Below are 57,671 nucleotides of genomic sequence, written 5' to 3'. Positions count from 1 at the left end.
GTGGGCCTGCCGTGCGTGGTCAAACCGGTCGACGAGTCCGGTTCACACGAGGTGCTGTGGTGCGGGGACGTCGCCACCGCGACGGAGCAGGTCCGCAAGCTGCTGACGGTCACCTGTAACGTGCGCGGCCAGGCCAGTGCCCGGAGAGTGCTGGTGGAGGAGTTCCTGACCGGGCCGGAGTTCAGCGCGGAAATGTTCCTCGCGGACGGCGAGGCGCACTGCGTCGGCATCACCCAGCGCACCGTCAGCGAGCTGCCGTACTTCGTGGAGACCGGGCACCTCTTCCCGGCCGTCCTGCCCCCGGAGAGGGCGACGGCGATGGCCGATACTGCCCGGCGCAGCCTGGAGGCGGTCGGACTGACCCGGGGCCCGGCACATGTCGAGCTGCGACTCACCGCCGACGGGCCGACTGTCATCGAGATCAATGCCCGGCTGGCCGGCGGCATGATCCCGGAGCTGATCCGGCCGGCGACCGGCATCGACCTACTGGGCCAGCAGATCCGCGCCGCCGCCGGACTGCCGCTGAACCTGACGCCGGAGCGCTCCCGCTCCGCCGGCATCCGCTTCCTGATCGCCGCGGAGGAGGGCCGGCTGGCCTCGGTCGAGGGTGTCGAGCGGGCAGGCGCCGTCGCCGAAGTCGAGCGGGTCACCGTGACGGCGGCCGTCGGCCGCCCGGTGCGGCCTGTCCGGGAGGCGTACGACCGGCTGGGGCACGTGATCGCGGTCGGGGAGGGCCCCGAGCAGGTGACCACGGCCCTGGACGCCGCGTTCGCCGAGCTTGCGATCGTGGTTGAGCCCAAGTAGCGGTAGGGCATCAGTAGCTTGATTTTTAACCTTAATCCTCGTTTATGTGGAGATGTCCTGTTCAGGTTTCAAGGTGCTTCACGGTTTTTCCGGGCTCGTGGCATGGCGCTGGCCTGCAGTTTGTCGAGCCAAGCGGGCGCCCGGGGCCGGGCTTTGATCGTCTCAGCACTGCTGCGGGGCGGGTGGAGGTCGCGGGGAGGTGTCGGAACCCCCGGCGGACGCCGGCGGGGTGAGCCGGTTCGCTGGACGTGGCCTCTCCCAGGGGCGGCGGAGGTCGCTCAGCGTTCATCGACGAGCACCGGAACGCCTTCGGCGGTGTTGAGTCGATCTGCAGGACGCTCAGCGAGGGTGACCGCAAGATCGCCCCCCTCTACCTACTACGCGCACAAGAAGCACCCGGCCGAGCCGTCCGCCGGCAGGGTCCGCGACGCTGATGGTCGGGTCGCCCGGGGAATCGCACCCCCAGGCTCCCACAGAACTGTGCGTAACAGTCTCGCGTTACACGGCTAGTGTCCTCCTGATCACCGGAACTCTGGTGTCCATGCTCACTGGGCGAAGAGCCCAGGCCGTGCCCCGGCGCGCCCGCCAACGCGTGAACGTCATCCACGCGATGATCCGCACCGGCACCTTCGACGAACCCCGCATCCTCGACCTCGCCGCCTGAACACCCCACCCGCCTACCCTTTCAGCCCCGCCATGTCGGCCACCTGCCTGCTCACACGGCACCCGATCCGCTTCCGCAAGGACGAGACTGACGGACCGGCCCCCAGCTTCCGCTGGGGGCCGGTCCGTCAGTCTCGCGGAGCCTGCTGCCCGGTCACTCCCGCCGGGCGGCGTCGTTCAGCAGGGTCTGACGGCGTCGGACCACTGCCGGCTCCGCCGCACCCACCTGCCCGGTCCGCTCCACCTCGACGGCCAGTTCGGCGATCGTCGGCTGCTCGAAGAACCGCACCAGCGAGACCGCGACCCCGAGCGAGGAGCGGATCCGGCTCAGGATCTGGGTGGCCATCAGGGAGTGCCCGCCGATCCGGAAGAAATCCGCGTGTACGCTGATCCGCTCGCCCCCGAGGGTGCTCTGCCAGATCCCGGCGAGCGTCTCCTCGATGGGCGTGCGGGGCGCCGTGTACTCCTCCTCCGGCTCCGGCGCGGCAGGCAGCGCGCTGCGGTCGACTTTACCGTTGGGCAGCAGCGGGAAGGCGTTCAGCACCACCACCGCCGCGGGCACCATGAAGTCGGGCAGTGCGCGAGCGGTGTGCTCGCGCACTGCGGCGCCGTCCACCGCCGTCCCGGCCATCGGCACGGCGTACGCGACCAGCCGGTCGCCCCCCGCGGAGCCGCGCACCACGGCGACGGCGTGTGCCACCGCGGGGTGCGAGCCGACCGCCGACTCGACCTCGCCCAGCTCGATCCGCAGGCCGCGCAGCTTGACCTGGTCGTCGGCCCGGCCGACGAACAGCAGTTCGCCGTCCGGCGTCCAGCGCACCACGTCCCCGGTCCGGTACATCCGCTGGCCCGGCGCCCCGAACGGGCAGGGCACAAAGCGGTCGGCGGTCAGCGCGGGGCGGTGCAGGTAGCCGCGGGCCAGCCCGGTGCCGGCCAGGTAGGCCTGACCGGGCACGCCCGGGGGCACCGGCCGCAGTGCCTCGTCCAGCACGTACACCCGGGCGTCAAGGTTCGGTCCGCCCAGGGTGGGCACGCCGTCGCTGGAGAGCGGGCCGGTGGTGGTGGAGATGACCGTGGACTCGGTCGCACCGTAGATGTTGATCATTCTGCGCCCGGGCGACCAGCGGGCGACCAGGTCGCCGGGCAGCACCTCGCTGCCGCTGGCCAGGCCGACGAGCGCGGGCAGCTCAACCGGGGGCACAGTGGCCAGCCGGGTCGGCCCGATGAAGGCGTGGCTGATCCGCCGCTCGCGCAAGAAGTCCGCCAGCTCCTCGCCGGCCAGCGGGCCCGGCGGAGCCACCACCAGCGCCGCCCCGATCGGGAAGGCCATCAGCAGCTCCAGCACCCAGGCGTCGAAGCTCGGCGTGGACACCTGCAGCACTCGGGAGCCGGGTTTGATCTCCAGTCGTGCGGCCATCTGGTCGCTTAGCGCGAGCAGGCCGGTGTGCGGCATCACGGCGCCCTTGGGGACGCCGGTCGAGCCCGAGGTATAGATCGCGTAAGCGGGGCTGAGCGGGGTCGACCGGTCGGTGGAGATCGGATCGTTGTCCGACTGCCGGCCCAGCAGCTCCGCGGTGGCGGCCTCGTCCAGCACCAGCCGGGGAGTCCCGGTCTCTGGCAGCCCGGAGTCCGCGGTGGTCACCACCAGGGCCGGACGGGCGTCCGCCAGCATAAACCGGATCCGCTCGGCCGGGTAGCCGGGGTCGACCGGGATGAAGGCCGCCCCGGCCTTGGCCACCGCGAGCACCGCCACCACCAGCTCGACGCCGCGCGGCAGCGCCACGGCGACGAACTGCTCGGGGCCGACCCCGCGCCCGATCAGCAGTCGGGCCAGCCGGTCGGCCCGGGCGCCGAGCTCCCGGTACGTCAGCCGGGTGTCGCCGTACTCCAGGGCCGGCGCCTGCGGGTCCCGGGCGGCCGCGGCCTCGAAGAGCGCCGCCAGCGTCACCGCCGGGACGCCGTCGCCGGTGCTGTTCCAGTCCTCCAGGATCTGTCGGCGCTCGGCCGCCGGGAGCACTTCCAGCTCGGACAGCGGTCGGGACGGCTCCGCGACGGCGGACGCGAGCAGGGTGGTGAACCGCTCGGACAGCGCGGTGACGGTCCGCCGGTCGAACAGCGCCATGTTGTAGGTGACGTGCCCCCGCAGACCGGATGGGCCGCCGTCCGCGCCCTGCTGTTCGACCAGCGAGAAGTCCAGGTCGAAGGGGGAGACCGGCAGCTCGAACAGCACTGGCTCCACCCGCAGCCCGGCCAGCGCCGGGCTGGCCTCGGGCCTGCCCGCGACTGACAGCAGGACCTGGAACAGCGGGTTGCGGCCCGGCTGGCGGGCCGGGTTCAGGGCGGACACAAGCAGGTCGAAGGGGACGTCCTGGTTCGCGTAGGCGGCCAGGTCGGTCTCCCGCACCCGCTCCAGCAGCGTGGCGAAGGTCGGGTCGCCCGAGGTGTCGGTGCGCAGCACGACGGTGTTGATGAAGCAACCGACCAGCCGCTCCAGGGACTCCTCCGCACGGCCCGCGACCGCCGTGCCCAGCGGGATGTCCTCGCCCGCGCCCATCCGGGTCAGCAGTGCGGCCAGCGCGGCCTGCACCACCATGTGGACGCTGGCCCCGGCCGAGCCAGCCAGTTCACCGATCGCCCGATGCAGCGGCGCAGGGACGGCGAGCGGGACGGTGTCGCCCCGGTAATCGGCGGTGGCCGGGCGCACCCGGTCGGTCGGCAGGGGGAGTTCCTCGGGCAGCCCAGCCAGGCGCTCGGTCCAGTGCGCGAGCTGCCGGGCCAGCCCGCTGTCGCGGTCCGCTGCGGTGCCCAGCGCGTCCCGTTGCCACAGGGCGTAGTCCGGGTACTGAAGCGGCAGCGGTTCCCAGCGCGGGGCCGCCCCGGCCCGGCGGGCGGCGTAGGCGGTCGACAGGCCCTCGCAGAGCGGCTGCCAGGAGAGGCCGTCGCAGGCGATGTGATGGATCACGATCAGCAGCAAGTGGTCCTCGGGGCCGACCTCGAACAGGCAGGTACGCACCGGCGGTTCGCCGCCCAGGTCGAAGGGCCGGGCCGCGGCTGCGCGCAGCGCCTCGTCGAGATCCCCGGCCTTGACCGGGAGCACCGGCAGCGCGGGCTCGGACGGTTCCCGGACCACCTGGTACGGCTCGCCGTCCCGGAGCGGGAAAACCGTGCGCAGGCTCTCGTGCCGGGCCAGCACGTCGCCGAGCGCCGCGCGCAGCGCCGCCCGGTCCAGCGGCCCGGTCAGGCGCAGGACCAACGGCATGTGGTAGTAGGAGTGTTGGCCCTCGACCTGGTTGTTGAACCAGATGCCGCGCTGAGCGAGCGACAGCGGCAGCGTCGCCGGGCGCGCCACCGGCCCCGGCCCGGACGGCTGCGGCGTCGGTTCCGCGCCCTGTTCGGCGGCCAGCCGGTCGATCTCGGCGGCCAGCGCGCTCAGGGTCGGGGAGCGCAGCATCTGGCGGACCGACAGCTTGATGCTCCAGGCCCGGCGCACCCGGGCCACCACCTTGGTGGCCAGCAGCGAGTCGCCGCCGTTGCGGAAGAAGTCCTGCTCCCGGCCGGGCGTCCCGCCGCCGAGCACCTGGCTCCAGATCGCGGCCAGCCGCTGCTCGGTGCCGGTCCGCGGGGCCTCCGCCGGCGGGACCTGAGCCGGGGCCCCGGCGTCGTCCGTGGCCGCGGCGGAGGGCTCGTCCCGGTACTCCAGGGTGCCGTCGCGCAGCCGCCGGGCGGTGTGGCCGTTCGGTACGCCCGCCACCGTCACGGCGCCGAACGCGCCAACCGGGCGCGGCTGTCCGTACCGGTCGGTGAGCACCACACCGTCCTCCGGCACCCCGCCGACCCCGTCGCCTACCAGGGCCACGGCCCCGGTCCGGGCCCGCGGCCGCTCCAGGAACGCGGCCAGCAGCAGCCGGAAATGACCGGCCAGTTGTTCCACGGTCGCGCGGTCGAACAGGTCGGTGGCATACTCGAAACGGCAGTCGACCCGGTCCCGGTCGTACGTGACGACCAGCTCCAGGTCGAACTTGGCGGTGTCGTTGTCCAGGTCCACCAACTCGACCTCGCAGTCCGCGAGGGCCGGTCGCGGAGTGGCCTGGTTGACCGAGCACATGACCTGGAAGACCGGATTGGTGCCGGGGGTACGCTGGATCCCGAGCGCCTCGACGACCTGGTTGAACGGGACGTTCTGGTGGGACAGAGCCTCCACCGAGACGGTTCGGACCCGGTCCAGCAGCTCGGCCTGGGTGGGGTCGTCGGAGAGGTCGACCCGCAGGGCGACGGTGTTGGCGAAGAACCCGACCACCGCTTCCAGCTCGCGGCGGGCCCGGTTGGCCACCGGCACGCCGATCACCACGGTGTCCTCGCCGCCGTAGCGGTGCAGCAGTTGGGCGAGCACGGAGACCATGCCGGTGAACAGCGAAGCCCGGTCGCCGCCGTCCCACCGCCGCAGTGCCGCCTGGAGGTCGGCCGGCACCGCGACCGGCACCGAGGCCCCGCGCATGCTCGGTTCGACCGGGCGCGGCCGGTCCGTCGGCAGCGCGGCCTCCACGGGGACGCCCTTGAGCCGCTCGCGCCAGTAGCCGAGCTGCTGCTCGTACAGGTCCCGGACGTCGGGCTCGGCCTCCCAGGCGGTGTAGTCCGCGTACTGCAGCCCCGGCGGCGCCAGATCGGGCTCCAAGCCCCGTACTCGGGCCGAGTAGAGGGTACCCAGCTCGCGGAACAGGATGCCCTCGGACCAGCCGTCGGTGACGATGTGGTGGAGGTTGACCAGGGCGTGGCTGAGCTCGTCCCGCACCCGGATCAGCACCACGCGGAGCAGCGGTTCGCCGTCCAGCCGGAATGGCCCCTGGGCCGCCTCGGCGATCAGCTCCTCGGCCGCCCGGCCGCGCTCCTCCTCCGGCAGACCGCGCAGGTCGTGGCAGTTCCGAGTCACCCGCACGGACGGCGCGATCTCCTGGAACAGCTCATCGCCGGTGAAGCCGAAGGTGGTCCGCAGGGCCTCGTGCCGGGCGAGTAGCTCGTCGAAGGCCCACCACAGGGCGTCCTCGCGCAACGGGCCGGCGATCCGCAGTGCGAACGGCACGTTGTAGGAGGTGCTGGACTCGTTCAGGTGGTCGATGAACCAGAGCCGCCGTTGCGCCGCGGAGGCCGGGATCCGCCCCTCTCGGGGCCGGCTGCGCAGCCCCTCGGCGGGATCGGGCCCGCCGTCGGCGGAGAGGATCCTGCGCAGCAGGTCGCGCTTGAGTCCGGTCAGTCCCGCGCCGGTCTGCTCGGCAGGCATGTCGGTGTCCCCCCGTAGTCGAGAAGTGGTCGGACCGGCCGGCCCGGCAGGCCGGCGGTCGGGTGTGCCCGAGGTCAGGACAGCTGCCGCAGCAACTCCCCGGCCTCGGCCTCGGTCATCTCCTCCAGCCGTCGCACCAGCAGCTGCTCGACCTCGGCGCTCAGCTCGCGCAGCGTCGGCTTGCTGAAGACCGACATCAGCGGCAGGTCGATGCCGGCCCGCTGGCGCACCCGGGAGACGAACTGGGTGGCGACCAGAGAGTTCCCGCCCAGGGCGAAGAAGCCGTCCAGCGCCCCGATCCGGGCCAGGCCGAGCAGGTCGCACCAAATGGCGGCGACGAAGGCCTCGACTGGCCCATCGCAGGGGTCGTCGGGGACCTCCGCGTCGTCCAGCAGGCGCTCCGGGGGCGCCAGCGCGCCGCGGTCGGTCTTGCCGTTGGCGTTTACCTCGAAGCGGTCCTGGACGGTAACGAAGGAGGGCACCATGTAGTCCGGCAGCCACTGTCCGACGTGGGCGCGCATCTCCTCGGCGGAGGGCCGCTTCTCGGGCCGGAGCGGCGTCACGTACGCGACCAGGCGGCGAAGCCCGTTGTCGCCCTCGTGGACCAGGACGACCGCCTCCTTCACCAGTGGGTGGCGCTCCAGCACCGCCTCGACCTCGCCCAGTTCCACGCGCATGCCGCGGATCTTGACCTGGTGGTCGGTGCGCCCGACGAACTCTAGCCGCCCGTCCGGGCGCAGCAGGCCCTTGTCGCCGGTGTGGTAGAGCCGCTCGCCAACCGCGAAGGGGTGCGGGACGAAGGCGGCCGCCGTCCGGCCGGGGTCGCCGACGTAGCCGCGGGCCAGTCCGATCCCGCCGATGTACAGGTTGCCGACGACGCCGATTGGGACCGGCCGGAGCGAGGCGTCCAGCACGTGTACGGTGTTGTTGTCGAACGGCTTGCCCAGGCTGACCGGCCCCGGGCCGTCGAGGTCCGCGGCGGTGCAGGTGTGGTTGGTGGAATCGATGGACACCTCGGTGGCGCCCCAAGAGTTATGCAGCTCGCCGGGCATCAGCGCCCGGAAGCGCGCCAGGGTGCCGGGGGAGAGCGCCTCGCCGCTGGAGGTGGTGTTGCGCAGCAACTCCAGTCCGGCAGCGCCGCGCTGCTCCACCACGTCCAGTATTGAGTTGAGCATGCTGGGGACCACCTGGAGGTACACCGAGCGGTGCTGCACCAGGGCTTCGACGATGGCCTGCGGGTCGCGGTGCCGGTCGGGCGGCAGCACCGCGACCCGGCCTCCGACGGACAGCGGCCAGAAGATCTCCAGGGCGGAGTCGTCGAAGGTGAGCGTGGTCTTGTGCAGCACCGTCTCGCCCGTCTGCAGGGCGTGTTGGCGCTGCATCCAGGTCAGCCGGTTGACCCAGCCGCGGTGGCGGTTGGCCACGCCCTTGGGGGCGCCGGTGGAGCCGGAGGTGTAGTACACCGAGACCAGGTGCTCCGGGTGGGCCGCGGGGCGCGCCGGCCGGGCGGCGGGGCCGGGGCGGTCCGGGAGCGGGCCGATCAGCTCGACGCCCTCGATCGGCTCCAGCGGCACGCCACCGGTCAGCACCACCCGAGCCCGGGCGTCGCGCAGAATCCGTTCCAGCCGTCCGCGGGGCGCCGCGAGGTCGAGCGGCAGGTAGGCGCCGCCGGCCTTGAGGACGCCGAGCAGGGCCACCACCAGGGCCACCGAGCGCTCGATGAAAACGCCGACGCACTGGTCCGCCATGACCCCACGCCCGCGCAGGTGCTCGGCCAGCGCCGAGGCACGGCGGTCCAGTTCACGGTAGGTCAGCTCACCGTCCGCCGCGCTCACTGCGACGGCATCCGGGGTGCGGTCTGCCTGAGCCTCGACAAGCTCGTGCACGCAGAGCTCGGTCGGGAAGTCGGCCCCGGTGCGGTTCCAGCGGGAGATAAGCGTGTGTTCAGCGGGCGAGCACGACTCGTACGCTTCGAGCGGGCGCTCAGGGTCCGCCAGCAGCTCGTCCAGCAGCGTCCGGTAGTTCTCGGCGAGCCGGGCCACCGTGGTGCGGTCGAACAGCGCGGTGCCGAACTCGAACCGGCCGTCGAAGCCGCCCCGCGGCGAGCGGTCCAGATAGAGGCCGAGGTCGTAGCGGGCGGTCGCGGTACGCAGCTCGACCGGGCGGACGTCCAGGCCCTCGAGCTGCGGCCGGTGGTGCGCGTGGTTGTAGGCGAAGACGGTCTGCACCAGCGGAGCGTGACTCAGTTCGCCTTGCAGGCCGAGTCGTTGGACGATCCGGTCGAACGGTGACTCCTGGCGGGCGAAAGCCTCCAGGCAAGTCTCGCGCAGCACGCCCAGATAGTCTGCGAAGGTCTGTCCGGCGGTGTGGGTGCTGCGAATCGGAAGGATGTTGGCGAAGAATCCGAGGGCCTGCTCTAGGCCCGCGTCCGGCCGGTTCGCGACGGGGGTGCCGACCACGAGGGACTGCTGTCCCGAGTAGCGGTGCAACAGGAGGCCGAATGCCGCGAGCAGAACCATGTAGTGCGACACGTTGTACCGCTTTGCAACCTCGTTGAGGCATTGTGTGGACGAATCGGAGACTTTAAAGCGGACGTTGTCGCCGGTGAAGTCTTGGGTGGCCCCGCGCGGCCGGTCGACGGGCAGGCGGAGCAGGCGGGGAACGCCGGACAGGGCTGACTCCCAGTACGCCAACTGGGCCTCGGCGGTCTCGCCGGTGAGGCGTTCGCGCTGCCGCACCGAATATAGTGAATAACTGATGGGAAGCGGCTCAGAAACGGCTGGACGCCCTTTCCTGGCATTCGCGTAGGAGCGGCCGATTTCATCGATCATCAGCCGGGTAGAAAGGCCGTCCGTGATGATGTGGTGGAGGTTCAGGTACAGGATGTGGTGAGTGTCGGAGAGCTTCGCTAGGCGGATATCGAAAAGCCCCGGTCGGCTCAGATCGAACGGCTTCGAGGCCTCCTCGGAAAGCCGTCTGAGCGCTGCGTCGGCATCCGTTCCGAACTGCTCGACCGGGAGCTCGAAGGGGAGTTCATCGACGATCTGCTGGACTGGACGGTCGCCCCGGACAGCGAAGCCGGTCCGAAGCGGCTCGTGTCGCCTGACCAGCGCCCGGATCGCCTCGGTCAGCGCCGCAATGTCGAGTTCGCCGGTAATTCCGTAGGCCTTCGGCTCGTTGTACACCGGTACGTTCGGATGCAGCTGATGTAGGAACCAGAGTCGTTCCTGGGAGAGTGCGAGTGGGATTTCGTGGACGGTGGAGAGTTGCCCCTCTGCCGGAGTCCCGATCCCGGCCTCCTGGTTCGTCATCCGGCGGCCGACCTTTCGTTCTCGGGGCTCGCTCGAATTCCGGTGGAGTTCGGGCGACATCGATCCGTGATCGTGTGGTTTGGGGCAACTGAGCACTCCGGCGCAAACTATTGACTGACGCCCTGGTAAGTCAAGACCCTGGATCAATGCCCCCTAGGGCAGTTGGAGAGGTAAGGGAGTGATAGTGCCTGTTATGTCGCCGGTGCGGCTCCGGTGAACCGCCTCCCGGCCGGGCAGGGCGGCGGAGTGCCGGTCGGCCGACGGTGACATGAACGCCCGGGACAACGGCCAGGTCGACTGCTAGGCTCGGGTGATTGTGGGCTTGCCTATGATATGTCAGGACCGTTGCAGTGGCGGTATTTCCGCGATCGTCTCCTCGTGCGACCCTCGTCGGGGTCGCGGCCCGCACGGTGAACCGGAACTCTTTGTCCTGTCCTAAAAGCCACCATCGCAGAGGAGATCCCTTTGTCCAATGGCGGGTACTCGATCCGCGCCGATACGGCCGACGGCCCGAAGGGTCACCCCGCGCCGACTTCTACTGTGCTGGCGTAGCAGGGTGATCGAGCCGGTGCCGCGTTTGCCGGACGTGGTGTTCGCGACCAACGGCGCGACGGTGGTGGGCGGCAAGGTCCTCGGGGCCCGGTTCCGGCACATGGAGCGGACCGATAAAGGGCCGAACTACCTGGACTGGTTCGTCCAGCATGGCTCTCGGAAGGTGCTGTGGCTCGCGTTCGTCAGCGAGGGCGACGGCGACTGCCTGTCGGTGGAGCGCGTCTTGGCGAGTATTAGCATCCGCACTGACCCGCATTCGCATTGCGAGGCGCAGGAGTTCCTCGGGCTGCCGCTCCCCTCGCTGGGCCTAGCCAATCCCGACCATTACCACGTGAACACTGCATTGTCGATGCTGCATGACACCGAGATCGTGTACTTCCCGGAGGCCTTCACCCCGGGTGGCCGCTCGGTAGCGCGATCCACGCGGACGCCCAGAACGCTGCGGTGTTCGCCTCAAAGCCTTTACCGGTCGACTACAACGTGGTGTTGCCGGCAGCTGCAGTCGGCCTGATGAGCACCTCTGGGAGCGAGGCTTCAGTCCGGTCAGAGTGGACACCACCGACCTGCTCAAAGCCGGGGGTCTGAAGTGCTGCATCCTCGAAATGCGGCCCGAGTCGGGGCGCTGAACCGCTGGGTCGATCACAAACAGCCGAGTGACCGAATGGCCAAGTCAAGTCGCCGATCCCCCGTTTGGGAACGAACGGCCCGTCAGAACGTGCCGTGCGAGGAAGAGGAGTCTGCATTGCAAGCCGTGCACCACCAGAGCGCCCCACCGACCGCCACGGCGGAGCGGCTGGCCGAACTGTCCGCCGGTCCCGCCGTTCCGGCCGCCGAGCCGGTGTACCGGCGCTTCGCGCGCTGGGCCAAACGGGACGGCGAGCGGGCCGCCCTGCTGACTGGGATCGGCGACCTCAACTACTCGGAACTCGACGATTGGGCAGGTGAGTTGGCTGGCCGACTGCACTCGATCGGTGCCCGGCCGGAGCAGCGGGTCGCGATCTGCCTCCCTCGCTCGCCCGCCCTGGTCGCCGCCGTGCTCTCGGTGCTACGGGCCGGCGCTGCCTTCGTGCCGGTGGACCCGCAATGGCCGAAGCGGCGGATCTGGGACGTGATCGCGGACGCAGCCCCCTGCGGCGTGATCGCCGACGCCAGGACCGCTGGATTCTTCGATGGCCTGGCGATCCCCGTATTGGACGTGGACCACAGGGGCGGCCGTGCGTTGGAGCCGGCCCCGGTCCGTCCGGACCACCTAGCCTACGTGCTCTACACCTCCGGCTCCACCGGCCGACCGAAGGGTGTGCTGATCGAGCAGCAGGCGCTCGCCAACTACGTCGACTTCGCCGCCCGCAGCTACCTGACCGGCGAGCCCGAGGGCTCAGCGCTGCACACCCCGCTCACCTTCGACCTGACGCTCACCAGCCTGCTTGCTCCGCTGGTCACCGGCGCCGCCGTCCGGATCGTCCCGGACGGCCAGGGCGTCGACGAACTGGCCGAACTGCTGCGCCAAGGCGTGCGGCTTGACCTGCTCAAGCTCACCCCGGCACATCTGCAGATGCTGGAGCAGGCCCTCCCGCTGTCCTTTCACACGCCCAAGGTGGGCACCTTCGTGGTCGGCGGGGAGGCACTGTCGACCGAGATCGTGCGCCCGTGGCTGGAGCAAATGCCGGAGCTGCGCGTGGTCAACGAGTACGGTCCGACCGAGACCACGGTCGGCTCCTCGGTCGCCTTCGTGTCCGACATGCTCCCCGCCGGACCGGCCGTGCCGATCGGCTGGCCGATCGCCAATCTCCGCCAGTACGTGCTGGATCCGGAGCTGCGGATCGCCGGAGTGGGCATCACCGGAGAGATCCACATCGGGGGAACGGGCGTGTCACGCGGGTACGCTGGGCTGCCCGGACTGACGGCCGAGCGCTTCGTCCCCGACCCGTTCGGGCCGCCGGGCAGTCGACTTTACCGGACCGGCGACGCGGGCCGGTACCTGGAGGACGGCTCAGTGGAGTTCGTCGGCCGGCTGGACGACGAGGCGAAGGTGAACGGCTATCGGGTCAGCCCGGCGGAGATTGAAGCGATGCTGCACCAGCACGAGCAGGTGGCTGCCGCGGTCGCCGTGGTCCGGGACATCGGGGAAACCCGTCGGATCATCGTCTATGTGACAGGTCGGCCCGGGACGGAGCCGGATCCGGAGGCGATCCGGTCCTGGACCTGCTCGGTGTTGCCCTCCTACCTGGTGCCCTCGGCGGTGGTGTCCATGGACGCCCTGCCGATGACCGCCAACGGCAAGGTAGACCGCTCCAGGCTGCCGGACGTCCCTGTCGAGGGCGCCGGGCCGAGCGCCCCGCCCGTCACCCCGCTGCAGGAGGCGCTGGCCGGGATCTGGCAGGAGGTGCTCGGCCTGCGCGAGGTCGGCATCGACGACCACTTCCTAGACGTCGGCGGCGATTCGGTCGCCAACCTGCTGGTGGCTGGCCGTGCGGCCAAGCTGGGCATCCGGCTGGAGAGCCGGATGCTGCTCGACCACCCGACCATCCGCTCCCTGTGCGTCGCCCTTGAGGCCGGGCCCGAGTCGGAGTTTGGGCAGTCCCCGCAGGCGGTGAGCGTACGATGACCCTCCCGTACCTGATCAAGCCGAATCGGATGCCGTCCCTACTGGTCGACCACGCCCGGGGGCACCGCGAAGAGACGCGGAAGCTAGTCCGCACCTACGGTGCCGTGCTGTTCCGTGGCTTCGAACTGCAGGGCGTCGAAGATTTCGAGGAGACCGTCCGCCTTCTGGCTGGCCCGCCGCTGTCCTACCACGAGAAGTCGTCCCCGCGCAGCCGGATCCAGGGCGGGGTCTACACCTCGACCGAGCACCCGTCCCGGGAGGAGATTTTCTTCCACAACGAGAACTCGTACCAGGCCTCCTGGCCGATGACCCTGTTCTTCTACTGCGTCCAGCCGCCCCGCGATCGCGGGGCGACCCCGCTCGCCGACTGCCGGGAAATCCTCCGGCTGCTCGACTCGGGGGTACTGACGGAGTTCACCCGCCGGCGCTGGATGCTGGTCCGCAACTTCGGCCCGGGCTTCGGCCTACCCTGGCAGGACGTCTTCGAGACGACCAGCCGCGACGAGGCGACGGCCTACTGCGCGGCCAACGGGATCGAGGCCGAATGGCTCGGCGGTGGCACCCTGCGCACCCGGGTGGTCCGTGACGCGGTCCGGACCCACCCGGACACCGGCGAGTCCGTCTGGTTCAACCATGCGGCCATGTTCCACCTTTCCACCCTGTCACCCGATGTCCGCGTCGGCCTCGAAGCCTTGTTCGCCTCCGAGGAACTGCCCAACAACACCTACTTCGGCGACGGCGGCCCGATCCCGGACGAAGTGATGGCGCACGTGCGGGACTGCTATCGCCAGGCCTCGACCCGATTCGACTACCGGGAGGGCGACGTGGTCATGCTCGACAACATGCTGACTGCCCACGCCCGCGAGCCCTTCACTCCGCCCCGCAAGGTCGCCGTCGCTATGGCCGAATCGGTGGCTGGCTAGTGTCCTGAGTCTTGGGAGTTCCGTAGAAGTATCCTGGGCTCATGGCGCGCACGAGTCCTGCCGACGGTCAAAGTGGTCCTGACGGATGACGAGCGTGAGGCGTTGCTGCGCTGGTCGCGGCGGGCGATGTCCGCGCAGGCCCTTGCGCTGCGGCGCCGGATCGTCCTCGCGTGTGTTGACGGGCTGTCGAACACCCAGGTGGGCTCCGACCTCGGGGTCCACCCGACTACGGTGGCCACGTGGCGCAAGCGGTTCGCGGCCAACCGGCTTGAGGGCCTGGCCGATGAGAAGCGGCCGGGGTTCGCGGGATCGGTGACGGACGAGCAGGTCAAGGACGTGATCGTGTGGACGCGGAAGACGCAGAAGGGCGCCTCTCACTGGTCCACCCGGAAGATGTCGAAGCAGAGCGGTTTGAGCCAGTGGACCATCATGCGGATCTGCCGCGCCTTCAGCTCAAGCCGCCACCGGTCGACTCTTTCAAGCTGAGCAAGGACCCGCAGTTCATCGAGAAGGTTCGCGATGCCGTAGGCCTCTACCTTGATCCGCCCGAGCGTGCCATCGTGCTCTGCGTCGACGAGAAGTCGCAGATCGTGTGCCACGAATGCTGAAGGAGGCGTTGGTGTAACAGCCTCTGGAAGCGGTGCTGTGCAGGAGATGGAGGTAAGTCCTCCGGGGTCGCCGTGCAGGGGGACACCCCAAACGGGACAACCACCGGAAGAGTGGACACCATTTCATCCTGTTATGCGGCGAGTTTGGGCGCACTCGATTGCCTCTCATAGGCGACCGGGATGAGCTGTCCGCCGGCGGAGTTCTGGCGCCACGGGTTGTATCGGGCGAGCCAGCGTACGACCGTCCGTCGGTAGATGTCCGCTCAGGCGAGGCGGCGGGAGCCCTTGAGGATCTCCCGTTTCAAGGAGGCGTGGAAGGACTCGCAGGCGGCGTTGTCCTCGCTCGTGCGAACCCACGCCTATGGGCTGGGTCTCCCAACTCGTCGCACACGGATCGGCGAATTGACTCGATACGTAATGACCGGGTTCAACCAGTCGTAGCAACAATCCTGATCAGAGAGCTGTGTTGTGGGGCGACCAGCGGGTTGAATGGCAGAGCTGACGCGGCGGTCACCAATCAGGTCGTCGGGGCGGCCTTCGACTCGGCGTGAGGTCGAGCGGCTGTCATGGGGCGAGGTCGCCAAAGCTCTGGCCGGTGAGGATGCGGCGGTCGCTGTCGGAGCTGCGCCAGCGTGGGAAGCGCTGGTGGGAAACACGCCACCCACACCGCTGGATCCTCCGGGCCACACCCGAGACGATCACCCAACTCGAAGAACACCCCGCCAAGACACGAGGACGCACGTCCAGAGCCCACCCTCGCTTCGTCGAGCTCGATGACGACACACCGCTGCAGTCTGCTTGACACATCGAAAACTCCGCGCAGTGGATCAGAGACGTCACGTTCGACGAATCGCCCGCACCTGCGCACCCACGCCCCCCGTCGTGGCCACGTTGGGCGACATCGTCCGCGGCACCCGCTGCGCCGCTGGCTTCACCAAGGCCGCCAGTGCCCGACGCACTCACACGGACCCCAACCGCATCCGCACCCCTCACGGCATTCCATGGTGAAACCAAACATACCGGGAACACTCCGGGGCTGTGATCAGCCTTCTTCATCGGACCCGCCTCCGCCTGTCGTCCTTTTATGTGACGCTCCGGCGCCGACCTGCCGCAGGTAGTTTCGGAGCCACATCAGAGGTCTTCTCGTCCCAAGTTCAGCCAGGAAGTAGGTGGTCAGCCGGTGGACTTCGAGATCCGCACCAGTGACCGGCCCGTGCCGGACGGGGAGCGCGAGGCGGCCCTCAACTCACCCGGTTTCGGCCGGACGTTCACCGACCACATGGTGACCGTGCGCTGGGATGAGGAGCACGGCTGGCACGACGGGCGACTCGAACCGTACGGCCCGATCAGTCTCGACCCCTCCGCTTCTGTGTTCCACTACGGTCAGGAGTGCTTCGAGGGCATGAAGGCATATCGGCAGGACGGTGGCGGCATTGCGCTGTTTCGGCCGTGGGTCAACGCAGCCCGGTTCAACCGCTCCGCCGATCGCCTCGCGATGCCTACCATCGCCGAGGAGACTTTTCTGCAGGCTCTTGAGCTGCTGGTCACACAAGACGCCGCCTGGGTCCCCTTCGGGGAGAGTGAGAGCCTCTACCTGCGCCCCCTGATGATCGCCACCCAGCACGAGCTGGGGTTCACGCTCCCCTCGCACAGCTACCTGTTCGTGGTGTTCGCCTCACCTGCCGCCGCCTACTTCGGCGCCGGCGAACGGCTGCGGCCGTTGACGGTGTGGCTGTCGGAGGAGTACACCCGGGCGGCGCCCGGCGGCACCGGCGCCGCCAAAGTCGGCGGCAACTACGCAGCCGCATTCGCAGCTCAGCGCCAGGCCGTGGCCGAGGGCTGCGACCAAGTGGTGTGGCTGGACTCGACGGAGCACACCTGGGTGGAGGAAATGGGCGGCATGAACGTCTTCTTCGTCCTTCGCGAAAAGGGCGGGAGCAGACCGCGGATCGTCACGCCCCCGCTTACGGACACACTGCTGCCTGGCGTGACCCGCGACTCCCTGCTCCGCTTGGCCCCGGAACTCGACCTGGAAGTCGAAGAACGGCCTATTTCCGTGCCGCAGTGGGAGGAGCTGTGCGCGTCAGGGAGGATGACCGAGGCGTTCGCCTGCGGGACGGCGGCCGTCATCGCCCCGATCGGTCGGATCAAGGGAGCCGGAGGCAAGGGGTGGACCATCGGGGACGGAGGGCCGGGACCTGTCACCCGACGGCTGCGCGAGGAACTGCTCGGCATCCAGTACGGGCGACTGCCGGACCCCAGAGCCTGGGTGCACAAGGTGGGATGAGGCTGTGCTCCGGACCGGATGTCCTCCTTTCAAGTGACACCACGTGAGAGTGCCGTACGGGTAGCGTCAGCTCGACGTCTAACAGTAATTTGGCGACTGGTGTGCGCAGTTCGTCGGCTTTCCCGGCAGCGAGGGCGCCCTCGCTGAATCCACGGTGCGGCATTCCGGCCCGGCCCGCTCCACTTTCAGCCGTCCATTCAAGGAGCCCATGAAATGAATCCCTTTGACGATTCCAACGGGACCTTCGCCGTCCTCGTCAATGCCGAGGAACAGCACTCGCTGTGGCCAGTCAAACTGGACATTCCGGCTGGCTGGGCGTCCGTCCACGAAGGCACCCGGCAGTCCTGCCTGGACTACATCGACGAGAACTGGACCGACCTCCGCCCCCTCAGCGTGCGGCAGGCCCCCGCGGTGGTCTCCGCTTCCCGTTGAGTCAGCCCGGCATCGGTGACGCAGAGCCGAGTAGAGAATCACAAGGTAGGGAGCAGTGATGGGCAGCCTTCAGTCAGCTCGCTCGCCGCGCTGTGTGCACGACATGGTCGCAGAGCAAGCCGCGCGAACCCCCGAGGCGACCGCGATCAGCCACAACAACCGCAGCCTCAGCTACCGGCAGCTCGACGCCGACGCCGATGCCCTGGCCCGGCGGCTACGCGCGGGCGGGGTCGGCGGCGGCAGCGTCGTCGCCGTCATGCTCGACCGTTCTATGGACCTGATGATCGTCCTGACCGCAATACTCAAGGCGGGCGGCGCTTACCTGTACCTCGACCCGGCCGAGCCAGCCGAGCAGCGCGCGCGCATCCTCGACGACGCGCGGGCCCGCTTCGCCGTAGTCGACTCCAGCACCGCAGCGCTGGCCCACGGCATCGAGCACGTGCTCTCGATCGACGAACCTGCCGAGCCGGCCGCTTCCGCGCCCGGACTGCTGCCCGCCGCCGAGATCGGACCGGACAGCCCCGCCTACGTCTGCTACACCTCTGGATCCACTGGCGTGCCCAAGGGAGTCGTGGTCCCGCACCGCGCGATCTTCCGGCTCGTCGACACACCAGACTGGATCGACGTACGCCCCGACGACGTCTTCCTGCAGATCACCCGCGTCGGCTTCGACGTGTCGACCTTCGAGATCTGGACCGCGCTCGTCAAGGGCTGCCGACTCGCCCTCGCCCCGTCCGGCCGGGCGGACCTGGACGAGATCGTCAAGACCATCCACGACGAGAACGTCACCATCCTGTGGCTGACCTCGGGTCTCTTCCACAAGCTGGTCGCCCACCACCTCGACGGCCTGGGCACCGTACGCCACCTCCTCGCGGGCGGCGACGTCCTCTCCCCGGACCACGTCCGCCGGGTCCTGGCCGCGCATCCGCACCTCACGTTCACCAATGGGTACGGTCCTACCGAGAACACCACGTTCACCACCTGTTGGACGACCCGAACCAGCAGCGACGAGAAGCGCGTTCCGATCGGCACTGCCATTCACGGCACCGCCGCCGCCATCCTCGACGAAGCGATGCGCCCCGTGCCGCCGGGCGAATGGGGCGAGCTGTGGGTCGGCGGCGAAGGCGTGGCCATCGGCTACCTCAACAAGCCGGGCGCCACTGCCGAGAAATTCGTCGCCGACATCTACGGTCCCCAACCCGGCCGTCGCATGTACCGCACCGGTGACATCGTGCGCGAACTGCCCGATGGCAACATGGACTTCCTGTGCCGCGCCGACCGCCAGGTGAAGATTCGCGGCTATCGGGTCGAACCCAGCACCGTCGAGACGGAACTCCTCAAGGATCCCAGGGTCGAGGAGGCGGCCGCTCTCACCCACACCGACGGGGCCGGCGACACTCGGCTGGTCGCATACGTCGCCGTGGGCGGAATGACCGCTGAGGAGTCCGTGGCGTTCGGCGCGAGCCTCCGCGAGAAGCTATCGGCGGTCTTGCCCGCCCACCTCGTTCCCTGGGCAATCCTCGCTTTGCCGGAGATCCCGCTCAACGCGAACGGCAAGGTCGACCGAAGCGCCCTGCCCTCGGCCAAGATCCCACGCAACGTGTGGAACGAGTACGTCGAGCCGGCCGACGACCTGGAGCGCCGTCTGGCCGAGAGCTGGAGCGACGCCCTCGACGTGGAGCCCATTGGCTCCACCGATAACTTCTTCGAGCTGGGCGGGCACTCACTGATGGCCGCCGAGCTGCTCGCCGCCTTGCAGCGCGACTTCAACGTCGACCTGCCGGCACGGACGCTGTACCTGCGCCCGACGATCGCGGACCTCGCCGAAGGACTGCGGCAGAGCGAGGGGTTGGGCTCACCCGAGTCACCACAGGAGGCCGAGGATGCTACCGCTCGATGAATCACCCGCCGGGGTCTCTGCCGCGGCCCGAGAGCGTCCCGTAGTACCTGCCCAGCCCGCTCCCGGCTGCCCGGTCGGCAAGGCTGCCATGGGCCTGGCCGAACCCATGCTCTACAGCCACGGCGACTTCCATACGCTGTGGCGCGAACTTCGCGAGAAGGACCACCTCACCTGGCAGCAGGCGGACGAGAACAACGGCTTCTGGTCGGTAGCCAATTACGACGACGCCGACCAGGTGCTCCGCGACTCCCACACGTTTACGTCCGAGCGCGGCACGCTGCTGAACATTCTCGGTGTGGAGGACCCGGCGGGCGGCCGGCAGATCGCGGCCACCGACCCGCCCCGACACACGATCATGCGCGCCCGGCTCCAGAAAGCCATGGCCATCAAGGCCATCGAGCGCCAGGATCAGATGATTCGCGAGTTCGTCCTGGAGATCCTGCGACCTCTTGAGGACGGCGGACCGTTCGACTTCGCCGAAGCCATGCTGGCCTTGCCGGTCGCCGTGAGCGGTACGTCCATGGGGCTGCCCCGGGATGACTGGCCCTGGCTGGCCAAGCTGCTCAATTCCTCTATAGCCGCCGAGGACCCCGAGTACCAGCTGCCCGGCGGCACTCAGGCGACCCTCGACAACGCACACCGCGAGCTGTTCGCCTACTTCCAGGACATCTATGGCGAGCGCCGCCGCAACCTGGGCGACGACCTCATCAGCGTTTTGATCACAACGGAGGTGGACGGTCGGCGCATGACGCCCGGCGAGGTGATGTCCAACTGCTACAGCGTGCTCCTCGGCGCCGTGGTCACCACCCCGCACTCGCCGAACTACATGATGGCCGAGCACATGGAGGATGGGCTGCTCGACACCTGGGCGTCTGATCTCAGCGTGACGCCCACCGCCGTGGAGGAAGCCCTCCGCATGGCCTCCCCGGTCAGCCACTTTATGCGGTACGCCGTTAACGACACCGTGATCCGCGGTACCCGCATCAAGGCAGGCGACGCCGTGGTGGTCTGGCTGGGCTCCGCCAACCGGGACCGCGAGGTGTTCCCGGACCCCGACACCTTCGTCCTACGTCGCAAGCCGAACAAGCACGTGGCGTTCGGTATCGGCCCGCACTACTGCGTCGGCCACACCGTGGCCAGGGTCACTCTGAGGATCCTCTTCACCGAACTACTCAACCGTTTCACGGACTTCGCGTACGCAGGGGAGAAGTCCCGGCTCCGGTCGAACTTCATCTCCGGGTACAAGCATCTGCCGATCACCGGCCGACTGCGCTGATCTCCCTCCTTCTGGACCCCTGGAGACCCGCTGATGAACCACCGCCCATCCGGCCGAAACCCGTGGCTGCCGCACCGTCCATCGGCCGACGCCGCAGCGCGGGTGTTCCTCATCCCGTATTCGGGATGCGGTGCCAGCATGTACCGCCAGTGGCCCCGCCAGTGGAACGGGGTGGACTTCATCCCGGTGGAACTCCCGGGCCACGAAAGGCGGATTTCCGAGCCCAACTTCACCACCTATCAGGAGCTCGCCCGGGCCATGGTCCCCGGTCTGGAGGAACACCTGGACGTGCCGTTCGCCTTCTTCGGCCACTGCGGTTCCGCGCTCGCCGCCTACGAGGTGTCCTGCGAGCTGGCCCGGACGGCCAAGCCCGCCGCGGCACAGCTCTACGTTTCCTCCCAGGTGGCCCCGCAGGACGGACCTGCCGGGCGCTTCCTGTCGATGAACGACACGGAACTGGGAGCCGAACTCGAAGGGCTGATGCGGCGGCTCGGCGGCAGCCCCAGCCCGGACCTTCTCTCGTTCTACCTGGAGATTCTGCGCGCCGACGTCGATACCAACAAGCGGTACATCATGCCGGATCCCTTTCGGCTGCCTGGCCGGATCACCGCCATCGGCTGGACCGAGGACGACGAGATACCCTACGCCGAAATGACCGGCTGGAAGGAGTGCGGCGAGGTTACCTCCGTGCTGTTCGAAGGCCACCACCACACGTTCATGGAGGCCCCCGAGAGCCTCCTCGATCTGATGTCAGCCAACCTACTGACTGCGGTCGGCCGATGACCGGGACCACGACGCCGGGGGTGAACATCGACCGCCGTTGGTTCAAGCGGTTCGGTCGCACCGATTCTGCCAAGGTGCGTCTGTTCTGCTTCCACTTCGCGGGCGGCAACAGCTCGATGTTCCGCCAGCTGCCTCAGAAACTGCCGTGGTACATCGAGCCGATAGCGGTGCAACTGCCAGGTCGCACTGACCGGTTCACCGAAGCGCCGTACGAGCACATGGATCCTCTGATCGACGAACTGATCGGGGTCATGGAGCCCCTCCTCGACAGACCGTTCGCCCTCTACGGCGTCAGCATGGGGGCCAGGGTCTCCTGGGCGTTGGCCCATGCCCTGCGCGAACGGGGGTTGCCGAGGCCGCGCTCGCTGTTCGTGGCGGCCAGCGTGGCGCCTTCATGCGACAACGGCGAGTGGGAATGGGAGGGCTTGGAGGACGGACTCGAAGGGTACGTGCGCGACATGGGAGGCACGCCCGTCAAGGTCCTGGAACAACCCGAGTTGCTCGCCGGGTTGCTGCCGACGTTGCGAGCCGATCTGACCGTGCTCAGTACCCACGACTTCCACCCCGTCACGCCACTGGACATCCCCGTCCACGCCTTCGCGGGCACCGAGGACCCCGAGGCGCATCCCGAGCGGATGACGGACTGGTCCCGGGAGACACATGACCAGTTCACCCTGACGCCGATCCCGGGTGGCCACTTCTTCGACGACCAAGGCGAGCAGCAGGTGGTCAGTGTGATCGTCGACCGGCTCAGGTGAACTGCACAGGTCGATTTCCGTTCCCGCATGGCCCGTGCAATGCGTCCGCGATTCACGAGGCGTGGAGCATCCAGTTTCACTCCGCCGTGTGAATTCTGTTGATCGTTTTGGGCTGGGCTATAGGGAATCTCGGAGTGTGGGCAGCATGGGTGCTCGGTGGCCGTCCGGTGCGGGTTCTCCGATTTTTGTCCTGGTCGCGGGCGGGCGGTCCGGGCTGTTGGTTCAGGTGGCCATGCCCTGGTCGGTGGCGTTCCACAGGTCGGCGAAGTCGTTTGCCCAGCAGTAGCGTTCGGGTAAATGCAGGGTGACGCGGCGGGTCCCGTGAATATCCGGGCGAGAGGATTTATCTGGTGGCGGCGGATAATACCGGTCCGTGCTTTCGCATGGAAGACGGAGGCCAGACGCCCGGCGGCAGGGGTGAGGTTTTAGGCGGCGACGGCCAGGGTGAGCCAGGCGGCGTTCGCGGTGAACTTCCGTGAGGGCAGATGCCCGAGCGCGGAGCCCTTGGATCGGCGAATGACTGTTCCACTGATGTATGTTCACGGTGCATAGGTTCGACCTGGGCCAGCGGGAAGCGGCTGGCGGTGAAGATAACGAGGTGGCGCTAGACACAGAACAGCTCAGCCTGGTCTGCGGGGACCGTCTTGGGGCCTGGCACTGTCCACCTTTGGCTGCCGCTGGCATTTCAGTCCGACCCCAGTGCCCCTGTTCGTCTCGCCCTGTCCAGCACGGTTATCCATCCCGTGCGTCCATGATGAGCGTGCACGCGCGCTGATCGACCGATCACCGAATGGTTGCGAGACGGAAAGGAGAAAAGGGGAAAGGTGAAGAACCCCGCGTCCACCTGTCGATCTGACGGAACATTGCGAGCAATAGGCCGCCTGCACATCCCCTACGGTGAAATTCGGTCCCTCGTGGCCGAGTTGCAACCGATGTCCCCCAACGACTGCTTGTTTGTCGCGGGCGACGTCGGTGAGTTGACGTCGGACATACAACGCACTTTGGCCCTGCTGCGGGAGTGCTTTGCGCGGGTGATCTGGATGTCGGCCAACCATGAACTGTGGACCATCGAACAGGAGTCGATCTCACTTCGCGCGGTGTGGGGCTACGAGGCGCTGGTGGAGATGTGCCGCCGCCTCGACATGCTCACGCCCGAGGACCCCTACCCAGGGTGGACCGGCGCAGGCGGACCGGTGCGGATCACTCAGCTGTTTCTGCTGTACGCCTACACGTTCCTGGCCCCGGGCACCACCACGCGCGCGGAGTCGCTGGAAAAGGTGCATGAGGCCGGGATCGTGTGCATGGACGAGTTCTTCCTGCACCCCGACCCATATCCCACCTGGCAGGACTGGTGTGCCGCCCGCATCGAGGCGACGGAGCGGCGGCTGAGCCAGGTCACGGGGCCCGGCGAGGTGATGACCCATCAGGATTTTGTCCAGTGGTGCGGCACCGTTCGCACCACGGACTGGCACACCCGCTTCGACGTACGGGCCTCCGTCTACGGGCATTTACACATTCCCCGCAGTACCGTCTACGACGGCGTGCCGTTCGGCTACGCGCGGGAATGGCGCCACTTCGGTCTGCGCTCCAACTTGGCCCGGCAAATCCTGGCGCGGTACGGGGAGCGTGCCGCGTGATCGACTCGATACTCCCCGCCACCGTATGCGCCGTTCAGTCCTTCGTGCATCGGCTGGACATCACTCTGTCCCCGCAGGAAGAGGCACTCGTCGTTCATGCCGTCCCGAAGCGGCACGCCGAGTTCACCACCGTCCGCGCCTGTGCCCGCGAGGCACTGGTCGCGCTCGGCCGGGAGCCAGTTCCGCTGCTCCCGGATGAGTGGGGCGCCCCTGGCTGGCCGCCCGGGGTCGTCGGCAGCATGACGCACTGCGCGGGCTACGGTGCTGCCGCGGTGGCTCACGCCGACGAGGTCACCGCAATCGGTATCGACGCCGAACCTAACTCGCCGCTCCCGCAAGGAGTGTTGGAGATAATCGCCCGTCCCGAGGAACGTACCGCGCTGGCAAAACTGATGACACCGGTCACGGCAGCGGCGGGGCCGGCCTGGGACCGCCTCCTGTTCAGCGCTAAGGAGTCCGTGTACAAAGCCTGGTACCCGGTCACCCGGCGATGGCTGGACTTCCAGGAGGCGTCTCTGGAACTTTCCCCGGACGGCACGTTCACCGCCCGCGTCCTCGTCCCCGCACCACCTGAACTCGCCTGTTTGCGGGGGCGTTGGGTCGCTAACAGTGGCCATGTGATCACGTCTGTTGCTGTGGAGGCCTGCCTCAGCTCGAGATCCGGCGACTGAAGACCACCGCGTTCGACCACCTCGACTAACCCGACGCCCGCCAAGCCCAGGGCAGGCAGCTGCGGTGTGCCGTGACCAGCTCGTGCCAGAGATAGAACTGAGGCTCCCCTCGTACCGTGGAGACCGTGACGGTAGGGCAAGTTGGGGGTCATGGCATCCAAGTAACAGGGGTATGGCGTCAAGTTCCGCGAGGGAGCGGTACGGGTCGTCATTGGGACAGTTAGGCGGTCAAGCAGGTCGCCACGGACAGGGGGGGATCAATCCCGGCACGCTGCGCAGCCGGCTCTCCAGGGCGAGGCGGACGGGATCGCCGAGTTCGGACATCGTCCGCTCTTCGTCGCTGTAACCAGGCGTCGGCAGGCTGCCGGGCGAATGCGAGGAGCTGGAACGGCTGCGGGCCTCGGCGCGGGAAAGGGGCAAGCGCATCCGCGAGCTCGAAACGGGGCGTGATGTGTGCAAGCGATTCGTGGCCTTCTGAGTGAAGTAACCGCGATGGGGCCCGCCCAGGTGGCGGAGTTCATCGGGGACCAGAGGGCCCGGGCATCGCATTCCTGACCTGCCGGGCGCTGAGGGTGAGTGAGTCATGGTTCTACAAGTGGATCAACAAACCTGTGACGGAGCGGCAGGTGCGGATGGCTGAGGCGATCGAGCGGATCTTCAAGGATTCCGGTTGCACCTACGGCCCACCGAAATGCCGTGTCCGGTGGTGACTGCGTTGATCAGGGCCTGGAGGTCAGGGGTGGGTCCTTGTCCGTCCATGCCCGTCACCAGCGGCTGAGGGTGGTGGCGGGGTGAGCCAGGAACGAATGGACCGTAACGCCCTGTGCCAGCAGTGTGCTGGGGCCGGCGGGGTGTGGCTGAGCCCCCTCTCTGGCCCCTCCTCGGGACATGGACCGGCGCGGTGGCGTCCAGGGGCGCGGGTTGGGTGAACCAGTGGTCCCAACAGAGGGAGAAGGCGCAGTTGACCATGGTCTGGTGAGGGCGGAGGGCGCGTTCGGAGCGGACGTCCCGCGGTGCCAGCAGCCCGGTCACGTACTCGCGGAACCCTCGCCGCTGAGCCAGGCTGAAGAAGATGTCGTCGAGCCGGGCTGCGTAGTCCTCCAGCGGACCCGGCACGGGCGGACACGGACGACGAGCAGTCATCTTCTCCCCTCGGCCGGGCAGTTGACTCCTACCACCGGCCTACGACCAACCCCGGTTATTCAGCGGAATTGGGTGAGCTGACGGCCTGACAGCAGAAAGGTGCCGCTGACCTGCGAGGATGCGAGTGTCTAGGTCGTATCCGGTGCAGGAGTCAGGACACCTTTCTGGTGAGCGAGCGTACAGGGTGGGATCGTCGGCTGTCCGTGGCAGCCGACGGGAAGGGGCTGGTCGGGCATGCAGGGGCGGTGCTGCTGCGCCGGCTGGCGGACCGTGTGGGGCTGACACGAGGGCTTGCCGGGGTGCTTCGAGCACGAGTGCCAGGTGGCGGGAGCGGGCCGGGGTGCTCGTCCAGCTCGCTGTCGCGATGGTGCTCGGGGCGCGGAGCCTGCTGGAGGCCGAGCAGCTTCAGCTTCACCACCAGGGCCTGTTCGGCCCTGCGGCCTCGGACTCAACGATGCGCCGTCTGCTGGCCGAGCTGGACGACAAGACCCTGAGAAAGATCGCGAAGGTGCGCCGACGGGTGCGCCGGCATGTGTGGACGCTGCTCCACCTGCGGCCCGGCGGCTTCCCGTGGCTCACGGTCGCCGGACGGAGGTTGACAGGCTGGATCGTCATCGACCTGGACGCCACGGTCATCACGAGCGTGTCCCGGAAACAAGGGGCCGCGGCCACGTTCAAGGGCACGTTCGGCTTCCATCCGCTGGGCAGTTGGCTGGCGAACACCGGCGAGAGCCTCGCGATGGAACTCCGCCCGGGCAACGCAGGGGCGGTGCGACACGAGGTCGCACAGTTTGAGTGGTTGCACCGATTGGAGGGTCGACTGATGTCGAGGGTGTAAATCCGGGCCAGTGTCCAAGGCCCGTCCCCGCTTCGACGTGCGTCACTGGCAACGGTGGGGTGCGGAGCTCGAAGAAGACGCCCAAGGGTTCCCGATCCGTCCGGGGACCATAGGCAAGGGGAAGACCGGACGGGTGAACGCGAGTGAACCCCTGATGATGCCTCGTCACGTTTGGGCTCTGCCAGACGGAAGTCTTCAGCGGAGTGCAGGGACTGGCCGCTGAGAAGCGGCGGGTGCCGGTCGGACAGCGAACCGCCGACCGAGAGGACACCACCGTAATGTGTTTGCGGCGGGGCCAGATTGCAACGCGATGTCACGTGTGGTGGTTGACCGTGCTGAAGTGGTTGGTTGACGGATGGCGCGGACAGCCCAGGGCCAGCTGGGCACAGCGGTGCAACCCCTCTCCTGTGGAGACAGGGGAGATTTGGTCGGCTGTGGTCCTCACGCAGACACCGATCGCGGGCAGCGCGGCCAGCCGGTACCGCACCTCGCGAGGATCCCGCGGATCGGGCACCTGAGTCAGGACCTCCAGCAGCCCTTCGGGAAACGACCGAGGCCATGGAGGACGGCCATGGCCAGGGCAGGCCGTATCCGGCGGCGCCACAGGCATGCGAGGAGATGGGGTGACCAATACGGCACCCTTGCAGATCGTGGCAGCGCAGAGACCTCCATGATCCACAAGAACGTTGCTCGTCCTGCATCCTGGGCCGGTCGACGATCAACCGATCAAACCGGACATCCCCGGACTACTCCGGGGCTGCGCCTGAAAGGGCTACGGGTTGAACCGAAGTTGACTGGTAGCATCCACTTTCGAATCGAGAAGCAAGGTCCCGGGAACTGCAGTTGACTCGATCGGGGGCCCGGTCGGAGTGGAGAGACGGCTGCGGCGACACGATTGCCCGGAGCTGTTGCTTTGCATCTGAATGTTGATGTGCTGGCAAGCAGTACAGCTACAAGACGGGGATTCATGATCAAGACCGAAGCAATTACGGCGTCTCCTATCTACCTCGCCGGACTCATCCAGGTTCTTGACAGGTCGGGAATCGACGTGATCGTACGGTCATCTGAGGTGAATCCGCCCGGGCGTAGCGATGTTCTCCTCCTCGACGCCGAGGTTCTGCCCGGAGATTCCCTGCACCACGTCACCGAACTCGCTGCCCACACGCCGGTCCTCGTCGTCAACTCCGCTCTCGAGGCGGGCTACGACGCCTACCTACGGGCAGGCGCCTCCGGCATCATCCACAAGCATGGATCGGTTGCCTGCGTCGTGCGGGCCGTCCAGGCCATTGCCACCGGTTCCAAGCCCACCCCGTGCCGACGTGACGACACCCAGTTCCCGTGCGGCTGTAACGGTTCTCCTCCCGAGGAGTGGGTGACTGTTCCAGACGGAAACCTCTCCAACCGTGAGACGCAGGTACTGCGGCAGATTTCCCGCGGCCTGACTCATCGTCAGATAGCGACCCGGCTCGGTATTAGCCCGCATACGGTCGACACGTATGTCAAACGCATCCGTGTCAAGCTGGGTGTCGGCAACAAGGCAGAACTCACCCGAGTCGCCTTGCTCGGGCAGCAGCCGGCCGCTCATGGCTCTGTCCAGTCCGCCAGCGGGAGGCACGGCTTCGAGCACTTGCTCTTGCCAGAACTGGACCATTCCCGCGGGCATCTGACACGGCAAGGCGTAGCAAGATAACGCTATCCAAGGCGACTTACACCCTCAGCTTGACTCGGTCGGGGATCTTGGTATCGGCGGAGTCAACTGCCCAGGATGCGCCAGGACTTCGGGCAAGGCAGTCGGCTGGCAGGGTGCGGGGCGCTCCTCAGCCGGTGACGGTCCTCTGAGACGCACGATATTGACGGCGATGGCCGTCAACACGTGCTGGACGTGGGCCCTTCCCGGTCCTCGGTAGCGGCAGCGCCACATGCCGTCTCCGCGGGCGAACTCGTTGACCGGCCTTCCACTCCGGAGCGAACCGCGTATCGGGCCTTCCACTCGGGCGTCTGCTCTTCGACGCGAACGCGGATTGCAGGTCACGGAGCTCGCGCGGGGGAAGACCCACGGTGCGGGCTCTGTCGGCGGTGCTGGTGCTGGTGCGCTGCGTGCGTGCCGGGCAGGGACGGCGCTGGCTCTGGGTGAACCGTGCCACGATCAGCGGGGCCGCGGTGGGCGAGGAGGTCGGGTAGGGGCCGTGCTAGCCCGCGCTGACCAGCCCCCGGGGACAGGTGACCTGCTGACGATCGAAGTTGATATGGAAGTCGTCCCGGGCGAAGCCCTCGTTGCGGGGGACTTGTGAAGTGGCCTCGGAGCCTGTGGCGTCGGCTGGGTCTGGGGAGGCGCGCACCTCGTTGTCCTTGAGCGGGACGTTAGAGGGCGGCGGTGCAGAGTGCACGTCGAGCTGCGCCCCGGCTCGCTCTGCGCGTGGATCTCCCCGCCCAGGAGATGCGCGAGTTCACGTGCGATGGACAGCCCGAGCCCAGTGCCGCCGAACCTTCGAGCGATCGTGACATCCCCCTGTGTGAACGCCTCGAATATGATCTCCAATGTGTCGTTCGCGGTCCCGATGCCCGTGTCGCGGACGGAGAAAGCGATCAGGTTGCCATGCGCGTCGTACGGCGAGTGCAGCCGGTGAAGTTCACCGACTCGGGAGTGTCGAGCTGGTCATCGAGTACACAGGTACAGATGTGCAGGACACGGTCCGGGACCAGCTCCGGGAAGGCTGAGCATCTCCTGGGTCTGCTGCTGTTTCAGGATCACTGTGCTGCTGTGCTCAATAAAGTCGGCAACGTACCGGGGGACGTCATTTCTCCGCTCGCCCAGCCACCTCTACGCTTCCGCCACCCGGGTAGCGGACAGCAGGTCTTTGACTCGCGAGCGCTTCTCCATCACTGCCAGCCACTGCTGGAATAGGGCGCCTTCCTCCACCCACGCCGACAGGCGGCCCCACTCCCTGATGAGGGCTTCGTGCGCGATCTCCGCAGCCTCCGGGCCTCCGCTGCCGAGGACGACAAGACGACGGACGAGGCGACGTACCGGGCGAACCTGGAGACATTGGTCGCGGGTGTGAGGGAGAAAGGCGGGAACCCTGTCCTCGTGACGCCCATCGTGCGACGCTGGTTCAACTCGGACGGCACGCTGAACAACGGGACGGCCCTGCTGGTCAACGGCCTCGGGGTGGACCATCCCGCGGTGATCCGCTCGGTTGCCGCGGCCGAGGACGTCCCGCTGATCGACCTGACGGCGAAGACGAAGTCGCTTGTGGAGTCGCTGGGCGTGGAGGGCTCCAAGGCGATCTACCTCTACAACGAGAAAAGGGACAACACCCACACCTCCGTGCACGGGGCCACCGTGTACGCGGGCCTGGTCCGCGACGAACTCGTCGCACAGGGACTGGTGCCCGCAGGGCAGGTGCGGGTGGGATAGACGCCTGGGGCGTCCCGACCGGAACCGGGGCGCCCCAGGTCTGTGTTGGGAGCCGGCGGGCCCGTGGGCCTGCGAGGCCGTGAGCCGGCGGGCCCGTGAGCCTGCTGGCCCGTGAGCCTGTGAGTCGAAAAAGAGAGAACCGATGCAGCTGCCCCCCGAGGACCGCACCCTCAGTCCGCACACCGGCTACACGCGCGCCCACTGGGAGGCCGCCGCCGACGCCCTGCTCACCGCGGTCGAGCCGTACGCCACCGAGGACCGCGCCCTCTACCACCTCCCCGGCGACCGGCAGAGCTGGTCCGGCCGGCTCTCCGACGGCCTTGAGGGCTACGCCCGTACGCTCCTGCTGGCGGCCCTCCGCCAGGACGCGACCGCGCTGGAGAGGTACGCCGACGGCCTCGCCGCCGGAGTCTCGGGCGTCTGGCCCCGGATCGAGGACCGCAGCCAGCCGCTGGTGGAGGCGGCGTCGATCGCGTTCGCCCTGCGGATCACCAAGCCGCTGCTCTGGGACCGTCTGGACGACTCCGTACGGCAGCGCGCCGCGGCCTGGCTCGGCGACGCGCTCACCGCCGAGGCATGGCCCTGCAACTGGGAGCTCTTCCCGGTCACGGTCGCCGGCTTCCTGTCCTCGGCCGGGTACGAGCCGGAGGCCTCCCGCAAGGCGATCGACCGCGGCCTGGAACGCATCGAGCAGTGGTACGTCGGCGAGGGCTGGTACACCGACGGCGACGGCCGCAAGTTCGACTACTACAACGGCTGGGCCATGCACCTCTACCCGGTGCTGCACGCCTGGCTGGCCCGGGACGACCGGCTGCTGGACCTGTACGGCGGCCGCCTGGCCCGCCATCTCGACGACTACGCCCGCCTGTTCGGCGCCGACGGCGCCCCGATGCACCAGGGCCGCTCACTGACGTACCGCTTCGCGACGACGGCCCCCCTGTGGCTGGGCGCGCTGACGGGCCACACCCCGCTCTCCCCGGGCGAGACCCGAAGGCTGGCCTCCGGAGCCCTCAAGTACTTCCTGGACCGGGGCGCGGTGGACTCCCGCGACCTGCTCACCCTCGGCTGGCACGGGCCCGACCCGGCCGTCCTGCAGGGCTACTCGGGCCCGGCCTCCCCCTACTGGGCGAGCAAGGGCTTCCTCGGCCTGCTCCTCCCGGCGGACCACGAGGTGTGGACGGCGGTGGAGGAGCCGGGCCCGGCCGAACGCACCGACGCGCTCACCCCGATCGCCGCTCCCAACTGGCTTCTCCAGTCCACGAGTTCCGACGGCGTCGTCCGCCTCCACAACCACGGCAGCGAGGACGTCCGCTACGACCCGTACTACACCCGCCTCGCCTACTCGACGGCGACCGAGCCCTCGGCGTCGTACGACAACAGCCTGTTCGTGGACGGCGATCCGAGCCGTACGGAGATCGAGCCGCTGGGGGTCGGGGAGGGGTGGGTGGCTTCACGGCACACGGCGGCCGGGGGCGTGCGGGTTTCCAGTGCGGTCCTCGCGCGGGGAGCCGTGGAGGTACGTGCCTTCCTCGTGACCGGGGCCGAGCCCGGCACGGCGGTGCGGGCGACCGGGTGGGTCGCGCGCGAGGGCGTCCGGGCCGAACTGTTGCCCGCCGTGGGCCTCGACGACGAGCTGAGCGGGGTGACGGGCGAGGGGGACACGTTGTTCGTCGCACTGGCCCGCCTCACCACTGAGACCGACGCGGTGCCGCTGGAGGAGACGGTGACCGTACGGGCCGTAGGGGCGGGGGAGTTGACGGTGACCTGGAGTGGAGGCTCCAGGACGCGGGTCCGGCTGGCGGGCTCCGCAGTGGAAATCCTCGCCGGGGACTGAGCGGTCCCGGGTGGCGCGGCACGAGCGGAGCCCGCGGATACCGTGGAATCAGGGTTTGAGTCGGGCGATGCGCAGGCTCGTCGATGTCGGGGACGCACCTGTCAGAGGCTTGGCGTACGTGGGTGTGACCGGGGCGTACGCCCAGACCAGCGTGCCGTCCTTCTGGACCGCGATGTCACCGCTGATCCGCGCAGACACCACCTTGTCCGCACTCTGGAACTTTCCGTTCCAGTCGATGAGCCGGATGTGCGTGCCCGTGAAGGTGCCGGTGCAGGTGCCGCTCGCGCACTTGGCGTTCTTCAGGGACTCCCAGGACACGAGGAGCCGGTTGCCGCCGTACGGCGCCACGTGCACGTTGACGTGTTCGACGGTCTTGGCGCTGGTCAGGTAGATCGCCTTGCCGGGACCGGAGTTGCGGTTCTTGAGGAAGGCCACGGCCACCTGATGGGTGCCGGTCCTCGGCTTGACCGTCCAGCCGCGGCCGCTGGAGTCGTCCGGGTTCTTCTTCGCGGATGCGGCACCGCGCGAGGCGAAGGCGGTCGCATAACGGCCGGCGGCGGACTTCACCAGATCACCGGTGCGGCCGGGGAACGTACCGCCGCAGTAGCCCGCCCAGCACTGCTCCCGCTGCACCACCGGGGCCACGTCCGGGGCGCCGATGCCCGTCGACACGAACAGGCCCGAACGCCAGTCGTCGAAGCACAGGGAGGTGAAGTCACCGGTGGTCTCGGCGTGCAGGGCGATACCCTCGTTGTGACTGCACCCCCAACCCCAACCCCCGCCCAGCTTCCCGCCCTTGGCGCTGACGTACGTCAACTTGTCGCCGAAGTGGCCGTCCGCGAAGCCGCCCGCGCCGTGTACGACGAAATAGGCGCCGTACTTCTTGCCGTTCCAGGTGAGTTGGCCGTCGAGGGTGGGGGAGGTGTCCTGGGAGGTGGTGCCGGTGAGCTTGGAGGTCCAGGTCCTCTTGGCGCCCGTGTACCGGACGATCGCGGCCGCCGTCTCCTTCCACTTGTTGGTGTCGGCGACCCGGGTGAGCAGGGCGAAACCGTCGTTGTGCGCGACCAGCCCGCCGACCTCCTTCGCCCCCTTGACGACGGTGTCCGTACCCGAGCGCTTCCCCGCAGACGTCAGCGGGGTGACATGGATGCCGTCCGAGGCGGGCCAGGCCACGCGCAGGGTGCCGTTGGGCGCCACGGCGGTCGCCGTCCGGGTCCACTCGCGGGTGTTGTTGTAACCAGGGGACAGATAAGGGAACTTGGCCGACAGGCTCACGGCCGTGGTGGTGGGTGCGAGCGGGGGAGCGGTGGCCGCGCCGGCGGTCGCGTACCAGGCCCCGGCCAGCACGGCGGTCGCGGCGAGACCGGCGATGACGGGCCTACGGGCCGCGCGGACCCGGCGGTGGCCGGCGCGGGGGATGTCACGAGCGGTGTCGCGAACTGTGTTGCTCGGGGTGTCGCCGTCGCCCAGGGTGCGTCTTGCGGAAGTCATGCCTCCAGGTCGCCGCGGCGGCCGCGGAGGTTGCCGTGAGCGGGCGACCACGTAACTTTCGGCCTTGCCGCTCTCGGCCGGGTCCCTGAGAATCCCCCCATGACCTCCGCCATCCGCCACGTGAGCATCGACTGTGCCGACGCGTACGCGCTCGCCGACTTCTGGTCCCAGGTCCTCGGCCAACCGCTCCAGGAGGAGGACCGACCGGGCGACGAGGAGGCACAGATCGAGGGCGCGGGCCTGCTCTTCGTCACCGTCCCGGAGTCCAAGAGCGGCAAGAACCGCCTCCACTTCGACCTCCAGCCCCAGGACCGCACCCGCGACGAGGAGGTCGCCCGCCTTCTCGACCTGGGCGCCACACTCCTCGACGACCAGCGCACCGGCGACGGCATGGGCTGGGTGGTCCTCGCCGACCCGGAGGGCAACGAGTTCTGCGTGGAGCGCAGCGCGGCGGAACGGGAGTGGTGACGTTCGGCACCGGGGGACAGGGCCGGGGCCACCAGGTCGGATCGGCATGCCTGGGGACCTTTGCCGCGCTCACCGCCCCTGCCCCCACACTTCGGCCGCCGCCGAAGCAACCCGTACCTAGCGTGCCGGTATGAGCGAACACCCGCAGGAGACCCCGGCGCAGGCCGTGACCGGCATGGTCGGCCACGTGCTCGACCTGGCCGCGACCTGGACCGCGTGGGACGGCAAGCCCGTCCATGTCGACGACCGTCTCTACACCCCGCACAAGGCGGTCCGCCGGGTCGCCGATCATCTGGTCGACCACCTCGCCGAGTTGGAGGCACGGCTCGTGGGCGAGACCCCGCAGCCCGACCACTGGCACGCGTCCGCGATCACCACCGAGGCCGACCTCGCCCCCTTCACCCAGGAGGACCTGGACGAGGCCCGCAGCCGTCTCGGTCGGCTCGCCCGCGTCTGGGCCAACCGCCTCGACGCGCTCACGGATGATCAGCTCGACCGTTCACCCGGTGAGGGCTGGACCTTCCGGGAACTGGCCCTGCATCTCAGGGAGTCCACGTACTACGCCGACGCGCTCGGTGACCTGTCATGACCGAGGTCCGGCGCCGAGCAGTGTGCGCGTGAGGCGTTCGGCGAACTTGACCGGGTGTTGGAGGACGCCGAGGTGGCCGCCGGGGAACTCGACGAAGTCGGCCTGCTGCTCCTTCGCCAGGAACTCAGCCGTGCGGTAGAGGAGTTGGCCGCGGGAGTCGGCGCCCGCGGCGACCGTGAGGCGGACCGGGGAGGGGCCCGCGTCGGGGACGTACGACGTGAAGGGCGCGATGACGTGTGCGAGGGAGAGCGCCATTGGGGTCATCAACTCCTCCTCACGGGTGAGGGGTTGGCTTTCCGGGAGCTCTCCCGCGTCCCGCTCCTCCAGTACGGCGGTCATCAGAGCGCCCGCCGCCGCAAGGCCCCTGGCCCGGTAGACGTCACAGACCTCCCGGAACGCGGCCCGCTGCCGTGCCCCGTCCTGCAGCACCCCGACACACGGCGGCTCGTGCGCGACGACGTGCCGCAGCCGCTCCGCGTGCCGCGCGGCCAGGTCGAGCACGGCGATGGCCCCGGCGCTGGTGCCGAGGACGTACGCCCTCCCGCCCTCCGGAAGCGTCTCGTCGAGCACCCGCCGCGCGCCGTCGCTCCAGTCCTGGACCCGCTGGTCCTCGACGGGTTCGCCGAGGCGCCCGTGGGCGAGGCCGAGGGGGTCGTAGGTGACGACGGTGAAGTGCGCGGAGAGCGCGTCCGTCACCGGGTCCAGACCCATGGGATGGCCCGCGCCGCCGGGGACGATCAGCAGGACGGGGCCGTGGCCGGTGATGTCGTAGTACGGGTCAGTCATCGGGTTTCTCCTCATGGGGCCAGTAGGTCAGAGCCACGTGCAGGGCGTCCACCGCCCTGTCCCAGGACTTCCGTACGTCGCGGGGCGCTCCGAAGCCGCCCGCCGACTCCAGGGCGCGGTAGCCGTGGAAGGTGACGCGCAACAGGCGTACCGCGTCGGTGAGATCGGACTCGGCGAGGCCGTGGGTGCTCAGCATGGCGTAGGGGATCTCGGCGGTGCGTCGAAGCGCGGGCGTGCCGGCGATCAGCGGCCGGCCCCGCGGCCGCTGACACCCGGTTCCCGTGGACTGGTCGTGCAGGTGGCGTGACAGGGAACGATCAGCTACTCGGTCTATCTGGTGCATCCGGTCCTGCTGGCGGTGATCGACGGCACGATCGGCCGACGGCGGCAGGACAGTCCCATGCTCGAAGTGGCCTTCTTCGCTGCGCTGTTGCCCGTGTGCCTGCTGACCCACCGTTGCGTCGAAGCACCCGGCCAGGCCTTGGGCCGCAGGTTGGCGGCCCGCGTGCAGCCGTCGCGTACCGGGCGCTGAACAGCCGATACCCGAAATACGGTCCCTGGAGACCGGTCAGACCCTCGTCGCGCCACTTCCCGCGGTACCCGGGCCGCGGCACCCGGGCGTCGAAAGTCGGTTCCGTGCCGGTGCAGGCGGCCCTAGGGTTGCCCAGGTTGTCCGGGACCTGGGGAGGGGCATGGCGCACGAGGTGCGGCGGGACGGAGCGTCCGATGACAGTACGGCTTCCTGGTCGTCCGACGACCAGGCGCGTCCGTTGTGGCGGCAGCGGGACTTCGCCGTCTTCTGGGCCGCGCAGACGCTCTCCGTCCTCGGTGACTCCTTCGCCCTGATCGCCCTGCCCCTGCTGGTGCTGGAGGCCACGGGCTCCCTCGCGCGGATGGGCCTGCTGACGGCGGTCGGCGGCGCCGCCTCCGTCGTCGCCGCCGTGTTCGCGGGCGTGCTGGTCGACCGGGTCGACCGGCGTCGGCTGCTCATCGGCTGCGACCTCGTACGCATGGTGCTGTACGCGGTGATCCCGCTGGTGTGGCTGTTCGGGCCGCGGGTCTGGCTGCTGTACGCGGTGCTGCCGGTGTGCGAGGCGGTCGGCATGCTGTTCGCGGTCGGGTACGTCACCGTCGTACGGAGTCTTGTCGGGACCGGTCAACTGACGGAGGCCAACGGGCGGTTGAACGCGACGGCCGCCGCGGCCGGGGTGCTGGGACCCGTGTGCGCGGGGGTGGTGGCGGCCTGGACCGGCCCCGCCACGGCGGTCGGCGTGGACGCGGCGAGTTTCGGGGTGTCGGCGCTGTGCACGTTCTTCGTGCGGTTCCGCGCCCGTCCCGACGCGGCGCCCCAACGCACCGGCCTGTGGCGTGACCTGCGCACCGGAGTGGCGTTCCTGCGCGGGCACCCGGTGCTGCGCTCGCTCACCGCGCTGCTGTTCGTGTTCAGCTTCCTCACCCTCGGCCTGAACGACCTGGTGATCTACCACCTCAAGCACGACCTCGGCCACGACGACGGCACGGTCGGCACCGTCATGGCCGTCGGCGCGCTCGGCACCATCGCCGGCGCCCTGCTGGTGGCCCGGGTACGCCGACGGCTCGGTTTCGGCGCGGTCTGGACCGGCTCGGTGGCGCTGTGCGGGCTCGCCTTCGCCGGCATCGGCTGGGCCCGTGACGTACCGGCCGTCGCCCTGCTCACCGCGGTCTTCCTCGCCTGCGGCGGAATGGCCGGCACCTGCTCCATGTCGCTACGCCAGGAGGTTACCCCGGAACCGCTCCTGGGCCGGGTCACCGCGGCCTTCTGGACCCTGCACTACTCAGCGGCCCCGATCGGCGCGGCCGTCCTGACCTGGGCCGCCGAACACCAGGGCACGGCCCCGGTCGGCGTGGCCGCCGGCGCGTGCTGCGTACTGATCGCGATCACGGCTCTGTTCACCCCCGTCCGGCGGGCCTGAGACCACGTCCGCCGGGCAGGGCCCGACGTCACCCGTTGACCCCCGCATAGTGCCGAAGACTCCACCGCCACAGCATCCGCGACCCCAGGTACGCCACCACGCCCAACAGGGGTGAGACCGCCGCCAGCCAGTACGGGGCGCCCGTGTCGTGGCCGTGGCCGGTGAGGACCGCCGCCGGGAAGTAGGCGACGAAGGCGAGGGGGAGACCGTAGGTGAGGAGGCCGCCGACCGCCTTCGGGAGGACGTTGAGGGGGTAGCTGCCGAAGGTGCCGAGGAGTTCCTCCAGCCAGCGGCTCCAGTAGTCCGCGGCCGGGAAGCGCAGGCCCGCGCAGGCGATCGCCGTGAAGAGGGCCGCCTCCAGGAACATGCCGCCGATGACGGCGGCGATCAGGTAGGAGATCCGGCCCGGTGTCCAGTCCAGTTGGCTACGGCTCAGGGCGCCGACCATCAGGCCGACCGCGACCGTCAGGTCGCCGATCGCGTTCGTGGGGAAGAACTCCAGCTGGAGTTGGCGGTACACCGGCATCGGGCGGGTCAGGTAGATGTCGATCCGGCCCTCCTGGATCTGCCGGCCCGCGCCGTGCACCCGGCCCAGCAGCAGCACGAACAGCCCGTGGGCCAGCATCCGCGTCGCCGGGATCAGCAGGACCTCCGAACTGTCCCAGCCGCCCATCCCGGTGAACCGGGTCAGCAGCACGGTGGCGAACACGATCACCGACACCTGCCAGATCGCACCGATCGCGATCATCAGCAGGAACTCCGTGCGGTACTCCAGCTGCGCACGGAAGTTGAGACGCGTGACGCGCCACGCGATCCGCATGCCGTTCACAGGCCTCAGCCTCCTTGGGAGATGACGCGACGGGCGGCCCGCCGCCACAGGAAACGGGTGAACAGGTGGAGCGCCACGGCCCAGAACGCCTGGATCGCCAGCTGCCCGAAGGCGTCCGACAGCGGGATGCGGCCGATGTACAGGGACAGGGGCACGCTCAACGTGGCCTGGAACGGCAGGAATCCGCTCAGCGTGATGAACCAGTCCGGGAAGAACCACAGCGGCGCGTACACACCGGACAGCAGGTTCTGCGCGAAGATCAGGATCAGCATCGCCGCGTTGTTGCGGACCGTCCAGAAGCACAGTTGGTCCAGCACCAGCATCACGTGGTACAGCACGAACTGGCCCAGGAGCAGGCTCAGCGCGAACACCCCCGCCACGGCTGCCGACCTCGGCGGATCCACCACCCCGGCCGCCAGACAGACCAGGTAGCCGGCGAGGGCCCACGCGAACCCGTACAACTGCTCGCCGACGGCCCGCAGGGCGTGGTAGCGCTGGGGCGGCAGCGGGCGCAGATACCAGTAGACGATCGTACCGAAGTGCATGTGCTGCAACACGGTGTCCCGGCCCGCGTACTGGTCCAACTCCCGCAGGCGGGAGGCGAGTACGGCCAGGACGGCGTATGTCACCGCCTGGCCCTCGGTGAGACCCGCGGTGGTGCCGGTGTGCGAGTACAGGCCGTGCCACAGGGAGGCCACCAGGACCACCTGGACGGCCAGCCGGACCAGCACGGCCGTCATCCGGGGCGGTGCGTGCAGCTCGCCGAGCGGGGTGACCCGCGCGGCGCGCCAGGCGTGCAGGACGGCCATCTCAGACCGCCTCGGTCGCGGGTTCGGCGTGGACGTAGGCCGCCCGCATCACGTCTTCGAGGTCGGCCTCGTCGATGGCGACGCCCGTCACCTCGTACCGCTCGATGACCGCCTTCAGGGCCTGGTGCACGGTGGGGGAGCCCGGTCCGTCGGGGCTCTCGGGGCCGAAGACGACCTGCGGGCCCTCCTTGCGCAGCACCGCGATCCCGGGCAGCGGGACGACGTCCGTGTGCGCGTCGGCCAGGGTCGCGCGGACCTGCCAGGTGGAGCCGAACTTGCGGCGGATCTCGTCGAGCGAGCCGTCCAGGACGAGCCGGCCGTGGTTGATCAGGACGACGCGTTCGGCGAGCCGCTCGACCTCGGTCATGTCGTGGGTGGTCAGCAGGACCGTACGGCCGCGCTCCTCCACCTGGTGGCGCAGGAACTCCCGCACCTGCTCCTTGACCACCACGTCCATGCCGATGGTCGGCTCGTCGAGGAAAACGACCGGCGGGTCGTGCAGCAGCGCGGCCGCGAGGTCGCAGCGCACCCGTTGGCCCAGGGAGAGATGACGGACCCGGGTGTCCCAGAACGCGGACAGCTCCAGGATGTCGTCGAACTCCGCGAGCCGGGCCGCGTGTTCGGCCTTCGGCACCTCGTAGATGTCCCGGAGGATGGAGAACGACTCGCGCACCGGCAGGTCCCACCACAGCTGGGTGCGCTGCCCGAACACCGCGCCGATGTTACGGGCGTTGCGTTCGCGATCCTCGTACGGCACCACGCCCGCCACCCGGGCCTCGCCCGAGGTGGGCGTGAGAATGCCGGTGAGCATCTTGATGGTGGTGGACTTGCCGGCGCCGTTCGGGCCGAGCAGGGCGAGCAGTTCGCCGGGCGCCACGTCGAAGGTGATGTCCGAGACGGCGTGCTTGGCGACCCGCTCCGGGTTGACCAGGGAGCGAAGGGTGCCGGCGAGGCCGGGGCGACGGACGGTGGTATGGAAGGTGCGGGACAGGCCGCGAACCTCGATGTTTCCGGGCACGCTGTGAACTCCCTTGTCGTGAACAAGAGTTGCGGCCGGTCGGCTTGGAGGGCCGACCGGCCGCGGGTACCCCATGACCGTCGCAGAATCCCGATCACACTGGCAATGGATTAACCCACCTGTGAATTGGACTAATCGAACACCGGAGGTCACCGGTGGAGGACCGAGAAGGCGAACGAGAACTCCGCCGACTCGGCCCGCAGGACCGAGCCGACACCGTGGTGGCCGTGGTGGCCGTGGCCGAGGTTGACCCACACCGCGGCAGGGTCACCTCGGGAGCTTCATACAGTCAGTCGGCGAGTACGGTCCGGACGAAGGCGTTGGCGAATTTCGCCTCGGGGTCCAGCTCGTGCGCCAGCTTCCGGAAGTCGCCGAGCCTGGGCCAGCGCTCGCGCAACACATCCGCGGGCGTGGTGAAGACCTTGCCCCAGTGCGGCCGTGCGTCGAAGGGGTCCAGCGCCTCCTCCAGCCGCCGCACCACCGGAAGGACGGCCGTCGTGTCCGCGATCCAGGTGAAGTGCAGGGCCACGGTGTCCCGGCCGTAGGAGGGGCTCAGCCACTGCTCGTCGGCGGCCACGGTCCGCACCTCGCAGGTCTGGAGCACCCCGGCGACCGTCTCCCGGATGCCGTCCACCGCGTGCAGCGCCTGGACGGCGTGCTCGCGCGGCAGCAGGTACTCCGACTGGAGTTCCGCCCCGCTGCTCGGCGTGAACTCGGCCCGGAAGTGCGGCAGTCGGTCGTGCCAGGGCCCCGGCACCCCGAACTGTTCGGTGCAGTTGACCGCGGGCATCCCCGGCACCGGGTGCATCTTCTCGGTGGCGGGCGCGGCCCACGGGAAGTCGGCGAGCGGCTGGTCCGTCCGCCGCTTGACCCAGACCTGCCGGAAGCCCGGAGCGCGCCAGTCGGTGAAGAGGCTGACGCTGTACGCCGTCGACATGACCGTCCCGAAGGCCGCCGAGTCCAGCCCGGTGAGGGGGAGTTCGGTGAAGACGTACTGCTCCACGTCGAAGGACGGCACGAGGTCCAGGGTGAGCGCGGTGACGACACCGAGCGCGCCCAGTGAGGTGACCGCGCCGCCGAAACGCGGGTCCTCCCGGCCGATGGTCAGCGACGAGCCGTCCGCCGTGACCAGCTCCACCTCACGCACGGCAGAGGAGAGCGGACCGTTGCCGACGCCCGAGCCGTGGGTGCCGGTCGCCACCGAGCCGGCCACCGAGATGTGCGGAAGCGAAGCCATGTTGGGCAGCGCGAGGCCGTGGGCGTGGACGACACGGGCGAGTTCGGCGTACCGGACGCCGCCCGAGACCCGTACCGTACGGGCCTCGGTGTCCACGTCGATCACCGGCGGCAGGTCGGCGATCGACAGCAGGACGCCCTCCGGGCCCGGCTCGGCGATCTCGTTGAAGGAATGCCCGCTGCCCAGCACCCGCACCCGCGCGCTGCCCGCGATCAGGGCGGCGAGCCCGTCGAGCGAGTGGGGCCGGTGCAGTTCCTCGGCGGAGTAGGTGATGTTCCCCGCCCAGTTGGTGATCGTCTCCGACATGTCCGTCGTTCCTCCCGGAAGTGTGTATGCGTTGACCCTCTCATTTGTCGGGCCCTACCGTAGAGAGCGTTTTCTACAACCTTTCCGTACGCCTTTCCGCAGGTATGGAGGACCACCACCTTGCCCGAGCGACCCCAGGCGCTGTTCGCCATGACCGCCGAGAACCTGCCGCTCGTCTTCCCGCCCGCGGTGCTGGCGCGGCTGCGGGAGTGCGTGGACATCGATCCCGCGCTGGTCGCCGAGGACCTCACCGACCCCGCTCTCGCGGACGTCCTGGCCCGCACCGAGATCCTCGTGACCGGCTGGGGCTGCCCCCGGCTGGACGCGGCCGTCCTCGACGCGGCCCCGAAACTGCGGGCCGTCCTGCACTCGGCCGGCTCGGTCAAGGGCTTCGCCACCCCCGAGATCTGGCGGCGCGGGATCGCCGTCTCCTCGGCGGCCGAGGCCAACGCGCTGCCCGTCGCCGAGTACACGCTCGCCATGATCCTCCTCGCCGGCAAGGACGTCTTCGTACGCCGCGAGCGGATGCGCGCCGAGCGGGCGTCCCACGGCTGGGGGGTCGTGCCCGGCATCGGCAACCACGGGCGGCGGGTCGGGGTGATCGGGGCGTCCCGGATCGGGCGCAAGGTGATCGAGCTGCTGCGCCCGTTCGACCTGGCGGTGAGCCTGACGGACCCGTACGTGGACGAGGCGGGGGCGGCGGAGCTGGGTGTCCCCCTGATGGGGTTGGACGACCTCCTGCGCAGGTCCGACATCGTGACCGTGCACGCCCCGGAGACCCCGGAGACCCGGCACCTGATCGGCCGCCGCGAGCTGGCCCTGATGCCGGACGGCGGGGTCCTGATCAACACCGCGCGGGGCAGCCTGGTCGACACGGACGCCCTCGTGGATGAACTGCGCACCGGCCGCCTGTCCGCGGTCCTGGACGTCACCGACCCGGAACCCTTGCCCGCCGACTCCCCCCTCCACGACCTGCCGGGCGCCTTCGTCACCCCGCACCTCGCGGGGTCCCAGGGCAACGAGCTGGCGCGCCTGGGCCTTGCGGTCGCCGAGGAGGCGGCGCGGGTCGTGTCACGGGCGGGGCTCGCGTGGCCGGTGGACTACGCCGGACTGGCACGAACGGCCTGAGCTACGGATTTCGTTGTTCCAGGGCTTGGACAAGGATCAGCTGTGCCGAGGGCTGGTCTCGGAGCCGCTGAATCAGTAGCGTCCCGGTTCATGGCTCCTGATCAGCTTCCCGAGACCGACCTCACCCGCCACCGGCGTCTGCGCGAACAGGGCAGCCTGGACCGGGCCGACCTGGAGGCCATCCTCGACGCCGGGTTCGTCTGTCATCTCGGGGTCGTGGTCGAGGGGCGGCCGATCGTCGTGCCCACGGTGTACGGACGGGACGAGCGGCAGCTCTATCTGCACGGCTCGGTGGCCAGCCGCAGTCTCGCGGGCGGTACGACGGTCTGTGTCACGGTCACGCACGTCGACGGGCTGGTCCTCGCGCGGTCCGTCTTCGAACACGGCGTCAACTACCGCAGCGCGATGATCCACGGCGAGGCCCGCAAGGTGACCGACCCCGAGGAGAAGCTGATGGGCCTGCGCCGGCTGACCGAACACGCGACGCCCGGGCAGTGGTCGTACGCCCGGCAGCCGAGCCGGAAGGAACTCGCGGCCACCACCCTGCTCGCCCTCCGCCTCGACGAGTCCTCCGTCAAGATCCGTACCGGCGCGCCCGACGACGGGGACGGGCCCGACGCCGAGCTGGGGCTCTGGGCGGGTGTGCTTCCGCTCACCTCGGCGTGGGGTGCGCCCGTTCCCGACCCGTCGCTGCCCCCGGAAACGCCCGTACCGTCCCATATCGCGCGCCGTGAGGGGACCCGGCACGGGTGATGTCGGTGCGAGGGCATACCGTGAGGAGTCGGTCGTACGTCTGAGCCGGGAGGAGACACGGGATGGGCAGCCGTACCGCGCTGGTCGAGGATCTGATGGAGCGGTTTCCGCAGGTACCGCGGGAAGCCGTCTTCAAGGAGGACCTGCTGCGAGGTGGCGTGGCCTTCGACCCGTCCGCCCTCAGCGACAACGAGTCCGGTGAGGTGAAGCCGAAGTCGTACTTCATCTTCTCCTTCGACCACGGGACCCTGCCGGAGCTGGGCGAGGCCGCGCTGCGCCGGCCGCCGGAGGAGATCATCCTCACCGGCGGACCGTACGACCTCCGGCGAACCGTGGTGTCGGTGCGGGTGAACCCCGCCTCGCCGTACCGGGTGGCGGCCGATGACTCCGGCATGCTCGGGCTCTACCTCGACGGGAAGCGGATCGCCGACGTGGGTGTGCCGCCGATGCCGGAGTACTACCGGCACAAGCTCTCCAGCGGGAAGTCCGTCATGGAGGTCGCCCCGACCATCCAGTGGGGCTATCTGATCTATCTGACCGTCTTCCGGGTGTGCCAGTACTTCGGCGCCAAGGAGGAGTGCCAGTACTGCGACATCAACCACAACTGGCGCCAGCACAAGGCGGCCGGGCGGCCCTACACCGGGGTCAAGGACGTCGAGGAGGTCCTCGAAGCCCTGGAGATCATCGACCGGTACGACACCGCGAAGGCGTCCACCGCCTACACGCTCACCGGCGGCGCGATCACGTCGAAGCTGCAGGGGCGTGACGAGGCCGACTTCTACGGTCTCTACGCCAAGGCCATCGAGGAGCGCTTCCCGGGCCGGTGGATCGGCAAGGTCGTCGCGCAGGCGCTGCCGAAGGACGACGTGCAGCGCTTCAAGGACTACGGCGTGCAGATCTACCACCCCAACTACGAGGTGTGGGACGAGTACCTCTTCAAGATGTTCTGCCCGGGCAAGGAGCGGTACGTCGGCCGGGACGTGTGGCACAAGCGGATCCTGGACTCCGCGGAGGTGTTCGGGCCGCGCAACGTCATCCCCAACTTCGTCGCGGGCGTCGAGATGGCGGAGCCGTTCGGCTTCAAGACGGTCGACGAGGCGATCGCGTCCACCACCGAGGGCCTGCGGTTCTTCATGTCGCACGGCATCACGCCCCGCTTCACGACCTGGTGCCCCGAGCCGACCACCCCGCTCGGCAAGGCCAACCCGCAGGGCGCGCCGCTGGAGTACCACATCCGGCTGCTCCAGGCCTACCGCCAGACCATGGACGACTTCGGCCTCTCCTCGCCCCCCGGGTACGGCCCTCCCGGCCCCGGCCGCGCCGTCTTCTCGGTGAGCTCCTTCATGGACAGCCTTCCGGCGGCGCCGGAGTCGGTCGAGGTCTGAGGTTCCGGGACTGGACTGGGCTGTCCGGGGCGGGGGTCTGCCTCGCGTGAGGGTCGGCTTGGGTCGGCTGTGGTGGCTGTCTGGAGTGGTGGTCTTCCGGTGGCTGCGGGGTCGGTCGGGGGCTGGGGCCTCCCAACCGGCCGGGCTCGGGGCTGCCCCATGACGGTCGGCTTCGGGCGCGTTATGCCGGTGGCCGGAGCGGTGTCCAGGGGGGCGCGTGACGTCGTGTGTCGCGAGGAGTTCGGTGACTCGGCGGCCCGAGAGGGGGATGTCCATCCCGGGGTCGGCGCGAGCTTGACGGCCGCCATGGCCGGCCACTCCGGGTCGGCCGGCAGAAACATGTGCCGGTAGGCGCGGGGGCGTTCGTGGTGGGCGTAGATCATCTGTCGGCCCTCCTGCGGTCAACGCAGGGGCGCCCGCAGGCCTCCACACGTCCTCCGCCGAGCGCGTTCACCACGCTCCATGCCGTCCGGCGTGAGCACCGCGTACGGGCCCTGCTCGCGCTTCGGGGCCCCGATGTCCGACTTTCGCCCGGGACTGATTCTCCGTTACGGCTGGTACCTGTGTGGCGCAATTGATACGTTCCCGCTTCCGGTCCGTACAAGAAGACGTGACTCCGCGCAGCAATGTGCCGTGGGGGAGTGGACCGAACCCTCGGTAACCGATTTGAATAGCCTGCTTGTCAGTTGTGTGGGAGACGTGAAAGGCTCCTGTCCTGCCGCGAGGTTCCCCCCAACTCCTTTGCCAGTGTGGCGAGTTGACCTCGCTTTCGATGCAGGAGACCCATGCCCGACCTGCCGACCCCCCAGGACGCCGCTGAGGCCGCGCTGTTCTCCGAGTGCTGGGATGCCGTGCTGTCGTACGCCGATCTGTGCACGGCCGGCTCCACCGCCGCCACCGAACTGGCCACGGAGGCATTCTCCCTCGGCATGCGCGAGGCCCGCGACGCGGAGGCCGCCGTCCGCGGCATCGGCCGCCGTCCGGCCCGACTGCCCCGGATACCCCTGCTGCTCACCGCCGTTCGCACCACCGCGGCCGACTGGGAGACACAGGGCCTCGGCCACCGCCTCGACCCCGATCTGCGGCTGTGGCTCAACTCCGACAAGGCCGCCCGCTACACGGGCCCCCCGCTGCAACGCCCCATCGCCCTGCGCGGACTGCGCGATCTGCAGGCGGCGGACGCCGAACTGCTGTGGCTGGCCGAGGTGGAGGCACTGCCGCTGCCCACCGTGGCCCGTCGGCTCGGCCTCGACCCCGCCACCGTGGGCGACGAACTCGCCCAGGTGCGCGGCCTGTTCCGGGACCGCAGCCACCGCAACCACCTCGACATGCCGATGGACGCGCGGTGCCGCAGTTACGCACGGCTGCTCGACGCCGTCACCCGCTCCACCTCCGGTGAGACCCCGGACGACCTCTCGCGCCACCTCGCGCGCTGCCGCCAGTGCGCGGAGGCCGCCGCCTGCCTTCGACTGCACGGCGGCGGGCTGCCCGCGGCCCTGGCGGGCGGGGTGATCGGCTGGGGCGGGCTCGCCTATCTGGAGCGCCGCCGCCGGGCCGCCGAGGTGCGTCTCGGCGCCGGCCGCCCGCAGGCCCTGGAGAGCGGGCCCCCCAACCCCGGCGCGCACAAGGCGAAGGTCGTACGCAACGGACTGCTCGTCGCCGCTGTCCTCGTCTCCCTGCTCGCCCTCGCCGTCTCGATGATGCCGGGCGACGACATGCACAACGGTGCCGCCGAGCCCGGCATCTCCGCCGAGGGCCAGCCGGTGGCCAACCCCACCTCGTCGGTCCCCGCCGCCACCTCGCGGGCTCCCCGCTCGGCGAAGACCTCCGGCACGCCCACGGGCAACCCGTCCGAGTCCACCGGTGCGAAGAACTCCGACCCCGAACCGCAGGGCACCTCCTCCGGCGGCGCCGAGGAACCGGAGCCCAGCGAGAGCGTCACGCCCCGCTGCCAGGTCGAGTACTCCCTCGTCAACCAGTGGCCCGACGGCTTCCAGGCCGCCGTCACCGTCACCACCACCGAGGCCCTCAGCGACTGGCGGGTCACCTGGTCCTTCAAGGACGGCCAGAAGGTGACGCAGATGTGGGACGCGAACTTCACCCAGAGCGGCGCGAAGGTCACCGCGAGCGCCGCCGACTACAACAAGTCGGTCCCCGCGCACGGTTCGCTCTCCTTCGGCTTCCTCGCCTCCTGGCAGAGCAAGAACGCCCCGGCGTACGACTTCTCCCTCAACGGACAGGAGTGCGCCAAGTCCTGAGGCCCGCACCCCTGAGGCGGGTCCAGTCGAAGCACGCCCGGCTGTACCCACCCAGGGGCGCGGGGAACTGCGCGACCGGCTCCCACCGGCCCGCATCCGCCGAACCGCCCGCCCCGCCCGTCCTACTGCGCCGCCCACAACCCCCGGACATGACCGATGTGACGAGTCATCACCTCGCGCACAGCCCCCTCGTCGCGGGCGACCAACGCGTCGAGGAGTTCGAGATGCTCCTCGGCGGAGGCCAGCAGGCGGCCCGACTTCACCAGCGGGGTGAGGCCGTACAGCCGTGACCGCTTGCGGAGGTCGCCGACCACCTCGACCAGATGGGCGTTGCCCGCGAGGGCGAGCAGGCCGAGATGGAAGCGGGTGTCGGCCTCGACGTACGCGATGAGGTCACCCGACACGGCCGCCTGGACGATTTCCCGGGCGGCGGGACGCAGCGCCTCCAGGTAGACAGGGTCGGCGGTCGAGGCCAGCTCCACGATGGTGGGGATCTCGATGAGCGCGCGGATGTGGGTGTACTCGTCGAGCTGCTTCTCGGACACCGCGGTGACCCGGAACCCCTTGTTGGGGACGGCGTCGACCAGGCCCTCCTTGGCGAGGTCGAGCATGGCCTCGCGTACGGGCGTGGCCGACACACCGAAGCGGGCGGCCAGCGCGGGCGCCGAGTACACCTGCCCCGGGAGCAGTTCGCCCGCGATCAGTGCGGCCCGCAGCGCGTCGGCGACCCGCTCCCGGTAGCTGCTCTTCTTGCCGCCGAGGACGGGCAGAGCGGGGGTGCTGAGTCGCTGGGCGGCCATGAGGGGCATCTCCTAGTGGTGCAATGTCACGCGGGGACCAGTGGTGCAATGTCACGCGGCACCCGGCTTTGTCCTCGACGCGCACAGCGTATAGCGCGCAGCGCACAGTGCTCAGAGGACGAAGCCCGCCGGGAACGGATCGGTCGGGTCGAGCAGATACTGGGCCGTGCCGGTGATCCACGCGCGCCCGGTGAAGCTGGGCAGCACGGCGGGGCGGCCCGCCACCTCGGTGGTGCCGAGGAGCCGGCCGGTGAACCGTGTCCCGATGAAGGACTCGTTCACGAACTCGGTGTGCAGCGGGAGTTCGCCACGCGCGTGCAACTGGGCCATGCGCGCACTGGTGCCGGTGCCGCAGGGGGAGCGGTCGAACCAGCCGGGGTGGATGGCCATCGCGTGCCGGGAGTGCCGGGCGGTGGCACCGGGCGCGATCAGATGGACGTGGTGACAGCCGCGGATGGACGGATCCTCCGGGTGGACGGGCTCCTCCTCGGCGTTGATCGCCGCCATGAGGGACAGCCCCGCTTTCAGAATGTCGTCCTTACGGGCCCGGTCGAAGGGCAGCCCGAACTCCTCGAGCGGCAGGATGGCGTAGAAGTTGCCGCCGTACGCAAGGTCGTATGTCACCGTCCGGCCGTCGGCCAGTGCGATCTTGCGGTCAAGGGCGACGGAGAAGGACGGCACGTTCTGGAGGGTGACGTTCTTCGCCCTGCCGTCCTCCACCGCGACCTCCGCGACGACCAGGCCCGCCGGGGTGTCGAGGCGGATCGTGGTGACCGGCTCGACGACCTCGACCATCCCGGTCTCCACCAGTACGGTCGCCACCCCGATCGTGCCGTGGCCGCACATCGGCAGATAGCCCGAGACCTCGATGTAGACGACACCCCAGTCGCAGTCGGGGCGGGTCGGCGGCTGGAGGATCGCGCCGCTCATCGCCGAGTGCCCGCGCGGCTCGTTCATCAGGAGTTGCTTGACGTCGTCGCGGTGCTCGCGGAAGTACAGCCGCCGCTCGTTCATGGTCGCGCCCGGGATCGTGCCGATCCCGCCGGTGATCACACGGGTGGGCATGCCCTCGGTGTGCGAGTCGACGGCGTGCAGGACGAGTTTGCTGCGCATGGCGCTCCTGGTGATCGGGTGATGATTTTCGCGGCTCAGGCGAGCCCGGCCGCGACCGCCTTCTCGGTGGCGGCCCGCACGACGGCCTCCTGCTCGGGCAGCAGCGGGACGCGCGGCGGACGGCAACTCCCGCCGTGGCGGCCCACGATGTCCATCGACAACTTGATCGCCTGCACGAACTCGACCTTGGAGTCCCAGCGCAGCAGCGGGTGCAACTGCTCGTACAGCTTCTTCGCGGTGGCGAGGTCGCCGCTCACGGCCGCCCGGTACAGCTCGACGCTCGACCTGGGCAGCGCGTTCGGATAACCGGCCACCCAGCCCTTCGCGCCCGCGAGCGCCAGCTCCAGCAGGACATCGTCGGCACCGATCAACAGGTCGAGTTCCGGGGCGAGTTCGGCCAGCTGATAAGCGCGCCGGACGTCACCCGAGAACTCCTTGACCGCGCGGACGAACCCCTCGTGGTGCAGCTTGGCCAACAGGTCCGGCACCAGATCGACCTTGGTGTCGATGGGGTTGTTGTACGCCACGACCGGCAGGCCCGCCTTCGCGACCTCGGCGTAATGCGCGAGCACCGACCGTTCGTCGGCGCGGTAGGCGTTGGGCGGCAGCAGCATCACGGACGCGCAGCCCGCGTCGCGCGCCTGCTCGGCCCAGCGGCGGGACTCCGCCGAGCCGTACGCGGCGACACCCGGCATCACCCGCTCACCGCCGATCGCCGCCACGGCCGTCTCCACGACCCTGGCCCGCTCCTCGGGCGTGAGTACCTGGTACTCACCGAGCGAGCCGTTCGGTACGACACCGTCGCAGCCGTTCTCGACCAGCCAGGCGCAGTGCTCGGCGTACCTGTCGTGGTTCACGGACAAGTCGTCGTTCAGCGGGAGAGCGGTGGCGACGAGAACACCGCGCCAGGGGCGGAGGTCGGTGGTGGTCATGCGGTTTCCCTCTCAATAGGGTGTGACATTTCACTGATCCCGGTTCTGCCGTCTTCTCCGGCCTAGGGCTCATCGGTCCGTTCGGTCCGTTCGGTCCCTTCGGTCTCCCCGGCCCGCGCCAGCACGCCCAGCGGCACCGGCCGGGCGAACGGCCTGCGCCCCGGCGTCTGAGCGCACCCGGCGACTCCGGCCACTCCGGGCCCGCACACCCGGCCCTGGCACCAGCCCATCCCGGCCCGAGTCAGCAGCTTCACGGTCCGCAGATCACCGGCCCCCAGCTCCCGCACCGCCTCCCGCACCGCACCGGCCGACACCTCCTCGCAGCGGCACACCACCGTCTCGTCGGTGACCTGTTCGGCCCAGTGCGCGGGAGGCGCGTACACGGAGTCGACGGCGGCGAAGAAGGCCCGCAGCGTCTGCCGGGTACGCGCGGCGGCGGCGCACTGACCCGGCTCCGGTGTCCGTCCGGCCAGCCGTGCCGTGATCGACCGCCCGGCGATGTGTCCTTCGGCGAGCGAGAGGGCGGAGCCGCCGATGCCGGTGGTCTCGCCCGCCGCCCACACGCCCGGTACGTCGGTGCGCTGCTCGTCGTCGACGTACACGTCCGTCCCGTCGACCCGGCAGCCCAGCGCGTCGGCGAGGTCGGTGTGCGGCAGCATGCCGTGGCCCACGGCGAGGGTGTCGCAGACCAGGCGTCGCCGGGTGTCCGGGCGCACCCGGCCGTCCCGGTCGAGGGCGGCGATCGTCACGGCCTCCAGCCGCTCGGTGCCGTGCGCCTCCACGACGGTGTGGTGGAGGAGCGTACGCACCCGGTGCCGGAGCAACTGCCCCGCGTACCGGGCCCCTTCGGCCACCTTCTCCGGCCGGCCCGCCAGCGCCCGCGACCGCCGTACGAACGATGTCGGGTCGGCCGAGTCCACCAGGGCGGCGACCGTGGCGCCCGCCGCGGCGAGCCCGGTGGCGACGGGCAGCAGCAGCGGTCCGGTCCCGGCGACGACAGCGGTACGGCCGGGCAGTACGAGCCCGCCCTTGAGCATGGCCTGCGCGCCGCCGGCGGTGACGACGCCGGGCAGGGTCCAGCCGGGGAAGGGCAGCACCTTCTCGTAGCCGCCGGTGGCGAGGAGGACCGCCTCGGCGCGCACCTCGGCCGGTGCCTCCTGCTCGGGGCCGATGAGGGCGTGCACGGTGAAGCCGGAAGTGCCCCGGCGCTCGACGAACCAGACATGATGATCCGTCAGGTGCCGTACGGTACCCGCCCGCACATGCGTGCGCAGTCCGTCCCGCAGCCTCTCCCAGGTTCGCCACTGATGGTGCAGTGCCTGCGGGCGACGGGCCCCGAGCCCAGGCGCGGGCTGCCGGTAGAACTGGCCGCCCGCCTCCGCCGCCGAGTCGATCAGCGTGACGTGGAGGCCGCGGGCGGCCGCCGCGAGGGTGGCCGCGAGCCCGGCGGGGCCCGCGCCGATGACCGCCAGACCCGGTTCACTCATGGTGGCCCGCCCCCTCCTGCGTGCGGATCGCGTCGCCCGGCCGCAGGGGTACCAGGCAAGCCCGCTGGTTGGGGCGGTCGTTGACGGTCACCAGGCAGTCGAAGCAGACGCCGATGCCGCAGAAGATCCCGCGCGGGCGGCCCTCGCCCCGGGTGGTGCGCCAGGAGGTGACCCCCGCCGTCCACAGTGCGGCGGCGACGGTCTGGCCCGGCAGGGCCTCGATCTCCCGCCCGTCGAAAGTGACGGTGAAGGCGGGGCCGGGCTCGGCGCGCACCAGCTCCAGGGGATTCACGACGCCTCCCGGGAGTCGGGCGAGGGGAAACGGTCGGGCCGGAAGGGTGCGAGATCCAGCGCGGGAGCGTGCCCGGTCAGCACCTGGGCGATCAACTGCCCTGTCCCGGTGGACAGTCCGATGCCCGCTCCCTCGTGCCCGCACGCGTGGAACAGGCCGGGCACCCGCGGATCGGGGCCGATGGCGGGCAGGTGATCGGGCATGTACGGCCGGAACCCGAGGTAGGTCCGCATCGCGCGCACCCGCTCCAGGAACGGGAACAGCCGGGTCGCGCCCGCCGCCAGCGCCCGCAACGCGGGCAGCGACAACGCACGGTCGAAGCCCACCCGTTCACGGGTGGCGCCGATGAGGACGGGCCCCGCCGCCGTCCCCTCCACCACCGGCGAGGTCTGCAGAGCCGCCGAGTCGCTGGCCACGTCGGCCACGTAGTCGGCGGCGTACACCTTGTGGCGTACCAGGCGGGGGAGCGGTTCGGTGACGAGGACGAAGCCGCGCCGGGGGAGCAGGGGGAGGTCCACTCCCGCCAGCGCGGCCAGCTCACCGCCCCAGGTCCCGGCGGCGTTGACGACATGCGGCGCATGGATCTCGCCCCGGTCGGTCCGCACCCCGCGTACGGCACCGCCGGTACCGCGCAGCACCTCGGTCACCGTCGAGCCGGTGATCAGACGGGCACCCGAGGCCTGTACGAGATGGGCGGCGGCCAGCGTCGGCATGACCTGCGCGTCCTGGGGATACAGCACGCCACCCGCGAGTCCGGGTGCCAAGTGGGGTTCCAGATCGGCGAGTTGATCTCCCCTCACCCGCACGGCCTCGACACCTGAGGCCCGTTGCCCGGTCGCGAACCTCTCCAGGGCTTCGAGGCCGTTCGGGGTGGCGGCGACGACCAGGCCGCCCTTGAGTTCGTATTCGATCGCGTCGCCGACCTCCTGCGCCAGGTCGGCCCACAACCGGCCGGACAGCAGGGCGAGTTCGAGCTCTGGACCCGGTTCCTTGTCGGAGACCAGGAGATTGCCCTCACCGGCGCCGGTCGTGCCACCGGCCACCGGGCCACGGTCGACGACGATCACGTCGAGGCCCGCCCGGGTGGCGTACAGGGCACAGGCCGCACCCACCATCCCGGCTCCGACGACCACGACATCGCAGGTCAGACGCTTGCTCACAGCAGTACTATGTCACATGTCGCTCTGCGCGGGAACACCCGGAACACCCTGACGGCGGCGTGCGCCGCCGCGCTCACCGGCCCGTCATTCGATCTCGTTCACTCGATCTCGTTCGGATCGGCGGCCGGGGTCCGACCCGCGTGGACCTCCTTCAGACGTGCCGTGCCCAGCTTCGCCGCCTGCTCGGTGGTGTCGCCGTCGGCCCCGCCGAGGCCGCCGTTGGTGAAGGTGATCGCGTCCGTGCCGACCCGCAGGGCCGCGACGTCGAGGGTGAGGGTGGTGAGCGAGCCGCCCGAACTCCCCTGGACCGTGACCTGCAGCCCCTGACGAGCGTCGCCCACCTTGGGCAGGGAGTTCTCGGTCACCTGGACGGTGCGCCGGGCGCCGGAGCTGTCCGTCGCCGTGAACTGGTCGCACTTGACCGGCAGACTCTTCAGCCAGGCGAAGGACGTGTCCAGCCCGGCCTTGCCATAGGCGGCCACCTGGTACAGCAACCGGGACTCGCCCTCCTGGAAGCCGGTGAGCGCGGACGCCCCGGACGGTTTGCCCAGGAGATCGTCGTCGTAGAGCCGGTCGAGGAGCTTCTGGCAGTCGGCGGCGTCCGTCTTGGCGGTGAGGAAGTCGGCGACGTCGACCTTGCCGACCAGCAGGCTGTCGCGCCAGGTGGCCGCGTTCTTGACCTGATCCCAGTCACCCTCCAGATCCGCCTCGGTCACCAGCGCGGCCCGCGCCCCGGCCGCCGTGAGCGCGGCCGGGGACTCCTGTGCGAGGGGCGAGGAGGAGATCTCCGCGGTGTCCGCGCGGTCCGCCCCGCTGTCGTCGCCGGCCGAACACGCGGCGGTCGTCAACAGGACCCCGGCGGCCAGGGCAGGGGCGAGGACGCGGAAGGGGCGGGGCAAACGGTGGGTCGTCACGAGCTCTCCTGGAGGTGGGGGTCGCTCTCCATGCCACAACCCCTCCTCCCGTACGACCAGCGCACCGGGCTGTTCGAGTGAGGAGGACGCTCGCCCAGGGGTCCGGAAAGCCGGTGGCGCCCCCGAGGCCGGCGCCTCTGAGGTGAAACCCCTGAGACCGCGGTCCGGTGTCATCAGGGCCGACATTCCGTTGCGTTGCCGCCATTCGGCCCCCATTCAGGTCGATGACGGCGTGGAAGCTGAAGTAGATCGCGTCGTCGGCCGCCGTCGCGGGGCTCCCCAGGGCCCCGCCGATGTCCCCCGCCGATGTAGAGGCACGGCTTGTGACCCTGTCGCATAAATTCGGTGGCGCCGGAATGTTGGTGCCTCTAGGGTGAAGTCCGCTTCACACGGTGGCTGTCGGCCGCCGGTGTCGGCCGAGTGAGAAACGGGAGGTGTGACCGATGGCTGTCTCTGTGACGGGCGCTGCCCGCAACCAGAAGTTCATCCACTCCACCCCCGTGGTCTCCGGCTGACCTTTCCTGTCTCCTTCGCGCCTGCGAGTGCGCGCGGCCGGGTCCACCCTGTGAAGGGTCTCCCTTGACTTCCACCTCAGTTTTCTCCGCTCTCGCTCCCTACGGCTGGGACGAGGCATGGGCGGACGCGTTCGCCCCCTACGAGCCCGAGGGGCTCCTGCCCGGACGCGTGGTCCGGGTCGACCGCGGGCAGTGCGACATCGTCACCGCCGACGGCATCCTGCGGGCCGACACCGCCTTCGTCACCCCGCACGACCCCATGCGGGTGCTGTGCACCGGCGACTGGGCCGTCGTCGAACCCGCGGGCAACCCACGTTACGTACGGACGTATCTGCCGCGCCGTACCGCCTTCGTGCGCTCCACCTCCTCCAAGCGGTCCGAGGGGCAGATCCTCGCGGCCAACGTCGACCACGCGATCATCGCCGTGTCGCTGGCCGTCGAACTGGACCTCGGCCGCATCGAACGGTTCCTGGCCCTGGCCTGGGAGTCGGGCGCCCAGCCGATCGTCGTGCTCACCAAGGCCGACCTCGTGCCGGACGCCGTCACCCTCTCGTACCTCGTGCGGGACGTGGAGACGACGGCGCCGGGAGTCCCGGTGCTGACCGTCAGCGCGCTGGACGGGGAGGGGCTCGACGTCCTCGTCGCGGTCGTCTCCGGCGGTACGACCGTGCTGCTCGGCCAGTCCGGTGCGGGGAAGTCCACGCTGGCGAACGTACTCATCGGCGAGGACGTGATGACCGTGCAGGCCGCACGGGACGCGGACGGCAAGGGCCGCCACACGACCACGACCCGTAACCTCCTCGCCCTGCCCGGTGGGGGTGTGCTGATCGACACGCCCGGCCTCAGGGGGGTCGGCCTGTGGGACGCCGAGACCGGCGTCGGACAGGTCTTCTCCGAGATCGAGGAACTGGGCCGGCGGTGCCGCTTCCACGACTGCGCGCACGAGAGCGAGCCGGGGTGCGCGGTGCTGGCCGCGATCGACTCCGGCGAGCTGCCCGAGCGGCGGCTGGAGAGCTACCGGAAGCTGATCCGGGAGAACCAGCGGATCGTGGCGAAGACGGACGCGAGGCTCCGTTCGGAGATTCGGAAGGAGTGGAAGAAACGGGGCGCGCAGGGCAAGGCGGCGATGGAGGCGAAGAGGGGGCGGTGGGCGTAGTCGTCCGGCGGCCGGTCGCGCGCATCCCCACGTCCCTGGCGGGGTTACAGCGGGGCATGGCTGTACTGCACCCACTCAGGGGCGCGGGGAACAGCGCGACCAGCCACGACGGACCCGCACCCGCCCACGTACCGTCCTGTCCGATTTCCGCCAGCGGCACCCCAGCTCAGGGCGGAGACTGGATGGCGTGATGGACGAGGACACCAGGTACGAAGCCGTCCGCAGCCGGGACGCCCGGTTCGACGGAGAGTTCTTCTTCGCCGTCGAGACGACCGGGATCTACTGCCGCCCCAGCTGTCCCGCGGTGACCCCGAAGCGCCACAACGTCCGCTTCTACGCGACGGCCGCCGCCGCGCAGGGCTCCGGGTTCCGGGCCTGCCGGCGGTGCCGTCCGGACGCGGTGCCCGGCTCCGCGGACTGGAACGTCCGGGCCGACGTCGTGGGCCGGGCGATGCGCCTGATCGGCGACGGTGTCGTCGACCGGGAGGGCGTCGCCGGGCTCGCCGACCGCCTCGGCTACAGCGCCCGCCAGGTGCAGCGCCAGCTCACCACCGAGCTCGGCGCCGGCCCTGTGGCCCTGGCCCGCGCCCAGCGCGCGCACACCGCGCGCGTCCTGCTCCAGACCACCGGCCTGCCGGTCACGGAGATCGCGTTCGCGTCGGGCTTCGCCAGCGTGCGGCAGTTCAACGACACGGTCCGCGAGATCTACGCGGCCACCCCCAGCGCCCTGCGTGCCGCCGCCCGGACCTCCCGCCGTGCGGCCACCCGAACGGCGGGCATTCCGCTACGACTGGCGCACCGCGGCCCCTACCGGTCCGGCGAAGTCTTCGACCTGCTGGAGAGCGAGGCCGTACCCGGCGTCGAGGAGGTGAGCGGGGCACCCGGCCGGCGCACCTTCCGCCGTACCCTCCGTCTCCCGCACGGCACCGGCATCGTCGCCGTCCTCGAACGCACCGGCACGACCAGGACCACCTCCGGCGCACACCCCGGCGGCTGGCTCGACGCCCGACTGCACCTCACCGACCCCCGCGACCTGACCACCGCGGTCGGACGGCTCCGGCGGCTCCTCGACCTCGACGCCGACCCCTACGCCGTCGACGAGCGGCTCGGCGCCGACACTCGGCTCGCCCCCCTGGTCGCCGCCCGCCCCGGACTCCGGTCGCCGGGTGCCACCGACCCCGAGGAGTTGGCCGTACGGGCCCTGGTCGGCCGTACCGAATCCGAACGGCTCGTCCAGCGGTACGGCAAGACCCTGGACGCGCCCTGCGGCAGCCTCACCCACCTCTTCCCCGAGCCCGCGGCCCTCTCCGAGGCGTCCGGCCCGCTGGGCGCGCTGGCCGGCGCCCTCGCCGACGGCGCCGTACGACTCGATCCGGGCGCCGACCGCGACGAGGCACAGCACGCACTCCGCGCCCTGCCGGGCCTGGACGCCCGTACCGTCGCCGTCCTCCGCACCCGCGCCCTCGGCGACCCCGACGTCGCCCCGCCGGGACTCGACACCGCCGACATCCCCGACACCTGGCGCCCCTGGCGCTCCTACGCCTGGCAACACCTGCGCGCTGCAGGAGAGTTGGAGTAATCATGGCCATCCGCTGGACCCACGTCGACAGCCCCGTCGGCACCCTGCTCCTCACCGCCGACGAGACCGGCGCGCTGACCTCGCTGTCCGTCCCCGGGCAGAAGAACGGCCCTACCGTCCAGGAGGGCTGGGTGCACGATCCCGCCCCCTTCCGGGACGCCGAGGAGCAGCTCGCCGCCTACTTCGCCGGTGAACTCAAGGAGTTCCAGCTGGAGTTGCGCTCCGAAGGCACCGAGTTCCGGACGCGGGTCTGGGACGCCCTCGACGACGTTCCGTACGGCGCGACCGTGACGTACGGCGAGATCGCCGCGCGCGTCGGGGCCGCCCGCGTCGCGGTCCGGGCCGTGGGCGGCGCGATCGGCGCGAACCCCCTGCTGATCCTCCGCCCCTGCCACCGGGTGATCGGCGCGAACGGCCTGCTCACCGGGTATGCGGGCGGCCTGGAACGCAAGACCGCCCTGCTCACCCTCGAAGGGGCCCTCTAGGACTCCTCCAGCCCCCAGCTGTGGATCCGTCGCGGATGGATGCGGATCAGCTCCTCGCTGAAGTGCGGGCCCAACTCGTGCGGTCCGGTGAGGAGTTCCGCCTCCCCACGGATGTCGACGCCACGCACTGTCCAGGGCTTCAGGCTGACGATGTCGTCGACGACCAGTGCGACCTTCGGGTTCTTCTGGAGGTTCCGCCACTTCTTGGTGCGGCCCATCGCATACCCGCCGATCAGGATGGTGCCGTCGTCCTGCGGGAAGAAGCCGACCGGGTTCGCCTGCGGCTGTCCTTGCGGATCGACCGTGGCGAGTCGCCCCAGCCGCTGGGACCTCAGGTACGCGCGCTCGGCCTCGCTGAATTCGGTCATGGCAGCCACCCAAACACGCGCGCGCGGTCCGCACATCGGAATCTCGCCCTAGGTCGTGTCCGCAAAGTGGTTGGTGCGTTGGTCTGTTTGTGGTGCGTCGTCATGAGCTGACCGATGAATCGTGGGCGGTGATCGAGCCGTTG

General features: G+C 69.8%; 44 protein-coding genes and 5 pseudogenes (1 of these 49 running past the window's edge). 30 read left to right on the top strand and 19 right to left on the bottom strand.

All coding sequences use genetic code 11. The features are described 5' to 3' along the window. A protein-coding gene (locus ABZT93_RS35275; RefSeq protein ID WP_356112356.1) for a pyridoxal-phosphate dependent enzyme crosses the window boundary here: on the top strand, positions 1-804 show its 3' portion. 1,452 nt of this gene lie to the left of the window's left edge; 804 of the gene's 2,256 nt are visible here — the last part of the coding sequence; its start codon lies off the left edge, out of view; its stop codon occupies positions 802-804. Between the two features lie 541 nt (positions 805-1,345). Further along, entirely contained in the window at positions 1,346-1,468 is a 123-nt protein-coding gene (locus tag ABZT93_RS35270) for a hypothetical protein (RefSeq protein ID WP_356112355.1), read from the top strand. 153 nt (positions 1,469-1,621) lie between these two features. On the opposite strand, the gene ABZT93_RS35265 is transcribed toward ABZT93_RS35270, so the two are convergent. After that, positions 1,622-6,742 carry an amino acid adenylation domain-containing protein gene (locus tag ABZT93_RS35265; RefSeq protein WP_356112354.1) on the bottom strand — a complete coding sequence of 1,707 codons (5,121 nt, stop codon included), beginning with the start codon at positions 6,740-6,742 and terminating at the stop codon, positions 1,622-1,624. Positions 6,743-6,816: 74 nt separating this feature from the next. After that, complete coding sequence (locus tag ABZT93_RS35260) at positions 6,817-10,053, bottom strand: amino acid adenylation domain-containing protein (protein ID WP_356112352.1); 3,237 nt, start codon at positions 10,051-10,053, stop codon at positions 6,817-6,819. A 556-nt stretch (positions 10,054-10,609) separates the two neighbouring features. Here ABZT93_RS35260 and ABZT93_RS35255 point away from each other — a divergent pair. The 15 genes from ABZT93_RS35255 to ABZT93_RS35185 all read left to right on the top strand — a co-directional run bounded on the left by ABZT93_RS35255 (position 10,610) and on the right by ABZT93_RS35185 (position 28,647). After that, entirely contained in the window at positions 10,610-11,116 is a 507-nt protein-coding gene (locus tag ABZT93_RS35255) for a hypothetical protein (RefSeq protein ID WP_356112350.1), read from the top strand. Positions 11,117-11,356: 240 nt separating this feature from the next. After that, positions 11,357-13,210, top strand: a complete 1,854-nt coding sequence (locus tag ABZT93_RS35250) for a non-ribosomal peptide synthetase (RefSeq protein ID WP_356112374.1) — start codon at positions 11,357-11,359, stop codon at positions 13,208-13,210. Further along, positions 13,207-14,133: a TauD/TfdA family dioxygenase gene (locus ABZT93_RS35245; protein ID WP_356112348.1), complete on the top strand. Its 927-nt coding sequence runs from the start codon at positions 13,207-13,209 to the stop codon at positions 14,131-14,133. The genes ABZT93_RS35250 and ABZT93_RS35245 overlap by 4 nt, the downstream gene beginning before the upstream one ends. Positions 14,134-14,259: 126 nt before the next feature. Then, positions 14,260-14,619: a helix-turn-helix domain-containing protein gene (locus ABZT93_RS35240; protein WP_356112372.1), complete on the top strand. Its 360-nt coding sequence runs from the start codon at positions 14,260-14,262 to the stop codon at positions 14,617-14,619. 1,302 nt (positions 14,620-15,921) lie between these two features. Then, positions 15,922-17,028, top strand: coding sequence for a branched-chain amino acid aminotransferase (locus ABZT93_RS35235; RefSeq protein ID WP_356112346.1), 1,107 nt, complete (start codon positions 15,922-15,924; stop codon positions 17,026-17,028). A gap of 213 nt (positions 17,029-17,241) precedes the next feature. Next, positions 17,242-17,460 (top strand): MbtH family NRPS accessory protein, encoded by a 219-nt coding sequence (locus tag ABZT93_RS35230; protein WP_356112344.1) that lies wholly within the window; start codon positions 17,242-17,244, stop codon positions 17,458-17,460. A gap of 58 nt (positions 17,461-17,518) precedes the next feature. Beyond that, the gene (locus tag ABZT93_RS35225; protein WP_356112342.1) at positions 17,519-19,360 is read left to right on the top strand and encodes a non-ribosomal peptide synthetase; all 1,842 of its coding nucleotides are present in this window, start codon (positions 17,519-17,521) and stop codon (positions 19,358-19,360) included. Then, a complete protein-coding gene (locus ABZT93_RS35220) occupies positions 19,344-20,636 on the top strand; it encodes a cytochrome P450 (RefSeq protein ID WP_356112340.1) in 1,293 nt (430 codons plus the stop codon). Before ABZT93_RS35225 ends, ABZT93_RS35220 begins: the two co-directional genes overlap by 17 nt. A gap of 33 nt (positions 20,637-20,669) precedes the next feature. After that, complete coding sequence (locus ABZT93_RS35215; RefSeq protein ID WP_356112338.1) at positions 20,670-21,419, top strand: thioesterase domain-containing protein; 750 nt, start codon at positions 20,670-20,672, stop codon at positions 21,417-21,419. Beyond that, positions 21,416-22,177 carry an alpha/beta fold hydrolase gene (locus tag ABZT93_RS35210; protein ID WP_356112336.1) on the top strand — a complete coding sequence of 254 codons (762 nt, stop codon included), beginning with the start codon at positions 21,416-21,418 and terminating at the stop codon, positions 22,175-22,177. Before ABZT93_RS35215 ends, ABZT93_RS35210 begins: the two co-directional genes overlap by 4 nt. A 914-nt stretch (positions 22,178-23,091) precedes the next feature. Continuing rightward, positions 23,092-23,814, top strand: a complete 723-nt coding sequence (locus tag ABZT93_RS35205) for a metallophosphoesterase (protein ID WP_356112334.1) — start codon at positions 23,092-23,094, stop codon at positions 23,812-23,814. Next, a complete protein-coding gene (locus ABZT93_RS35200; RefSeq protein ID WP_356112332.1) occupies positions 23,811-24,485 on the top strand; it encodes a 4'-phosphopantetheinyl transferase superfamily protein in 675 nt (224 codons plus the stop codon). Before ABZT93_RS35205 ends, ABZT93_RS35200 begins: the two co-directional genes overlap by 4 nt. Before the next feature lie 1,483 nt (positions 24,486-25,968). Next, entirely contained in the window at positions 25,969-26,466 is a 498-nt protein-coding gene (locus ABZT93_RS35195; RefSeq protein WP_356112330.1) for a transposase, read from the top strand. Positions 26,467-27,433: 967 nt separating this feature from the next. Continuing rightward, positions 27,434-28,156, top strand: a complete 723-nt coding sequence (locus ABZT93_RS35190) for a response regulator transcription factor (protein WP_356112328.1) — start codon at positions 27,434-27,436, stop codon at positions 28,154-28,156. A gap of 368 nt (positions 28,157-28,524) precedes the next feature. Continuing rightward, positions 28,525-28,647, top strand: a complete 123-nt coding sequence (locus ABZT93_RS35185; RefSeq protein ID WP_356112326.1) for a hypothetical protein — start codon at positions 28,525-28,527, stop codon at positions 28,645-28,647. Positions 28,648-28,840: 193 nt separating this feature from the next. Here the strand turns inward: ABZT93_RS35185 and ABZT93_RS35180 are convergent. Both ABZT93_RS35180 and ABZT93_RS35175 read right to left on the bottom strand, forming a co-directional pair. Next, positions 28,841-29,071 (bottom strand): annotated as a pseudogene (locus ABZT93_RS35180) (ATP-binding protein); the annotation flags it as partial. 216 nt (positions 29,072-29,287) lie between these two features. Then, positions 29,288-29,560: pseudogene (locus ABZT93_RS35175) on the bottom strand (hypothetical protein); the annotation flags it as partial. Between ABZT93_RS35175 and ABZT93_RS35170 the strand changes: the two are divergent. Both ABZT93_RS35170 and ABZT93_RS35165 read left to right on the top strand, forming a co-directional pair. Then, positions 29,465-29,884 (top strand): annotated as a pseudogene (locus ABZT93_RS35170) (carbohydrate esterase); the annotation flags it as partial. The pseudogenes ABZT93_RS35175 and ABZT93_RS35170 overlap by 96 nt on opposite strands. Before the next feature lie 142 nt (positions 29,885-30,026). After that, a complete protein-coding gene (locus ABZT93_RS35165; protein WP_356112324.1) occupies positions 30,027-31,718 on the top strand; it encodes a DUF2264 domain-containing protein in 1,692 nt (563 codons plus the stop codon). A 48-nt stretch (positions 31,719-31,766) separates the two neighbouring features. Here the strand turns inward: ABZT93_RS35165 and ABZT93_RS35160 are convergent, their stop codons facing one another. Next, a complete protein-coding gene (locus tag ABZT93_RS35160) occupies positions 31,767-33,209 on the bottom strand; it encodes a hypothetical protein (protein WP_356112323.1) in 1,443 nt (480 codons plus the stop codon). A gap of 99 nt (positions 33,210-33,308) precedes the next feature. Between ABZT93_RS35160 and ABZT93_RS35155 the strand changes: the two genes are divergently transcribed. Beyond that, positions 33,309-33,677, top strand: a complete 369-nt coding sequence (locus tag ABZT93_RS35155; protein ID WP_356112321.1) for a VOC family protein — start codon at positions 33,309-33,311, stop codon at positions 33,675-33,677. 130 nt (positions 33,678-33,807) lie between these two features. Then, positions 33,808-34,266, top strand: coding sequence for a hypothetical protein (locus ABZT93_RS35150; RefSeq protein WP_356112319.1), 459 nt, complete (start codon positions 33,808-33,810; stop codon positions 34,264-34,266). Here the strand turns inward: ABZT93_RS35150 and ABZT93_RS35145 are convergent. Both ABZT93_RS35145 and ABZT93_RS35140 read right to left on the bottom strand, forming a co-directional pair. Further along, positions 34,261-35,052, bottom strand: coding sequence for an alpha/beta hydrolase (locus ABZT93_RS35145; RefSeq protein WP_356112317.1), 792 nt, complete (start codon positions 35,050-35,052; stop codon positions 34,261-34,263). The genes ABZT93_RS35150 and ABZT93_RS35145 overlap by 6 nt on opposite strands. After that, positions 35,045-35,299: pseudogene (locus ABZT93_RS35140) on the bottom strand (TetR-like C-terminal domain-containing protein); the annotation flags it as partial. The pseudogene ABZT93_RS35140 and the gene ABZT93_RS35145, both read right to left, overlap by 8 nt. A 63-nt stretch (positions 35,300-35,362) precedes the next feature. Between ABZT93_RS35140 and ABZT93_RS35135 the strand changes: the two are divergent. Next, positions 35,363-35,584 (top strand): annotated as a pseudogene (locus ABZT93_RS35135) (acyltransferase); the annotation flags it as partial. A gap of 160 nt (positions 35,585-35,744) precedes the next feature. After that, positions 35,745-37,004 carry an MFS transporter gene (locus ABZT93_RS35130; protein ID WP_356112315.1) on the top strand — a complete coding sequence of 420 codons (1,260 nt, stop codon included), beginning with the start codon at positions 35,745-35,747 and terminating at the stop codon, positions 37,002-37,004. Positions 37,005-37,032: 28 nt separating this feature from the next. Here ABZT93_RS35130 and ABZT93_RS35125 read toward each other — a convergent pair whose 3' ends face one another. The 4 genes from ABZT93_RS35125 to ABZT93_RS35110 all read right to left on the bottom strand — a co-directional run bounded on the left by ABZT93_RS35125 (position 37,033) and on the right by ABZT93_RS35110 (position 41,203). After that, the gene (locus ABZT93_RS35125; protein WP_356112313.1) at positions 37,033-37,833 is read right to left on the bottom strand and encodes an ABC-2 family transporter protein; all 801 of its coding nucleotides are present in this window, start codon (positions 37,831-37,833) and stop codon (positions 37,033-37,035) included. A 5-nt stretch (positions 37,834-37,838) separates the two neighbouring features. After that, positions 37,839-38,642: an ABC-2 family transporter protein gene (locus tag ABZT93_RS35120; protein ID WP_356112311.1), complete on the bottom strand. Its 804-nt coding sequence runs from the start codon at positions 38,640-38,642 to the stop codon at positions 37,839-37,841. A 1-nt stretch (position 38,643) separates the two neighbouring features. Beyond that, positions 38,644-39,660 carry an ATP-binding cassette domain-containing protein gene (locus ABZT93_RS35115; protein ID WP_356112309.1) on the bottom strand — a complete coding sequence of 339 codons (1,017 nt, stop codon included), beginning with the start codon at positions 39,658-39,660 and terminating at the stop codon, positions 38,644-38,646. A 289-nt stretch (positions 39,661-39,949) separates the two neighbouring features. Next, positions 39,950-41,203, bottom strand: coding sequence for an FAD-binding protein (locus ABZT93_RS35110; RefSeq protein WP_356112307.1), 1,254 nt, complete (start codon positions 41,201-41,203; stop codon positions 39,950-39,952). A gap of 120 nt (positions 41,204-41,323) precedes the next feature. Here ABZT93_RS35110 and ABZT93_RS35105 point away from each other — a divergent pair, with 120 nt between their 5' ends. From ABZT93_RS35105 to ABZT93_RS35090, 4 genes are all read left to right on the top strand, one after another. Beyond that, on the top strand, positions 41,324-42,331 hold the full coding sequence (locus ABZT93_RS35105) for a hydroxyacid dehydrogenase (RefSeq protein WP_356112306.1): 1,008 nt from the start codon (positions 41,324-41,326) through the stop codon (positions 42,329-42,331). Positions 42,332-42,421: 90 nt separating this feature from the next. Next, positions 42,422-43,084 carry a pyridoxamine 5'-phosphate oxidase family protein gene (locus tag ABZT93_RS35100; protein WP_356112304.1) on the top strand — a complete coding sequence of 221 codons (663 nt, stop codon included), beginning with the start codon at positions 42,422-42,424 and terminating at the stop codon, positions 43,082-43,084. A 62-nt stretch (positions 43,085-43,146) separates the two neighbouring features. Continuing rightward, a complete protein-coding gene (locus ABZT93_RS35095) occupies positions 43,147-44,469 on the top strand; it encodes a radical SAM protein (protein WP_356112302.1) in 1,323 nt (440 codons plus the stop codon). 785 nt (positions 44,470-45,254) lie between these two features. After that, the gene (locus ABZT93_RS35090; protein WP_356112300.1) at positions 45,255-46,727 is read left to right on the top strand and encodes a cellulose-binding domain-containing protein; all 1,473 of its coding nucleotides are present in this window, start codon (positions 45,255-45,257) and stop codon (positions 46,725-46,727) included. A 122-nt stretch (positions 46,728-46,849) separates the two neighbouring features. On the opposite strand, the gene ABZT93_RS35085 is transcribed toward ABZT93_RS35090, so the two are convergent. The 7 genes from ABZT93_RS35085 to ABZT93_RS35055 all read right to left on the bottom strand — a co-directional run bounded on the left by ABZT93_RS35085 (position 46,850) and on the right by ABZT93_RS35055 (position 53,425). Continuing rightward, entirely contained in the window at positions 46,850-47,527 is a 678-nt protein-coding gene (locus ABZT93_RS35085; protein WP_356112298.1) for a GntR family transcriptional regulator, read from the bottom strand. A gap of 111 nt (positions 47,528-47,638) precedes the next feature. Then, on the bottom strand, positions 47,639-48,640 hold the full coding sequence (locus tag ABZT93_RS35080; RefSeq protein WP_356112296.1) for a proline racemase family protein: 1,002 nt from the start codon (positions 48,638-48,640) through the stop codon (positions 47,639-47,641). A gap of 35 nt (positions 48,641-48,675) precedes the next feature. Further along, entirely contained in the window at positions 48,676-49,572 is an 897-nt protein-coding gene (locus tag ABZT93_RS35075) for a dihydrodipicolinate synthase family protein (RefSeq protein WP_356112295.1), read from the bottom strand. A 62-nt stretch (positions 49,573-49,634) separates the two neighbouring features. After that, positions 49,635-51,059, bottom strand: coding sequence for an NAD(P)/FAD-dependent oxidoreductase (locus tag ABZT93_RS35070; RefSeq protein WP_356112293.1), 1,425 nt, complete (start codon positions 51,057-51,059; stop codon positions 49,635-49,637). Next, complete coding sequence (locus ABZT93_RS35065) at positions 51,052-51,351, bottom strand: (2Fe-2S)-binding protein (protein WP_356112291.1); 300 nt, start codon at positions 51,349-51,351, stop codon at positions 51,052-51,054. The genes ABZT93_RS35070 and ABZT93_RS35065 overlap by 8 nt, the downstream gene beginning before the upstream one ends. Beyond that, complete coding sequence (locus ABZT93_RS35060; RefSeq protein WP_356112290.1) at positions 51,348-52,511, bottom strand: FAD-binding oxidoreductase; 1,164 nt, start codon at positions 52,509-52,511, stop codon at positions 51,348-51,350. The genes ABZT93_RS35065 and ABZT93_RS35060 overlap by 4 nt, the downstream gene beginning before the upstream one ends. 98 nt (positions 52,512-52,609) lie before the next feature. Beyond that, positions 52,610-53,425 carry a hypothetical protein gene (locus ABZT93_RS35055; RefSeq protein ID WP_356112288.1) on the bottom strand — a complete coding sequence of 272 codons (816 nt, stop codon included), beginning with the start codon at positions 53,423-53,425 and terminating at the stop codon, positions 52,610-52,612. Between the two features lie 579 nt (positions 53,426-54,004). Here ABZT93_RS35055 and rsgA point away from each other — a divergent pair. The 3 genes from rsgA (at position 54,005) to ABZT93_RS35040 (ending at position 57,160) form a co-directional block, all read left to right on the top strand. Continuing rightward, entirely contained in the window at positions 54,005-55,096 is a 1,092-nt protein-coding gene (gene rsgA, locus ABZT93_RS35050; protein WP_356112286.1) for a ribosome small subunit-dependent GTPase A, read from the top strand. Between the two features lie 190 nt (positions 55,097-55,286). After that, positions 55,287-56,675 (top strand): Ada metal-binding domain-containing protein, encoded by a 1,389-nt coding sequence (locus ABZT93_RS35045; protein WP_356112370.1) that lies wholly within the window; start codon positions 55,287-55,289, stop codon positions 56,673-56,675. Positions 56,676-56,677: 2 nt separating this feature from the next. Then, positions 56,678-57,160 (top strand): methylated-DNA--[protein]-cysteine S-methyltransferase, encoded by a 483-nt coding sequence (locus ABZT93_RS35040; RefSeq protein WP_356112284.1) that lies wholly within the window; start codon positions 56,678-56,680, stop codon positions 57,158-57,160. Here the strand turns inward: ABZT93_RS35040 and ABZT93_RS35035 are convergent. Next, positions 57,157-57,528: a PPOX class F420-dependent oxidoreductase gene (locus ABZT93_RS35035; RefSeq protein ID WP_356112283.1), complete on the bottom strand. Its 372-nt coding sequence runs from the start codon at positions 57,526-57,528 to the stop codon at positions 57,157-57,159. The two genes, ABZT93_RS35040 and ABZT93_RS35035, sit on opposite strands and share 4 nt — an antisense overlap. Positions 57,529-57,671 lie beyond the last annotated feature (143 nt).

This window comes from Streptomyces sp. NPDC005303 (genome assembly GCF_040607335.1).
In the GTDB taxonomy this organism is placed as follows: Bacteria; Actinomycetota; Actinomycetes; order Streptomycetales; family Streptomycetaceae; genus Streptomyces.
Note: the sequence above shows the minus strand (reverse complement) of the source record. Positions and strands in the feature narration are given on the sequence as shown.

Excerpts from the sequence above, each read along its gene's own strand:
- ABZT93_RS35155 (WP_356112321.1), top strand. The coding sequence starts at position 33,309 with ATGACCTCCGCCATCCGCCACGTGAGCATCGACTGTGCCGACGCGTAC.
- ABZT93_RS35160 (WP_356112323.1), bottom strand. The coding sequence starts at position 33,209 with ATGACTTCCGCAAGACGCACCCTGGGCGACGGCGACACCCCGAGCAAC.
- ABZT93_RS35260 (WP_356112352.1), bottom strand. The coding sequence starts at position 10,053 with ATGACGAACCAGGAGGCCGGGATCGGGACTCCGGCAGAGGGGCAACTC.
- ABZT93_RS35145 (WP_356112317.1), bottom strand. The coding sequence starts at position 35,052 with ATGACTGACCCGTACTACGACATCACCGGCCACGGCCCCGTCCTGCTG.
- ABZT93_RS35165 (WP_356112324.1), top strand. The coding sequence starts at position 30,027 with ATGCAGCTGCCCCCCGAGGACCGCACCCTCAGTCCGCACACCGGCTAC.
- ABZT93_RS35040 (WP_356112284.1), top strand. The coding sequence starts at position 56,678 with ATGGCCATCCGCTGGACCCACGTCGACAGCCCCGTCGGCACCCTGCTC.
- ABZT93_RS35270 (WP_356112355.1), top strand. The coding sequence starts at position 1,346 with ATGCTCACTGGGCGAAGAGCCCAGGCCGTGCCCCGGCGCGCCCGCCAA.
- ABZT93_RS35070 (WP_356112293.1), bottom strand. The coding sequence starts at position 51,059 with ATGAGTGAACCGGGTCTGGCGGTCATCGGCGCGGGCCCCGCCGGGCTC.
- ABZT93_RS35120 (WP_356112311.1), bottom strand. The coding sequence starts at position 38,642 with ATGGCCGTCCTGCACGCCTGGCGCGCCGCGCGGGTCACCCCGCTCGGC.
- ABZT93_RS35230 (WP_356112344.1), top strand. The coding sequence starts at position 17,242 with ATGAATCCCTTTGACGATTCCAACGGGACCTTCGCCGTCCTCGTCAAT.
- ABZT93_RS35150 (WP_356112319.1), top strand. The coding sequence starts at position 33,808 with ATGAGCGAACACCCGCAGGAGACCCCGGCGCAGGCCGTGACCGGCATG.
- ABZT93_RS35035 (WP_356112283.1), bottom strand. The coding sequence starts at position 57,528 with ATGACCGAATTCAGCGAGGCCGAGCGCGCGTACCTGAGGTCCCAGCGG.
- ABZT93_RS35265 (WP_356112354.1), bottom strand. The coding sequence starts at position 6,742 with ATGCCTGCCGAGCAGACCGGCGCGGGACTGACCGGACTCAAGCGCGAC.
- ABZT93_RS35095 (WP_356112302.1), top strand. The coding sequence starts at position 43,147 with ATGGGCAGCCGTACCGCGCTGGTCGAGGATCTGATGGAGCGGTTTCCG.
- ABZT93_RS35130 (WP_356112315.1), top strand. The coding sequence starts at position 35,745 with ATGGCGCACGAGGTGCGGCGGGACGGAGCGTCCGATGACAGTACGGCT.
- ABZT93_RS35210 (WP_356112336.1), top strand. The coding sequence starts at position 21,416 with ATGACCGGGACCACGACGCCGGGGGTGAACATCGACCGCCGTTGGTTC.
- ABZT93_RS35080 (WP_356112296.1), bottom strand. The coding sequence starts at position 48,640 with ATGCGCAGCAAACTCGTCCTGCACGCCGTCGACTCGCACACCGAGGGC.
- ABZT93_RS35045 (WP_356112370.1), top strand. The coding sequence starts at position 55,287 with ATGGACGAGGACACCAGGTACGAAGCCGTCCGCAGCCGGGACGCCCGG.
- ABZT93_RS35100 (WP_356112304.1), top strand. The coding sequence starts at position 42,422 with ATGGCTCCTGATCAGCTTCCCGAGACCGACCTCACCCGCCACCGGCGT.
- ABZT93_RS35090 (WP_356112300.1), top strand. The coding sequence starts at position 45,255 with ATGCCCGACCTGCCGACCCCCCAGGACGCCGCTGAGGCCGCGCTGTTC.
- ABZT93_RS35085 (WP_356112298.1), bottom strand. The coding sequence starts at position 47,527 with ATGGCCGCCCAGCGACTCAGCACCCCCGCTCTGCCCGTCCTCGGCGGC.
- ABZT93_RS35215 (WP_356112338.1), top strand. The coding sequence starts at position 20,670 with ATGAACCACCGCCCATCCGGCCGAAACCCGTGGCTGCCGCACCGTCCA.
- ABZT93_RS35190 (WP_356112328.1), top strand. The coding sequence starts at position 27,434 with ATGATCAAGACCGAAGCAATTACGGCGTCTCCTATCTACCTCGCCGGA.
- ABZT93_RS35220 (WP_356112340.1), top strand. The coding sequence starts at position 19,344 with ATGCTACCGCTCGATGAATCACCCGCCGGGGTCTCTGCCGCGGCCCGA.
- ABZT93_RS35240 (WP_356112372.1), top strand. The coding sequence starts at position 14,260 with ATGTCCGCGCAGGCCCTTGCGCTGCGGCGCCGGATCGTCCTCGCGTGT.
- ABZT93_RS35110 (WP_356112307.1), bottom strand. The coding sequence starts at position 41,203 with ATGTCGGAGACGATCACCAACTGGGCGGGGAACATCACCTACTCCGCC.
- ABZT93_RS35225 (WP_356112342.1), top strand. The coding sequence starts at position 17,519 with ATGGGCAGCCTTCAGTCAGCTCGCTCGCCGCGCTGTGTGCACGACATG.
- ABZT93_RS35075 (WP_356112295.1), bottom strand. The coding sequence starts at position 49,572 with ATGACCACCACCGACCTCCGCCCCTGGCGCGGTGTTCTCGTCGCCACC.
- ABZT93_RS35245 (WP_356112348.1), top strand. The coding sequence starts at position 13,207 with ATGACCCTCCCGTACCTGATCAAGCCGAATCGGATGCCGTCCCTACTG.